Raw genomic sequence first — 57671 nt, 5'->3', positions numbered from 1 at the left:
TCTTCTATATATTCCGTATGACCGGGAAATGAGAAAGTCTCCGACTGGATGGTGTGCTTATTGATGGGGGCTGTAACAATCACGTCAATCAACCCTTCCTTATATTCCTCAATTGCTCTCTCCAATGCACCGAGTGCAGCCTTTCCGGCTTCCGGGTCAGCTTTTGAGAATTCCACTTTCACTTCATCATCCGTGCAGTTCACTACACTTAAACGATTGTGAGCCGCTTCTGCAGCAGAGTTCACGATGCTGAAGTTGGTCGGCAAATCGAGTGATTTACGATGGTAAGCTGCCACCTTGGGCGAGCCATAAATTATAGGAGTACACAACTCCAGCATTACAGGGTCGGAGAATGTTTTCAAAATAACCTCGTAACCCACGCCGTTTATGTCTCCCTGGGTAATGCCGACTTTTATTTTATTATCTTCCATTTTTAATTTATATATATCACATTTAAAGAAGCTATGCCAACAGTAACACTTGTGCGGACGAATAATCGTTCGCCCTTACAAGTGATGCTACAATATGCGTAGGGGCGAATTATCATTCGCCCGCACACATAAAGTAAATATTTGGCATATCTCCATATTATTATTCCTTATCAGCAGCCTGCTCTTTTGTAACCCCTAACGGTATTTCCGCTCCTGTTTGTTTGTCACCCGGAACTCTCAATGTATAGAGAGAAGCCTCCATTTGACGCATCAGATTACGTTTCATTTTGTCAGGTGAATAGATAAACGCTTCTACAACGATTATACGTTGATTCACTGGGTCCAAACGCATATGCGAAACATACGGGCCACCCATGAAATCACCTTTCATGCGCCACAGTCCGCGCGCCTCCAAAGCATATTCACCTTGTATGGTGAGGGGGCGAACATCGGTCATCAATGAATCTGTCATCATATACATGCCTTCCTTAGATCCCGGAATATTGGCTTTCATGACAGAGTCGCGCATCTGCACAAAATACTCTTTGGTGAATGTATTCTTGTCTGTATAGGGGAAAGAGTAAATAACAAAGTTCTGGTCTCCTGTGGCTGCATTGGTACCGGCCCAGAAGAAATTCTCACCTTGCTTGGTAGAAGAAAGTTCCGCAGGTATCCATACGTCACAATCAAACATGCTCTTCACTTTCGTAGTCACATAGTCATTATGCTTCTTTTCCAGCAGAGCAATCTGACGATTCATTTCCGCACGGGTGAAGAAGTCGATAATGGTCTGTTTGTTTTCCGACACAAACTTCTCGAAAGAGGCTTCATCGGGAGCCTGGATAGTCAGAATTGTCTGAGGGGCAGCATATACATCCCTTGCATATTTAAATTTAGGCTGAGTATAAATATCCTGCACATCAGCAATGATAATGTTACGGATCAGCTTTAACGTAGCATCATAATTGGCCGGAGAAGTGTACATCATACGGAAAGAGCGTTCGGATTGGGGAAGCCCCGGCACATCCGTATCAAGCACATCAAAAAGGGCCCTGCCGGCAGGACGTTCCCACATAGCGGGGTCAACCACTACCAAGATTTCATACGCACGACCGCTGGAGGTCGCTCCAAATACACCCTTCTTGCCGCCACTACAAGCGGAAAAGGCAATCGCTACAAGAGCTAAACTCAAAAAAAACAGGTGCTTTCTCATATACTTACTAGTTAATGTTTTTACAAAACTACGAAGAATACGTATATCATCCGAGCCAAAGTTAATAATTTATATTAATTCTTGTTTATTCGCCTCCTGTTTGGCAGTGGAAAGCATACCGCAAGCAGCGAATATATCCTCACCCCGGGAAGCGCGTATCGTGGTAAACAAACCGTGAGAAGTCAGATAATCACGAAGTTTAGTCATTGTTTCCATATCCGCTCCCTCCAGATCTACACCCGGTATGGCATGAAAACGAATAAGGTTGATACGGCAATCCAGCCCACGCAAGAGTTTCAACAATTCTTTGGCATAGAGCAACGAATCATTCACACCTTTGAAAACAATATATTCAAAAGATAGTCTGCGCTGTTTACTAAAATCATAGTTTTTTAACAAGTCTACCATTTCGGTGATGGAAAAAGCTTTCTCTGCCGGCATCAATTCGCGACGCTGCATAACAACGGGAGAATGCAGGCTAATGGCCAGATGGCATTCCGATTCTTCTATAAAGCGCTGAAAACCTTTACGCAAGCCAACCGTAGAAAGAGTGATCCGCTTGGGACTCCATCCATATCCATAAGAGGAAGTCATGATATCCAATGCTTTCAGCACCTCGTCCAGATTGTCCAAAGGCTCTCCCATACCCATCATCACTACGTTGGTCAGATTGTCCCGTTCGGGAAGAGAACTAATCTGATTGATAATCTGGTTAGCGGTCAGATTAGCAGTAAAGCCTTGTTTACCGGTCATACAGAACTTACAGTTCATCTTGCATCCCACCTGTGAAGACACACAAAGCGTGGCACGCTCTTCATCGGGGATATAAACCGCCTCTACAAAATGCTTCTCACCCGCCCGGTACAAGTATTTCACCGTACCATCTGCTGAACGCATAGCATCCACAGGAGCATCCGCTCCTACTTCACAGACGTCTTTCAGAAGTTCCCTATGTTTTAACGACAGGTTTGTCATCTCGTCTATGGAGTTTACTTTCTTGTCATACAGCCATGAAGCAATCTGCTTGGCGGCAAATCCGGGCATTCCCAGTCTCTTCACTACCTCCTGCAATTCAGCGAGCGTCAATCCTAAAAGAGTTTGTTTCGGCATAATTATCTGTTTATCGAAGCTTTGCTTCGCTAAAAATGAAAACTTTAAGAATGAAAGAGTTAAAGCAGATTACTGAGTGTCATTAACCTATTAAATACCCACTTTCATTATTTAATCCTTTCATTATTAATTTTTATTGATGCAAAGGTAGGAATAAAGTTGCACAAAGGCAATGGCAGGCACAGAAAATGACAGAAAGGCAGAAAGAAAAAGCCGCCTGACATAACATCAGGCGGCTTTCATATCTCGAATTATTCGATAATTCCTTAGAAGAACAGGTAACGTGAATCTTTCACATCAGCTTTCAGATACAAATCGTTGAGGAACTGGCTTGCCATACGGGCATGCATATTCTGCAACGTAGTTTCTTCTGTTTCCTGATTGAACGTCTCATTCATCTTCTCTTTTGCATACGGTTGGAGAATAAACACACCGCCATTGCCCTTGATCGGAGCACTCAGCTGGTTCAACTCGGCAACAGATGCATAAGCACCTACCAACGGTTCGCTTGCACGCAATGCCGGAACATAAGCAGGAGCAGCAAAAGTAACGTGTTTCACAGAATCGCTAACCGCATCTGCCATAGCCTTGTACTGGTCGAAAGAAGTTGCACCGGCAGCTTTCATATCAGCCATGATTTTCTCAGCTTTCTTATCGCGGAGCAATTCAAGTCTCAACTGGTCTTTAACCAAAGCCAACGGACGGTAACCTGCCGGAATAACAGCAGAAACACCAACCACCAACATACGGTCACTTTCGCCACACTCATACAAACCAGATACTTCACCTGTTTTAGCAGAGAACGCCCATCTCAAAGCTTCTTTAGTACCTCTGATACCACCGATACCATGTTCCGAGCTATATAAATCGTTTCTGTCCAACAATTTGTAACCAGCATCCTCAGCATTAGCTACCATCTTCTCCAAAGTAGGATTAGAAGCGATAAACTGACTGAATTCATTGTATGCCTTGCTATAAGTTTCCTTGCTGAATTCTACCGGACGCTTGATGACTGCTACTTTATATTTATCCTTAACAGCCTTCTTGTCCATCACCTGCAAAATAACATTTGCCTGTGCCAAACTCAGGTTGGTCAGTTCATTCTTGCCAAGAGTATTGATAGTGCTCACATATTTCAGATTGTCACCATCCAACTGTGCTCCTTCGTAATTAGCAGAAGAAATCCAAGTAGACTCACCAGTCTGACCATATTTCTTTGCAATCTCTGCGAAGTCCGCACCACCCTTGATAGCAGTATAGATACTGTCAGCCAAAGTTTTAGTCTTAGCTGCATCTTCAGCAACCACCTGTATCTGACGATATTGGATAGAGTCTGCCATAAAAGCAGTAGCCAACTTCTTGAATGAGTTGATTGTATTGTCTGTTGCATTGTAGTAAGGACCGTATACGCCCCCTACTGAAACAGAGTCCAAACGAGCTGCCACATCAGTAGGCAACGCCTTGGATGTATAGAACAAATCAATGTAAGGAACTTCAGAACCGGCAGCACGAACCAACGTTGAATAATCGCCCGGAGTACCTGCAAGCTGTTCTGTATATTCCATTACCTCACTCTGGATAGCTTCTCTATCTTCGGGGCTTGCAGTTACCTGTACATCAATGAACTTGATGTTACGGGTTTCTACATATTGCTTGAATTGTTCTTTCTTCTTAGCATAAGCGTCTTTCAGATCTGCATCCGTAATAGCCACAGTAGAATCTACAATAGAAGAATAAGGAATAGCAGCCAGCAATAAGTCAGACTGGTCTACTCTTGCGTTGAAAGCATCCTGAGCTTCTATAGGGTTAGAGAAAAGAGACTTTGACACCAAAGCCTGATATTTTTCAGCCAGACGAGTCTGAATCAGTTGTTTTTCCAGAAAAGACCAGAATTTGTACATAGACTGGTAATATTCTGCATACTGTGCCGGCATCTGCGCTGTGTTCATCTTAGAGTAATCCACTAAGAATTTTTTCAGCATATCTTTATCGAAAGCACCGGTTTGCGGATTACGGAACGGAGTCTGTTGCAACATCGGGTGTACACCTGCATCAATGATTGCCTGGATTTCTGCTTTAGAGACTGACAGACCGAGCTTCTTTGCTTCGTTTTCAATCAGCTTATTGTTGACGTAGTTTCTCCAAACTTCATCTTTAATCTGGTTGTTTTGTTCGTCGGTAAGTGCGCTTGAGCCGCTGGAGAACTTCACAACTTCAGTATACTCTTCTACCAAGCTCTGATAATCCTGTGCGGAAAGTGACTCTCCGTTAACCTCTCCTACATCATGTGACTGGTGTGGCTGCAATACCTTCCATGCGTCTCCCGCAATGAAAGCGAACAGTGCCAAACCAATTACAATCACCAATAAGGGTCCTTTAGACCGAATGTTTTGTAATGTTGCCATTTTAGTTAATATGATTTATTTGTTTATTATTATTTTCTCCAAACTTCATTTTAGCGCACGAAGATACAAAAAATGCTAATACGCATCTATTTATTCTCTAAAAAATTATACCATTCCGCTATTATTCGACCACTTTAAGACGTACCAACTCGATTTTTGTGGCTGTAACCTTAATTATTTTGAACTGGAATTTATCAATAGTCACCACCTCATGCAATTTCGGGAAACTTTGATAACGATTCAGAATCAGTCCGCCTACCGTCATATAATCATCTTCTTCCGGTAAATCAAGATTGAAGGTTTCATTCACCTTCTCTATCTCCAAACGACCGGAAAGCACATACTCATTCTCACCGATCTGCTTGCAGACATAGGACGTATTGTCATGTTCATCTTCAATGTCACCGAATATTTCTTCCACCAGGTCTTCCAGCGAAACGATGCCTGACGTACCGCCAAACTCGTCCACCACAACAGCAATAGTCTTCTTCTGCTGCATAAACAGCTTCATCAACTTATGCGCTGCCATCGTCTCGGGCACAATGGGAACTTCTTTCACATTATTCCGCCAGTCGGCAGGATTACGGAACATTTCAGAGGAATGAATATACCCCACCACGTTATCTATATTTCCGTCATATACGATAATTTTAGAGATACCGGACTCAACAAAAAGACTTTTCAAATCTTCCAAAGGGGTAGTCAGGTCAACAGCTACGACTTCTGTACGAGGTACTATACAATCGCGTATTTTAATACTGGAAAAATCAAGCGCATTCTGAAATATCTTCACTTCGGCATCCAGTTCTTCTTCATCTTCAGCATTATCAATGCTGGACTGAACGAAATAATCCAGATCGACTTTTCCAAAAGCCCTCTCAGAGGCTTCTTTATTAATCTTCATCCCAAATAGACGCAGAAAGAGATAGGACAGTCCGGAAGCTAATTGAGATACAGGGTATAAGATAACATAGCAAATAATCAGAGGAAAAGCGCATACTTTCAATACAAGATTAGGATTGATCTTGAACAAAGTTTTGGGAAGGAATTCACCTGTAACCAGTATGATAAGGGTGGAGATAATCGTCTGCAAAAGCACTTCCACGAAATCATTGGAAATCAAATCGCCCAACAGGTGAACTTTGATAATTTGCGCCATGAGGATACCATAAATAACCAGCGCAATATTGTTACCTACCAGCATGGTAGAAATAAAGTTGTTGGAATTACGGAAGAAATAGGAAAGAATACGAGATATCAATCCTTCCTTACGTTCCATTTCAAAGCGTAGTTTATCTACGGAAACAAAAGCAATCTCCATCCCCGAAAAGAAGGCGGAGAAAACCATAGTAATCAATAAATAAATATAGGTATCCATAATTTATGGTTTGATACTATCAACCTGTAAACTGTCAGTCTACAAGCTGTCGGTAGGTACTGTGGAGTCATCGTCCACATAGAAAATACCTTCCGTTTTAAAAAAACGATACTTGTTCAATTGTTCGTCAGATTCAAATCCGATAGCATAAATGATCTGATCCGGCTGCTCTATACGAACTCGTTCATCAGAGTAAACACGATGCTTATTCTGGTCCCAATACAACAAATTCGTATCAAACTTCTCACCTTTAAGGTTTTGAATATGCACATTACTTATCAATTTCCACAACTTCTGTTTATCATAATAATATGCCGTATCAGACTTTATGCTGGCTTCTACATTAAACACTGAATCGAAATTTTCCAGATAGATTCCTTTCTCGAATGCCCAATAAGACGGATTCTTCTTATCGAACACCAACCATTCTTCGGTATTGATGCGATAACGGGTAACACCGGAATCGGAAATAAGAGTCATTACCCCTTTTGTATCCATCACAGGCAGCGAATCACGCTCTGTGATAGCGTTTCCCAAATCCTTATGACGTCCGGAACAGGCGGAAAATAAAAGAAGCATAACCACTACCCCAAAGGCAATGGTTATGCTCAAACTTCTACAAAACAGAACGTTACTTCGTTGTGGTAACATATTTATATTTCTTATCGAACCGTTGTGCTTTCACCGATCCAGCCACCTACCGTAACGCGGTCGCCAGCTTTAATACCCAACATAAAGAGGTCTTCAGCTTTCGGCGTATAACGTGCATACGTTGAAATCAATTCATTGGCTTTATCTGCCACTGTCGGATCTACGGCTTTTGCACGCTGCAATTTATCTATGACAACAAAGTAAGTACACTTATTCAATGCAGACTCATCGTTCCAGTTCGGGCTGGAAGCATAAAGCTGTGCAAGCAGGATGTATGCATCACCATAGTTCTCCTTAAAGGAGATAGCTTTCTGCAAGTAACCTCTAGCTTGTGACAACTTCTTCACGTTAAACAAAGTCGCTGCAACAGCATAAGCTATCTGAGCTTTCTTTTCGTTATCGCTTTCCAGAGTCAACGCTTCATCGAAATATTTGATAGCCGTATCGAAGTCACCTTTCTTGTAAGCCATGTATCCGCAACCGGTAGCTGCATCAGCAGTCGGGTTAATCTTATACATATAATAAGAAGCCTGGAAATATGCTTCGCTTTCAGTACACTTCATCATCTTGAGGATAGAGATAGCTTTCTTCAGATAAGTAGAGTCTGACTGATTAGCTTCAATCTTAGGACCATAAATACCTTGCAGAGATTCACAGTCAGCAGTACCACTATTGATGAACATGGCTACAAGGTTATCTTTCACTTTTTGCAAATCAGCTTTCTTTGCGGGGTTAGTTTCCGCAGCAATAGCAGCATCTGCATATTCGGAGTCAGTCAGGTAATCCTGAATAAATTGCTCTTTATGGCTGGGATCAGCCTTCAACTTATTCAAAGACATATCCAGAAAGTAGTGCAAAATAGGACTCTTAGAGCCTTCTTTTTCCGCTTCCAAAGATTCCTTCAACCAAGTATAAGCCTGATTCACATCAAGATTTGGTGCATATGCAATATAGCTGATAGCCTTACTTCCTTTAGTATCTCCTACAGAGGGCGTACCTTTCAAATGTTGGAAGTTAGGTGTATATTGCATTCTCAAATCATATACTTCCATCAACTCGTCGAAGTACTTCTTATAATCAGCAGAGTTACGATCTTTTATTTCGCCCAAAAAAGCTGTTAATATCTTAATACCATCATTAAAAGTATAAAACTTCAATGTCGGGCAATCCTTGAGAACAGCTTTCCACGGCAGATAAGCATCTTTAAAGTTACCAGCTTTTACTGCTTCATGGGAAATACTACTGTTCTTATTACAATCTTCAGTCTGTGCGAAAGCGCTGTTTACTCCACCCGAAAGGAGCAAGACAGCTACAAGCGTTTTAATCTTCATTGTATTTAAATTTTAGTTGTTATATTGTCTATTCTTCTTTTATTCAACTTTACGCTTCCAGAACCAACGTTCATTAAATGTCACGCCAATGCAAAGACGCAATGTATTCTCATTCAAGAACTGGGCTTCCTTGCCCTGTGTTCTCACATACTGTGCCGAGATGCTCAATACAGAACGGCTACGCGGGAGGGGTAATCCGAAACCGGCAGTCACTCCATATTCATTGGCAGCACGCACACCATCTATCTTATAATAAGGCTGGGAATAGTAGGCTCCCAAACGATATTTGATATGCGCAAGATAGCTTCTGCCCATCAGGTTAGGGATGTATTCCGCACCCAAAGCAATCTTTGCACGATTACAGAAAGCATCCGGTTCGTTCATGAATGTCACGCTATTCCATTTCTGAAACATCACATCCACACCTACCGTCAGGCGATCATCATAAACATACGTCACACCGGCACCCAAAGTCATAGGAATACCCATCGTCATTGTCGTATCCCTCTGAGATGTACTGTACCCGGTAGTAGAGTTACCAAGCTGTTGCTGTACATACGAATCGTTACCCAAATCATGTCCCGGTGAGAAAACAACACCCACCGTAGCAGAATGTTTCTTACCAAACTGTTGTGTATACTGCGCGCCAAAATCAAGCTTATAACTCGTCACCTCTGTTCCGTAAATCGTTGTCAACGGCATTATGTCCGAATTGGAGGAAAACGATTGATAACGGCTACGTGACATATCCCCCCAAAGATACGAAATATTCGCACCAATGGAAAGATTTTTAAGAATTTTAAAGCCTGCGCCTAAATAAAGTTGATGCAAACCTCCTTCTCCGGAAAAAGTATTTACGTAAGGAGTACCGTCTTCAGTCTCGCCACTCTCATACATACTATATCCGACATTGGAATAAGGCAACAATCCTATACTCATGGCTCCCCATTTGGAAAGACGGAACTGCATCGTAATGTAGTCAAAACTGGAGTTCTTGGCATTCTTTTTAACGGCTCCATTACTGAAGTTGGTATTCTGCATAGAGATACCTCCGTCAAACATAAAAGTCAAAGAATCAACCGCCGTATAAGATGCCGGATTCGCAAAGTTGGTCTGATACCTGTCACGTAAACCGTAGGCAATGCCACCCATCGCCTTACTGTTACCCGACCCTTGGTCTGCCAGCTGTCCGTATCCGTATCGTGTATAGGGAGAATTTGTATTATTTTGAGCGACCATCGCCCCAGATAATATCGTGAGCAAAAGCACCAAAAGTGTTTGTCTAAATCTTGTCATTATTATAGTTTAAAATTCGATTTAATCCTTTCAACACTAAAAATCTGTCTGCAAAGATGATACTTTTTAAGTTTGTATCAAAAGAAAAATCATCCCCGCCCGTTAAAAAAACCAAAAGTTCAGGATATTTATGTTTCATAGCCACTATGTAACCCGAAATTTCATATTCCATTCCTTTTAATACTCCCGCACGGATAGCAGTATCAGTATCCCTCCCCATCGGGAGTTCGCGCCCTTCACGCGACACCAGCGGCAAGCGTCCGGTAAGCTGGTGAAGCGCCTTGAAACGCATCTGCATACCGGGAGAAATATTCCCGCCATGATAGCGTCCTGAGGCATCCACAAATTCATACGTAATGCATGTACCGGCATCAATCACCAGGATATCTCTATCAGGAAATTGCTCGTTCGCTCCCACCACTGCCGCCATACGGTCGTATCCCAGTGTTTCAGGAGTTTCATACAAATTTTCTACCGGAAGAAGCGTTTTCTCATTCAGCCAAAGCACAGGTACAGGGAGCTTTGACAGTTGTGCCAACGCACATTCACTTAAATCAATGACACTCGCTACAATCGCTTTCTCTACAGCATACCGACTGCAAATATCGGGCAAATGTTCTAACGTGCTATTTGAATCATACACCACTTCCAACGGCAATGTTCCATCAAAAAGCGCCAACTTTGCCGTTGTATTTCCTATATCGATAACAAGATTCACAGCATTACTAATTAAAATTGCGGCGCAAAGATACTATTTATATAGTTTCCGGCAACAATTTATCTAAGAAGAAGAAAAATTTATCGACGAATACTTCTATTACCCGGCAAATCTGCAGGAATTAAAGACTTTTTAGTAATACGCTATTTTTCTCTCAATATTCGTCATTAGCATAAAGAAAGCCGAATGTGGCCTGTTCATAATCGAAGATTTCCTGGGGATTAAAAAATCTTTTCAGTTCCGTTTCTGCCGCTTCATGCGAATCGGACGCATGAACTATATTTTCCTGGAAACTCATACTGTAATCTCCACGAATGGTTCCGGGAGCTGCTTTCCTGCCATTGGTAACGCCGGTTAATGCCCTTACTGTTTCAACCGCATCCACTCCCTCAAAACAACACACGATGACCGGGCATGCCATCATCGAATCCTTCACACGCTGAAAGAACGGCTTTGCGCTCAGATGGGCGTAATGTTCATTCAGTATTTCATCCGTCAGCTGAACCATTTTCATTCCGGCCAGACGTAAACCTTTGCGCTCGAACCTATTCGTAATCTCACCTACCAATCCCCTCTGTAGGGTGCATGGTTTCAATATGACCAGTGTTTTTTCCATCATAATAGCCGATTATTTTAGTTATAGAAATGCTCTTTAAAAATAATTCTTCCAAAAATACGATTTTTCTTTAAAGAAACAGCTTCTTCCGCTATTTTTATTTAACGGACTTAAGATGATAGCTTCAAAGGGAATAAGCAACTAACTTCAACATTGCAAGAATCTAATCTCAAATATGCGATGAACTAATCTTTTTTTTGCATAATATTATTCATACGTAATCTGTTATTTTTTCCTACAACATCTATTGTAAGAAAACTTATTTACTATCGTAAGAAACTAAAACAGCTGTTGTAAGAATAATATTATGCAAAAAAAAGATTAGTTTACTGCAACAACAGGATTAGTTTACTGCGAGAGCAGAAATAGTTTACTGCGAGAGCAGAAATAGTTTACCCACAAACAGAATTAGCCCTCTAAGTTGAACGGATTTAGTCGGCAAGGAGATAAGAAGGCAAGAGGATGAGGAACTGCGCAATATCAAGTAAAAAAATAAATGAATTCTTTTTATTGTGCCCCCACTTTGCATTATCTTTGCAGCGAAATGAAACGAACCAGCCTTCTACTGATTATAAGCGTATTCTGTGCCCTCAGCCTGAAAGCGCAACGCACTGACTCCATCCGCATCAGCTTGCTGACGTGCGCATCGGGCAGTGAAATCTATTCCCTCTTCGGACACACAGCTATCCGCTACGAGAACTTCACCCAAGGCATCGACGCTGTTTTCAATTACGGCATGTTCAACTTCAATGCCCCCAACTTCATCTTCCGGTTCGCTTTGGGCGAAACCGACTACCAACTGGGAGTGACAAGCTACGAACGCTTCGCCGAGGAGTACGATTACCTGGGACGGGACGTCTGGCAACAGACCCTCAATCTCACCCAAGACGAAAAAGTGCGCCTGGCAGGACTGCTACAAGAGAACTACCATCCCGAAAACCGCGTGTACCGCTACAACTTCTTCTATGACAACTGCGCCACCCGTCCGCGCGACCAGATAGAGAAAGCCATCGACGGCTCCTTGCAATATGCTGACAACATGACCGACACTGACACGGGAGTTTCTTTCCGCGACCTGTTGCATAAATACAACGAAGGTCACCCGTGGTCGCGTTTCGGCATGGATATGTGCATGGGCAGCAAAGCCGACGAACCCATCAACCGCAGGCTGATGATGTTTGTCCCTTTTTATGTACAACAATACTTCGAAACCGCCCAAATAATAAATAAGGAAGGACAAGCCCGACCGCTGGTATCCTCCGAAGAAAGGGTTGTTGTGACCGGACTGACAGCCGCCGACCACCGTTCCGGAGGAATCACCCCGATGCAGGCAGCCTTACTGCTCTTCATCCTTGTGACAGCCGCCACCATATACGGCATACGACGACGGAAAGCCCTTTGGGGACTCGACCTGCTCTTGTTTTTCTGCGCCGGAGTGGCAGGATGCATTCTCGCTTTCCTCGCCTTGTTCTCGCAACATCCGGCAGTAAGTCCCAATTACCTGCTGTTCGTATTCCATCCCTTGCACTTATTTTGCCTCCCATGGATGATAAATAAGGTGAGAAAACAACAGAAAAGCTGGTACATGGCAGCTAATTTTATCGTTTTAACACTTTTTATATTGCTTTGGGCGATAATACCGCAGAGATTTGACTTTGCTGTATTACCTTTGGCACTTTGTTTGCTGATACGTTCAGCAAGCAATCTTATTTTGACATTGAAAAAGAGATAGATGAAAAAGGGACTGATAACTTCCATACTCGCACTGACCTTCACCGGTCTGCAAGCACAACCGTTGCCCGCCACCCCCAAACTGGTGGTGACACTGACCATCGACCAGCTGCGCACCGACTACATGGAGGCATTTTCGTCCTTATACGGAGAGAAAGGTTTCAAAAGACTGATGCGCGAAGGAAAGGTGTTCTACCAGACCGAATTCCCTTTCAACGGAACAGACCGCGCTTCCGCCATCGCTGCCATCTACAGCGGCACAACACCTTCGATGAACGGCATCATATCCCGTCATTGGATGGATGTAAACACGTTGCGCCCCGTAAATTGTGTGGATGATTCCTCCTTTATGGGCAACTTCACCGATGAGAATTCTTCTCCCTCCCAACTACTGACTTCCACCATTGCCGACGAGCTGAAAATAGCCACACGCAACAAAGGCTTGGTATACGCCATCGCCCCCTCACGAGATGCGGCCGTGCTGGCTGCCGGACACTCCGGAAACGGTGCTTTCTGGCTGAACGAAAACACAGGAAAATGGTGCAGTACCACATATTACAGCGAGTTCCCGTGGTGGGTGAGCCAATACAATGAACGGAAATCGCCCGACTACCGCATCCGCGACATGGTATGGGAACCCGTACATCCTATTACCCGATATACTTTCCTGCCAGAATGGCGAGACCAGGCTTTCAAATATAAGTTCGACAGCGAACGGCTCAACAAATTCCGTCGGCTGATTGCCAGCCCCTTTATCAACGATGAGGTGAACCTGCTGGCAGAAGAACTGCTGGAAAAAAGCACCATAGCCAAAGATGAAGTTCCCGACTTGCTGGCACTGACTTATTATGCCGGTAACTATAATCACAGAAGCACGCAGGAGTGTGCCATGGAGATGCAGGATACATACGTACGACTCGACCGCAGCATCGCTTCCCTGCTCGACCTTATCGACCTCAAAGTAGGTCTGCACAACGTGCTTTTCTGTATCACTTCTACCGGCTATGCCGACTCTGAAGCCCCCGATCTCGCCCTGTATCGCATTCCGGGCGGAGAATTTCATCTGAACCGTTGCGCCACGTTGCTGAACATGTACCTCATGGCCACCTATGGCGAAGGACAGTACGTGGAGACTTATCATAACCAGCAAATTTATCTCAACCATAAATTAATAGAGAACAAACAACTGGATTTAGCAGAGATACAAGATAAATCTGCCGATTTCCTGATACAATTCAGCGGGGTGAATGAAGCGTATTCCGCCCATCGCCTGCTGCTGGGGTCATGGACGCCCCGGATAGAGCTTGTGCGAAATGCTTTCCACCGCAAGCGCTCCGGCGACTTACTGATAGATGTATTGCCTGGTTGGACTATCGTAGATGAAAATGCCACCGATAATCGTGTAGTGCGTCATGCAAACATCCCCGCCCCACTCATCTTCCTGGGTGGCGGAGTAAAGCCCGAAACCATACGGATTCCTGTCAATATTACCCGCATAGCCCCTACCCTGTCAAGCGCGATGCGCATACGCGCTCCGAATGCTTGCACAGAGACTCCACTGAACTTCTGAGGTTTATTCACCACAGAGCACACAGAGTTTCACAGAGTTTTTATACCTCTTAATAACAAATAGACTTCCTTCATTCATTGAAGAAAGAAAACTCAGTGAAACTCTGTGCCCTCTACAGTGAAAGTCCACATCAAATAAACAGCGCAAAAATGTGTAATCTGTATAAAAATCAGTAACTTTGCGCACTCAATCAACTTAGCAAATAATAACAAAAACAGATATATAATGGGATTTAATGAATTTTTAAGCTCGATTTTCGGCAACAAATCCACACGCGACATGAAAGAAATTCAGCCGTGGGTAGACAAAATCAAAGCCGCTTACCCGGAAGTTGCCAAACTCGATAACGACGCCCTGCGCGCCAAAACTGAAGAACTGAAAGCCTACATCTACAACTCCGCTACCGACCAACGCGCCAAAGTGGAAGAGCTGAAAGCTGGTATCGAAGAAATCGAACTGGAAAACCGTGAAGAGGTTTTCACACAAATAGATAAGATAGAAAAGGAGATACTGGAAACCTACGAAAAAGCATTGGACGAAGTATTGCCCGTAGCTTTCTCTATCGTGAAAGAAACTGCCAAACGCTTCTCTGAAAATGAAGAAATTGTAGTAACAGCCACCGAGTTCGACCGCCATCTGGCAGCTACCAAAGACTTTGTACGCATCGAAGGCGACAAGGCAATCTATCAGAACCACTGGCTGGCAGGCGGAACCGAAGTCACCTGGAACATGGTGCACTATGATGTGCAGCTCTTCGGTGGTGTGGTATTGCATAAAGGTAAAATTGCCGAAATGGCAACGGGTGAAGGTAAGACCCTGGTAGCTACCCTCCCGGTATTCCTCAACGCACTGACCGGAAACGGTGTACACGTGGTAACGGTGAACGACTACCTGTCTAAGCGTGACTCCGAATGGATGGGCCCCCTCTATATGTTCCACGGTTTAAGTGTGGACTGTATCGACAAACATCAGCCCAACTCCGATGCCCGTCGTCAGGCATATCTGGCAGATATCACGTTCGGTACTAACAACGAATTCGGTTTCGACTACCTGCGCGACAATATGGCCATCAGTCCAAAAGACCTCGTACAGCGTCAGCACAACTATGCCATCGTCGATGAGGTGGACTCCGTATTGATTGATGATGCTCGTACACCGTTAATCATCTCCGGTCCCGTACCGAAAGGTGAGGACCAGTTGTTTGAACAACTCCGCCCCTTGGTAGAACGTCTGGTGGAAGCACAGAAAAAACTGGCTACCCAATATCTTGCCGACGCCAAACGTCTTATCGCCTCCGGCGACAAGAAGGAGCAGGAAGAAGGCTTCCTCGCATTGTTCCGCAGCCATAAGGCATTGCCAAAGAACAAGCCCCTGATTAAATACCTGAGTGAACAAGGTATCAAAGCGGGCATGCTGAAAACTGAAGAAATCTACATGGAGCAGAACAACAAACGTATGCACGAAGCCACCGACCCGTTGTACTTCGTCATCGAAGAAAAGCTGAACAGTGTAGACCTGACCGATAAAGGTGTGGACTTGATTACCGGTAACTCGGAAGACCCCACCCTCTTCGTATTGCCCGACATCGCCGCACAACTTTCCGAACTGGAAAACGAAACAAACCTGACGGACGAAGAGAGGCTGGCGAAGAAAGACGAGTTACTGACAAACTATGCCATCAAATCAGAGCGCGTACACACCATCAACCAATTGCTGAAAGCATACACTATGTTCGAGAAGGATGACGAATACGTTGTTATCGACGGACAAGTGAAGATTGTAGACGAGCAGACAGGACGTATTATGGAGGGCCGCCGCTATTCAGACGGTTTGCACCAGGCTATCGAAGCCAAGGAAAACGTGAAAGTGGAAGCTGCCACGCAGACGTTTGCCACCATTACGTTGCAGAACTACTTCCGTATGTACCATAAGCTCTCGGGTATGACCGGTACTGCCGAAACGGAAGCAGGCGAATTCTGGGACATCTATAAGCTGGACGTAGTAGTCATTCCGACCAACCGCCCTATTTCCCGTAAAGACATGAACGACCGCGTTTACAAGACGAAACGCGAAAAGTATAAAGCTGTGATCGAAGAAATCGAACAGTTGGTACAAGCCGGACGCCCTGTGCTGGTGGGTACTACGTCAGTAGAAATCTCCGAAATGCTGAGCAAAATGTTGACTATGCGTCATATTGAGCACAGTGTACTGAATGCCAAATTGCACCAGAAGGAAGCTGACATCGTAGCCAAAGCCGGTTTCAGCGGAACAGTGACCATTGCTACCAACATGGCAGGTCGTGGTACGGACATCAAGCTGAGTCCGGAAGTGAAAGCCGCGGGCGGTTTGGCAATCATCGGTACTGAGCGTCATGAGTCCCGCCGTGTAGACCGCCAGTTGCGCGGACGTGCCGGACGTCAGGGCGACCCGGGTTCTTCCGTATTCTTCGTATCACTGGAAGACGACCTGATGCGTCTGTTCTCTTCCGACCGTATCGCAGGCGTAATGGACCGCCTCGGTTTCAAGGAAGGTGAAATGATTGAGCACAAGATGATTTCCAACTCCATCGAGCGTGCACAAAAGAAAGTGGAAGAAAACAACTTCGGTATCCGTAAGCGTTTGCTGGAATATGATGACGTAATGAACAAGCAACGTACCGTTGTATATACCAAACGTCGCCACGCCCTGATGGGTGAACGTATCGGAATGGATATCGTCAACATGATTTGGGACCGCGTTGCCGCTGCCGTCGAAGCTCCCGACTACGAAAACTGCAAAATGGACTTCTTGCAGACACTTGCCATGGAAGTTCCTTTCAATGAGGAGCAGTTCCGTAACGAGAAGAAGGAAAAGCTTACCGAAGAAGCTTTCAACACGGCAATGGAGCAATTCAAACGCAAGACGGACCGTATGGCACAAATCGCTTATCCGGTCATCAAGCAGGTTTATGAGACCCAGGGACACATGTACGAAAACATCCTTATCCCCATCACAGACGGTAAGCGCATGTACAACATCTCTTGCAATCTGAAAGCAGCTTACGACAGCGAATGTAAGGAAGTGGTAAAAGCTTTCGAGAAGTCCATCCTACTGCACGTCATCGATGAATCATGGAAAGAAAACCTTCGTGAACTGGATGAACTGAAACATTCCGTACAGAACGCAAGTTATGAACAGAAAGACCCGCTGTTGATTTATAAGCTGGAGTCAGTGAACCTGTTTGATACGATGGTGGATAAAATCAATAACCAGACCATCTCTATCCTGATGCGCGGACAGATTCCGGTACAGGAGCCGCAGGAAATACGCCAGGCTGCTCCCGAACAAAAACAGGACATGAGCAAATATCGTGAACAGAAACAAGACTTGACCGATCCGAACCAACAGGAAGCCGCCCAACACGACACGCGCGAGACAAAGCGTGAACCGATTCGTGCGGAAAAGACGGTAGGACGCAACGATCCTTGCCCCTGCGGAAGCGGAAAGAAATATAAGAACTGTCACGGAAAGAATGCATGATGAAAAATAGAGTATAAAGTATAAGGACACTTTACACCTTATAATTTAGACTTTATACCTACTTTCTCTCCTAATAAAAGCCTCAAACGGTTAAAAACTGTTTGAGGCTTTTATATATCCATACAAAAGTGTATTTTTGTTATTCCTACATAAAGAATAAGCTTATGACTAAATATTCGTACTTCCTGTTGCTTTGCTGTTCCCTGCTTTTGGGCGGTTGCCAAAGCGTAGAGCAACTGTCCATCGACTATATGCTGCCGGCGGAAGTTAGCTTTCCATCCAGTCTCAGACGTGTAGCCGTAGTGAATAATATGCCGCCTATTCCGGACAATCAACTGATAGTAGAAGAAACGGGCGAAAAGAAAAAAGACCAGACGGAAGTGGCACGCAAGACAGGGTATTTCAACGGGAATGCCCAAATAGCTACGGAATCGCTGGCCGAGGCACTTGCACATGAGAATTACTTCGACGAAGTTGTCATTTGTGACTCCGCCCTGCGTGCCAATGATATGATTCCACGCGAGAGCACCCTCAGCAAGGACGAAGTAGAAGAACTTACCGAAAATCTGGCAGTGGACTTCCTCATAGCCTTGGAAAACGTACAAATACGTTCCTTACGTAAAATTGAGTTTTTTCCGGACTGGAGAATGTACGTAGGAACCTTAGACGTCAAAGTATATCCTACCGTAAAAGTATATCTGCCCCAGCGAACCGGCCCGATGGTAACCGTCAGTGCTAACGACAGCATATTCTGGGACCATACGAGTTCCAATATGACTTCAGCAAGTTCAGGACTTATCACTGATGAGAATATGCTGAAAGAAGCATCCGAATTTGCCGGAGTAATTCCTGTCAAGCATCTGTTGCCTTACTGGACAACAGCTAACCGTTATCTGTTCACAGGAGGTTCCGTAAATATGCGCGATGCCGCTGTCTTCGTGCGTGAAAACAACTGGGAACAGGCCATCGAACTCTGGAAACAGACTTATGAAAAGAAGAAAAAAGGGAAACAGAAAATGTATGCAGCCTACAACGTAGCATTAGGATATGAAATGCAAGATAGCATCTATAAGGCGGAAGAATGGGCATTGAAAGCACAAAAAGTAGCTTTCGAAATAGACAAAATAGAAGAGAAGAAAAATCAGTCCACCGTAGATTTCAGCGATGTCCCCAATTACCTGGCTGTGACCCGTTATTTAAACGCATTGCAGGAACGAAAAGAAGGAATGACCCGTCTAAACGCCCAAATGCAACGATTTAAGAATGATTTTTAGCCAAATGATGCAGGGGTTATTATTTTTTTTATACCTTTGAACATCCATTAAGAAAGAATATCTATTATGAAACTGAGCCAAGCATCATTATCGCTCCTCGAAACGACTATCAGACAATCAGTCAGCAAGTACACCTGCGGCTGTGAGCAAACCATTGTGACCGACATTCATCTGCAAGCAAATCAGAATTCCGGTGAGTTGACCATATTCGATGATGAAGATGAAGAACTGGCAAACATAGCTATTGAGGAATGGATGACTTATGACGGAGATGACTTCTATGAAAATGTAGAACGTACACTCTCCAACTTGCTCAATAATATGAAGAATGGCGGTGACTTTGACAGATTGACCATCTTGAAACCTTACTCATTCGTATTGGTGGATGATGAAAAAGAAACAGTTGCCGAATTGCTGTTAATGGACGACGATACGTTGCTCGTTAACGAGGAATTGTTGAAAGGCCTGGATGAAGAATTGGACGCTTTCTTGAAAGACTTATTAGAGAAATAATACGATTTAAATAACACTGCCGGAAATCTACTCCCGGCATAAAATAAATTAGCCCTTGCAATAAATGATTATTGCAAGGGCTAATTATTTTATACTTAGACTTAATCCGGGATATTCCCGGATTAAGAAATTTATTTCTTCAACGCAGCAATACTTTCCTTCAAAGATTTGATAATGCTTTCCGCATCAGCCTGTTTCTTACGTTCCATTTCAAGAACGGCAGCCGGAGCATTGTTCACAAACTTCTCGTTACTCAGCTTCTTCATTACGCCTTGCAGGAAACCTTCCTTATGCTTCAGTTCAGCTTCCATACGGGAGATTTCAGCTTCCACGTCAATCATGTTACCCAAAGGCACAGCATACTCTGTCGTACCTACCATGAAGGAAGCGGCACCGTCCGTTTTGGCATCTACCACATCCAACGCCGAAAGATTACACATCTTTGTGATGACCGCATTGAATGCAGCAACCGGATTCTCACCAACCACCTGCAACTCCAATGCTTCCTTCTGAGCAATATTCTTCTGCAAACGGATGGAACGAACACTACTGATAACTTCTTTCACCGTCTCAAATTGCTGAACCATATCACTATCCACATTATTATCCATGGACAACGGACACACCATAATACTTTCACCCGGCTTGCGCTCATACATCTGTTGCCAGAGTTCTTCGGTAATGAACGGCATGAACGGATGAAGCAGACGAAGCAGATTTTCAAAGAAGCTTATCGTTGCACTATGAACCGTACTGTTAATCCCTTGCCCGTAAGCAGGTTTTATCATTTCAAGATACCAGGAAGAGAACTCATCCCAGAACAGTTTATAAACAGCCATAAGCGCCTCGCTCAGACGATACTTGCTGAACAAATCGACTACTTCAGCAGCAACCTCGCTCTGCTTAGACTCAAACCATGCCATTGCCAGTTTTGCAGCTTCCGGAACAGGCTGGCTATTATCAATCGTCCAACCGCTCACCAGACGGAAAGCATTCCATATCTTATTGCAGAAGTTACGTCCCTGTTCACAAAGCGCATCATCAAACAATATATCATTTCCGGCAGGGGCCGCCAACATCATACCCATACGCACGCCATCAGCACCATACCTCTCAATCAGTTCCAGCGGATCGGGAGAGTTACCGAGTGACTTGGACATTTTACGCCCCAACTTATCACGAACGATACCCGTAAAATATACATTCTTAAACGGCATCTTTCCTTCATACTCATACCCTGCCATAATCATGCGGGCTACCCAGAAGAAAATGATATCGGGTCCGGTCACCAGGTCACTTGTCGGATAGTAGTAATTAATTTCCTCATTGCCCGGATTGTTAATACCATCAAACAGAGAGATAGGCCACAACCATGAAGAGAACCAAGTATCCAGACAATCTTCATCCTGGCGGAGTTCCGCCATTGTGAGAGCCGGATTGCCTGTCTTTTCTTTAGCCAACTCCAAAGCTTCTTCCGGCGTAGCAGCTACTACATAGCCCCCTTCCGGAAGGAAGTATGCCGGAATGCGATGTCCCCACCACAACTGACGGCTGATACACCAGTCTTTGATGTTCTCCATCCAGTGCCGGTATGTATTTTTATATTTAGCAGGATAAAACTTCAGCTCATCGTTCATTACCGGCGGCAGTGCCATATCTGCAAAATGCTGCATTTTCAGGAACCACTGCATAGAGAGTTTCGGCTCGATAACTACATTGGTACGTTCTGAATAACCTACCTTATTCGTATAAGCTTCTACCTTATCCAACAGACCGGCAGTCTCAAGGTCTTTCTCAATTTGCTTACGCACATCAAAACGATCCATACCGATATAAAGGCCGGCGGCTTCGCTCAACGTACCGTTATCATTGAAGATATCAATGCTCGGCAGATTATACTTCTCACCCAGCATATAGTCATTCACATCATGGGCAGGAGTAACTTTCAAACAGCCGGTACCGAACTCAATATCTACATAATCATCCTCAATCACCGGAATAACGCGGTTCACCAAAGGTACAATCACTTTCTTACCTTTCAGCCATTCGTTCTTCGGGTCGTTCGGATTGATACACATGGCGGTATCTCCCATGATTGTCTCAGGACGGGTGGTAGCCACTACAGCATAGCGTCCTTCCGGATCGCCTTCTACTTTATAGCGCAGGTAATACAACTTGCCATGCTCTTCTTTATAGATAACTTCTTCATCGGAGAGAGCCGTCAAAGCTTTCGGGTCCCAGTTCACCATACGTACTCCACGGTAAATCAGCCCCTTATTGTAGAGGTCTACAAATACTTTGAGCACACTTTCACTACGTTTCTCATCCATAGTGAAGGCAGTGCGGTCCCAGTCGCACGAAGCACCCAGTTTACGGAGCTGCTTCAAGATGATACCTCCATGTTCATCCGTCCAGTCCCAGGCATGTTTCAAGAACTCATCACGGGTAAGGTCAGTCTTCTTGATGCCTTGCGCGGCAAGTTTGTTCACCACCTTAGCCTCGGTAGCGATAGATGCGTGGTCGGTTCCCGGTACCCAGCAGGCATTCTTACCTTCCATGCGGGCACGGCGTACCAGAATATCTTGAATGGTATTATTAAGCATGTGTCCCATGTGCAACACACCGGTGACGTTAGGAGGTGGGATGACGATGGTATAAGGTTCACGACCATCGGGTTTTGAACTGAATAATTTGTGGTCCAACCAATATTGATACCACTTTCCCTCTACATCAGCAGGGTTGTACTTACTTGCTAATTCCATATCTTTTAAATCTGTGTATAATTAGTGTATCGCGAATAACGGGCACAAAATTACTAAATTAAATTCAAATCTTACCACCCTCCGGCGCTTTCTGTGCCGAGAACGATAATTTATAGCCTTCATAAAGGATTATTTATACAAATATTGCGTCATTTTCCTACGTGACATTTAATAAATGTATATTTTTGCCTTTCAAATATGATTTGAAATGAAACATAAGCAAAGGATACGTTACATAGCACTGTGTGTGCTATTGTTAATTATTTGGGCTACGCAACTTATTCCGGCTATGGGAAAAGTATATGCCGACAATGCATATCCGGTCATTGCATATTGCTTATCCTCTTTCTCACGTTTAATCCCCTTTGCTATCGGAGATTTATTCATAGCTCTCAGCATTGCAGGCGTACTTCTCTACCCTGTCTATGCCCGCTGTTTTCAAAAGAAAAAATGGAAGCGTATTCTTCTGAATGACATCGAATACCTGTTGTGGATATATGCTTGGTTCTATCTTGCCTGGGGATTAAACTATTCCCAGCCCAATTTTTACCAACGCACACATATTCCCTACACCGCATACACCCCGGAGAACTTTCAAGAGTTTGTTGATGATTACGTTGAAAAACTGAATGCCTCTTATGCAGACGTGACTTCCATCAACAAAGATCTTATCCGTCGGGAAACCGTTCGTGGATATAATCAGATCAGTGACACATTGGGTGTGCACCGCCCTTTCCATAAATCTCCCCGGGTAAAGACAATGCTCTTCACCCCGCTGATATCCATGGTCGGAGTTACCGGAAGCATGGGGCCTTTCTTCTGTGAATTCACTTTGAACGGCGATTTGCTTCCTTCGCAATACCCTGCCACATACACTCATGAACTGGCACACCTGTTAGGCATCTCCAGTGAAGCGGAAGCTAACTTTTACGCTTACCAGGTATGTACCCGTTCGCAAGCACGAGGCATTCGCTTCTGCGGATATTTCTCCGTATTAGGCCATGTACTTGTCAACGCCCGCCGGTTGATGAACGAAGAGGAATACAAAGGACTTTTCAATAAGATACGCCCCGAAATCATAGAGCTATCCCAAAAGAACCATACATACTGGATGGAGAAATACAGCCCCTTCATCGGAGACATACAAGACTGGATATATGACCTGTATCTGAAAGGAAACAAAATACAAAGCGGTCGTAAAAACTACTCCGAAGTAGTGGGGCTGCTCATTTCCTATGAAGCATGGAAAGCCTCCTCCCCCAATTAATAACTTTAGATTTTATATTTAATAATTTATATTCAATCCTCATGTCACATACAAGAAAAGAACAGATGGAAGCTTTCGGACGCTTCCTCGACATACTCGACGAACTTCGCGAGAAATGTCCCTGGGACCGCAAACAGACTAACGAAAGCCTGCGCCCCAATACCATCGAAGAAACCTATGAACTCTGTGATGCCCTGATGCGGGATGACAAAAATGACATCTGCAAAGAATTGGGCGATGTATTGCTCCACGTAGCTTTCTATGCTAAAATAGGTTCGGAGAAAGGTGATTTCGACATGAAAGACGTGTGCGACCACCTTTGCGAGAAGCTGATTTTCCGCCATCCCCACGTATTCGGCGATGTAAAGGCTGACACCGCCGGACAAGTTTCCGAAAACTGGGAACAACTGAAACTGAAAGAAAAAGATGGAAACAAGAGTGTGCTGAGTGGCGTTCCTTCCGCTCTACCCTCGCTCATCAAAGCCTACCGCATCCAGGATAAAGCCCGCAATGTAGGTTTCGACTGGGAAGAGCGCGAACAAGTATGGGACAAGGTAAAAGAGGAAATTCGAGAATTCCAGGAAGAAGTAGCCAATATGGATAAGGATAAGGCAGAAGCTGAGTTCGGAGATGTATTATTCAGCCTCATCAATGCCGCCCGCCTCTACAAAATTAATCCGGATAATGCACTGGAGCGTACCAATCAGAAGTTTATCAGCCGTTTCAACTATCTGGAAGCACATACCATCAAAGAGGGCAAAAACCTGAAAGAAATGACTTTAGAAGAGATGGATGCAATCTGGAATGAAGCTAAAAAGCAAGAGAGATAAGAAGAAAAAGCAATTGAGAACAAATACAAGGGGACAAGTGGCTGCGCTATCATGCCGCATGGCCCCTGTCCCCTTGTATTCTCATCAACCAGTCAAAAGTTTCCCGTCAACTGATGTATTCTATTTTTTCTTCCCTTGCGGCTTCTGAGGTTCTCCACCTTTCTTATTGTGCATACCTCTCAGCAACTCGCGGTTAAAACGCATTTCAGCGCGCTGCACCAGATATATCTTTTTACTTGGAAGAATCTTTTTGAACTTCTCAAAATAAGTTTTCTCCAGACGGTTGGTAGCAATACGGGCATCGTATACTCCTTCTAAAATCTCATTATATTGCGCCTCGGTAGTCTTTTCATCCTTCCCTTTGCGAAGTAAATTCCACGCCTCATCATTCAACTGCTTCTTCCGATCCTGCAATTCAAAATAAACAGGAAAGAATTTGGCGGCTTCTTCCTTCGTCAGTCCCGCTTTTTCCGTGATATACGCTTTCTGTTTAGCACGGAATTCATCCGGAGACAAATGCTGGTTACATCCGTCCATCGCCCACAGTAAGGACGTAAAACTGCACATTACGATAAATAAAACAATCAGTTTCTTCATTTTCTTCTCAATACAATTAGGTTGTTCGCACTCACATCACTCTACACTGGCATCTGTGAGATAGACATACAACGAATAATCATCCAGCATGGAATTATCCAGCACAGAACTGATATATTCATCTGAAACGACTTCCGTTGTCTCCGTATCGTCCATCGCAATCTGGTCAGTGGCAGATGTACGGTCAGCAGAAGCCACGCGGATAATCAATGCTGCACCGACAAACATGGCAGTCATATATAACCACGGCTTAATCCTCTCCCACTTCGTAGGTTCTTTCTTAATAAATGCAGGGGTCTCCTTTTCCGGAAGCCGGCTCATCACCTCTGAAGTAAGATTTTCAAAGTATCCGTCAGGAACACGGAAAACATTTTCTTTCCCTACCTTCTTCAAGATGTTATCTTCTTCTTTCATAAGCTTTTTTCCTTTCTGTTAGGTTAGACTACGTTTCTTGGCAAAGGTTTAAACCTCTCCCTCTAAAAACTTCTCGATTTTCTTAACGGCATGATGGTATGAGGCTTTCAAGGCACCGACAGATGTACCGAAGATGTCGGACATATCCTCGTATTTCATTTCCTGATAGTACTTTAGATTGAATACCATACGCTGCTTTTCCGGTAAAGTCAGTAACGCCTTTTGCAAGGACATTTGCGCTTGGTCGCCCGAAAAGTACGGGTCACTTTCCAGCTTCTGAAGCACAGAAGCATCTTCATCATCAATAGAAACAGTGGTTACAGCACGCTGTTTATTCAGAAAAGTCAAACATTCATTCAAGGCAATGCGGTAGAGCCACGTAGAGAGCTTCGCATCCCCGCGAAAATAATCTATATTCGTCCACGCCTTAATGAAAGTATTCTGAAGCAGATCATTGGCATCTTCATGTGAAAGCACCATACGACGGATCTGCCAGTATAATTGTTCGCTATACTGCGCAACAATCAACTCAAATCCTCGCTTTTGTGTACTTTCCTCTTGTAGAAGTCCCAGCACTTCGCGTTCATTATAGGAAGGATTCATAAGTATCTATTCCGTTTTGTTTATTTGATTACCACTTTCCGCACGACATTTCCAATCTTAAAGATGTAATAACCTTTAGGCAAATTCACCTGAACCGTGGCATCCGTAGAGTCAATGCGTATCGTGGTAAGTTTCACGCCTACAATATTGTAGACTTCCATTTGGGATCCGGGTTCAGCGTTTCGCACGCACACCTGGTTATCCGCCGAAACAGTCAGTATGATTGTAGAAGACGGCTGCTCTTTTTGCGCCGTTTCCTGCTTCCGACCGTCCTGCGCCCATGCTACGGACTGCGACGAAAAAGTCAACAAAAAGAAAATACAATAGAGTAACTTTCTCATCTATAAGCCTATGTTTTCAGATTATTCCGTACAAATATACGGCATTCAATCCGATAAAACAAAAATTATCATTTATATATTCAGGCACAACGTCTCTTTCGCCAGCACTGTTTCCGGAAAAACCGTTGAAGCCTCTTCGAGCAAAACATTCTCATCTTCATAACGGGCAGAGAAATGTCCGATAACCAGTTTCTTCACTCCTGCCGCTTTAGCTATCTCTCCCGCCTGAATGGCTGTGGTATGAAAAGTTTCCCGAGCCCGGGGCAAATCCGCATTGGCAAAGGTCGCTTCATGAAACAGCAAGTCCACGCCTCTGATCTGTTCTACTATCTCCGGCATATAGATGGTATCCGAACAATAAGCATAGCTTCGCGGCAAGTCCGACGGACGGGTCAAGACTGAATTAGGAATCGTTTTGCCTTCGGAAGTCACATAGTCCGCCCCGTTCTTTATCTTATTCAGTTCATACACCGGAACTTCATAAAAGTCAATCATCTCACGGATTATATGATTAGGACGCTGCTTTTCTGCAAACAGAAAACCACAACAGGGCATACGGTGACGCAACGGGATAGTAGTAACCGTCAGTGAACGATCCTCATAGATCACTCCGGGGGCTTTCGTCTCAAATTCATGAAAGAGCACCTTATACGTCATCTGACGGCAGAAAAAATCCAGCATCGGAGCCAGCAAAGCTTCCAGCCCCTTCGGAGAATGGATATGTAATTCCGCAGTACGCCCCAGCAGATTCAGGGTGGAAATCAATCCCCACAACCCAAAACAATGATCGCCATGCAAATGGGAAATAAAGATGTGGTTCAGACGTGAAAATTTCAATCTGGACTTACGAAACTGCAATTGCGATCCTTCACCGCAATCTATCATATAAAGTTTGTCACGTACATTCACTACTTGTGAAGAGGCGAAGTGGCGGGTGGTGGGCAGTGCGGAACCGCAGCCGAGTATATGTAGTTCAAATTTCTCCATAACGTTGCAAAGATACAGAATTTCACCACAGAGGACACAGAGAACACAGAGTTTTTTCTTCCTGATAAAGATACTCCGTGACCTCCGTGTCCTCTGTGGTGAAAAAAAGAAAGGCGCCTGTATTCACAAGCGCCTTACCTTATTTATATATAGAAGTGATTACTTCTTTCCGGCTTCCATTTGCTCTTTCAAAGCAGCCAAAGCATCGATGTCGCCCAAAGTAGTAGAAGCGGCCTGGTTCTGGATAGACGGAGCGTCTTCTCTCTTGCTGCCAGTTGCTTTCTTGTTTGAAGCTTTCTTTTCAGCTCTTTCTTCTGCCTTTGCTGCATCTTCGAAGATACGGCTGTGAGAAAGGATGATACGTTTAGCATCTTTGTTGAACTCGATAACCTTGAATGACAGTTTCTCGTCCATCTGAGCCTGAGAACCATCTTCCTTAACGAGGTGTTTCGGAGTAGCAAAACCTTCTACACCATAAGGCAGAGCAACAACAGCACCCTTATCCAGCATTTCGATGATAGTACCTTCGTGTACAGAACCTACAGTGAATACTGTCTCGAATACATCCCAAGGATTTTCTTCGAGTTGCTTGTGGCCGAGGCTCAAGCGACGGTTTTCTTTGTCGATTTCCAATACCTGAACTTCGATATCTGCACCGATCTGAGTGAATTCAGACGGATGTTTAACTTTCTTAGTCCAAGACAAGTCAGAGATGTGGATCAAGCCGTCAACGCCTTCTTCGATTTCAACGAATACACCGAAGTTAGTGAAGTTACGAACTTTAGCAGTGTGCTTAGAACCTACAGGATACTTCTCTTCGATAGTTTCCCACGGATCTTGTTTTAGCTGTTTGATACCCAAAGACATCTTACGTTCTTCGCGGTCCAGAGTCAGAACTACTGCTTCCACTTCGTCACCTACCTTCATGAAATCTTGTGCAGAACGCAAGTGCTGTGACCAAGACATTTCAGATACGTGGATCAAACCTTCAACGCCCGGAGCGATTTCGATGAATGCACCGTAGTCAGCCATAACGACTACTTTACCCTTCACCTTGTCACCTACTTTCAGTTCAGCGTTAAGAGCATCCCAAGGATGCGGAGTGAGTTGTTTCAGACCGAGAGCGATACGCTTCTTCTCATCGTCGAAATCAAGGATAACAACGTTGAGCTTCTGGTCGAGTTCAACCACTTCCTTCGGATCACTAACGCGGCCCCAAGACAGGTCGGTGATGTGAATCAAACCGTCTACGCCACCCAGGTCGATGAATACACCATAAGATGTGATATTCTTAACGGTACCCTCAAGAACTTGTCCTTTTTCGAGCTTACCGATAATTTCTTTCTTCTGTTGTTCCAGTTCAGCTTCGATAAGAGCCTTGTGAGAAACAACCACGTTCTTGAATTCCTGGTTGATCTTAACAACCTTGAATTCCATAGTTTTGCCAACGAATACATCGTAGTCGCGGATAGGTTTCACGTCGATCTGAGAACCCGGCAAGAAAGCTTCGATACCGAATACGTCTACGATCATACCACCCTTTGTGCGGCACTTGATGTAACCCTTGATAATTTCTTCGTTTTCCAAAGCAGCGTTCACACGATCCCAAGAGCGAGTAGCGCGAGCTTTACGGTGAGACAGAACCAACTGTCCTTTTTTGTCTTCCTGGTTTTCGATGTATACTTCTACAGTATCACCAATCTTCAAGTCAGGATTGTAGCGGAATTCATTCAAAGGAATGATACCGTCTGATTTGTAACCGATGTTCACAACAACTTCCCGTTTGTTCATCGCGATTACAGTTCCGTCAACTACCTCACGGTCGTTAACCTTGTTAAGCGTACTGTCGTAAGCTTTTTCCAACTCTTCGTGGCTGGCACCACCGAAGGTTTCGCCGTTTTCATAAGCATCCCAGTTGAAGTCTTCAACAGGAGCTACATTTTTTAAGTTTTCCATTAAATAAAATAAGTTGTTTAAAAATTAATTGAGTGAGACATTATATTAGCTCATAAATTCGGGCGCAAAGATAGTAGTATTTTCTTGAAGAGCAAAAAGTTCCATCTGTTATTTCTCGGTATTTTTACATCCGGCTCGTATAAAAGTAGTGGGAACTTAGGCCGAGTGTTTTGTATAGAGAACGAAAATAAGGCAAAAACGTTCTGTATATATTGAGAAGAGAGACTTTGTGAATAAAAAAACGGATTCTTGTCAAGAGCAGATTTACATATTATTAACTCCTTCCGGCGGTTTGCGATAGTCAATCGCATCACTGGTATGCTTCTGAAACAGATGGTCTGTTTACTTTAAACAGATGGTGCGTTTACCACAAACAAACGGTCTAAATCCCACACGTTAATGAAGTAAATGCCACACGTCAATCCCCCAAATGCCACATGTTTCACCTGCTGAGCTATGGCATTTTACTTATTGAGTTGTGGCATTCGGGAAGCTAAGATGTGGCATTTCAAATGATATGAAAAGGGAGGATACAAATAGAGGAGAAGCAATGCCCCTCCTCTTATGCTAATTTAAAGTTGAATCTGAGTTTAAGATTACGAATACAAATATACGACATTGAAAAGCCGAAGTCAAGTATTCAAGCACTTTTCTTGAAAGAAAGCATAAATTTTAGCTCGTTCTATTAGTTTTCTACGGAGATTTCAGGTATCTTTGTCCAAACGATTGGATAAAAAGCAATCTTTTTCATCCAAAGCATTGGATGAAAAAGAGTTATTCCTATCCAATAGATTAAACAATATGGATAAGCAAATCTTAAAATCAGTCATGCTGGACAATCAGAAAGAGGTCCAGCGGTATGAAGTCTTCAAAAGAGACTTCCATTTTGATGACTTTGGGAATTATGTCCTCGTAGGCATAAGATGCGCCGGAAAATCGTTCTTAATTTACCAACGCATCCAGCAGTTACTTACCGAAGGCATTGGATGGGACAATATGTTGTATATCAATTTTGAAGACGAGCGTTTAGATGGATTACGAGTACCCGAACTCAATCTTATTATTGAAGCGCATCTTGAAATGTATGGTAAAAGGCCGATTCTCTTCCTCGACGAAATACAAAATATAGAAGGTTGGGAAAAATTCGCCCGTCGCTTGGCGGATGAAAAATATAAGGTATACATCACCGGAAGCAATGCCAAAATGCTTAGCAGTGACATACAGACAACATTGGGAGGCAGATACATCACAATCAATGTTTATCCATACAGTTTCCGGGAATTTCTGGAAGTCCACCACACGGTATATGACGAACTATCTCTATTGAGTACAGAATCCAGAGCTGCCGTGATGAACCGGTTTATTGACTATTTTCATAATGGCGGTTTCCCCGAAGGCGCACTTCTTGCAGCAAAAAGGAATTACCTCACCAGTGTATACCAAAAAATATATTTAGGAGATATTGCAGCCAGAAATGGAATATCAAACACTTTCGGCCTGAAGATAATGATAAAAAAGCTGGCTGAAAGTGTAAAACAACCGATATCTTTCAACCGTATAGCTAATATAGTATCCACTACCGGTAGCAAGCTCAGTACAACTTCTACCATAAAATATGTTGAATACACAGAATCAGCTTGGCTACTTCAACGCATCAACAATATTGCAGCCAAACTGGCAGAGAAAGAGAGTAACAGCAAATATTATTTCACCGATAATGGAATACTCAATTTATTCCTGATAGACGGAAACACTTCATTACTCGAAAACTTAGTAGCAATCAGTCTGATTCGTCAATTCGGAAGGGAAGACTCCGTATTCTTCTATAATAAAGGAGTAGAAGTAGATTTCTATATTCCCGAAGAGCAATGGGCTATACAAGTATCATACAGCATAAAAGACCCGGAAACTAAAGAACGTGAAACTGATGCATTAATAAAACTATTCAAAGTATTACCTTGTAAACGACTCCTCATTATTACTTTTGATGAAGAAGGTATATTGCAAACCAACAGTGATATAGAAATAGAAGTTATTCCGATATGGAAGTGGTTGCTGAAAGAGACACAATAAGGGTAGCATTTCCCAATGCATACATATAACAGGAAAGGAGGGATAATCCCCTCCTTCCACATCACTTAATCAGATAACCTATTTCTTTTCCTCCTGAAAGTAAATATCATTTTATAGCCACCTTCTTTCCTTCCAGAAAATAGAACCCGCTTGACAAACCAGTAATCGTATTGTTCCCTTCATGTATCTCCACCACTTGAACAGTACGTCCTGTTACGTCATAAATAGAAATACTCCGGTCGCGGTCGCTGTCTATGTAAAGTACATTATCAACAGTGTAGACTTTCAGAGATTCTTCTTCTTTTTTCATGATTTCTTCCAAACCGGTAATTTCACCACCTTCGCCGCCGATGCTATACATCAAAGGAGCGCGGGCGGCAGGTTCTTTGCTGGCAACATAAGCTTCGAAGGGTTCTACAACACGATAGTTCTTCACAAACGCACCACCTATAGGGATGCCATTATATTCTGAAGTATTCAAGGCATATACATTTTCCCCCTTGTCGACCGTTTCAAATGTAGGAATAAGTTTATAAGTATCCGTCTCTCCAAAAGAAAGCACCTCACAAGCAGGAATAGTAGTAGTAATCCCACCAGCAACAAACGTGCAATAGTACTGTTTGTCATACGTGTTTTTCTTTATTTCTTCCGTCTATCCTCTATCAACGGGATTATTATATAAAGAAAGCGTGAGGACTGTTATTGTCTATCATCTCTTCAAGGCTCTGGAAAATGCCTTTACCACAGATAGACAACAGCCCTCACGCCTATATTATAGAACATAGACATGAAGAAACTGTTGCTATTACCCCGTGGTATACGAATTTTCCAGATTCTGAAGAGGGGGATAATAACTTTTCGCTTCTTGCGTTTTTTCTTAAAATACAAAGTCACATTTGCCGTTTATCGCTATAACAGACCTGACTTCATCTGCAAATGTAGAATAATTTTCTTTATCAGAAAGAACTTTCTAAAAATAAAGAACACTTCAAGTTTGATTTCCTCCCAAGTGAAGAATATTTATCACGGAAATCAGTGACAAGATTATTATTTTCGTAATCAAGCATTCTTCCTGATATACGCCAGCGCCGCCCCTATCGCCGTCCTATACTCCGCGTACTGTGGAATATGGAAACGAACCCCGTATATCTTTTCCATATTCGGAAAGACTTCATGGCATTGCGGGAATTTGGTCAGGTTACCAATCAATACAAAATCTTTAATAGGGCTATTGAAAGCAGACAGCACCGCCGCGCCACCTATCGTTTGCAGCACCATATAAATAATCCCTTTTGCAATATCTTCTTGCGAAGCATTACTATCCGCTTTTCCAAACAAAGAAGCGGTGGCATGCACCGGAAGGTCGGGCAAAGGACGATTACAAATATCCCCGATCTGCAAATTCACACGGGTAACATCACCCTTCTCGGCAATCGCCGCAATCTGTCTGAAATCATGCATCTTCAACAGCAAGCGGGAAAGTCCCTGCAACGTGCCTCCACCTATTGCCATTCCGCCGATGTGTTCTATCTTCTCCCCATTGATTCTCACGAAAGAAGTACCCGTCCCCATGCTGACAACAATCAGCTGGTCAATATCCGTGGCATGACGTGCCCCCAATCCGTTCGCAATAAACTCATCGACCTTATCAGTAGGCAAACCGTACAACGGACTGTCAACAAATGCACTGCCCACTCCCGTCAGCATCACCTGCTCTATATCCGAAAGCTGAATACCGTTATCATAAATATACTTACCGAAAGCTCCGAACAAAGAAGTCACCGGATCAGTCGCAGTGATAAACATCGGCGACTGTATCTGTTCTCCGTTTATTCCTACAATCTTTGTAGTGCTTCCGCCAACGTCTATTCCTATTACAATTCCCATAGTTTCAATATTATATCCGACTGCAAAGGTACAAATTGTTTCATTGCAGATGCATATTCAGACATTTTTTGTTGTATGCGCAAACAGGAACAATACATTTTGGTCAGGAACTCTTCCGCTCCCCATCAAGTCCACAATTTCTTCGCTCCTATACGGTGATAAAAACAGTGGAGCAGGTATGAGGAAGGTAAGGAGCAGATATGGACCGGGTATGGAGAAGACTGTTTTGTTCTGTTTTTCGGATACGGTAAGACATACGATACCCATCAATCAGCAAAAAATAAAGACTCATCATTAAAAGCTCTTTTTTATCCTCAGACATACGTTTCGGAAAATTTCTCCGTTAATAGAATAAGTTATGAAGCATTTTTGGTTACTGACAGCTATCTTACTGGCGTCCTCCGTACCTGCCTTTGCCCAAACCAGCGTAAAGATAGGCGGAACAATTACAGACGACAACGGAAACCCGATTGAATTGGCGACAATACGATTGGAGGGAACGGCTATTGGCACAGTCAGCAACCTGAAAGGACGGTATTCACTGAAGTTTGAAAGCCGGGACAGCGTAACGGTCATCTTCTCTATGCTGGGCTACCAGACCCGGAAACGAAAATTGGTAAGTCCGAAAGGAAATATTAGCCTGAACATCACCCTGCCCCCAATAAACTTCGAACTGGGCGAAGTAAGCGTAACAGAACGGCGGCGGCAAACAGGAACCATCCAGCAAATAGAAACCAAACAGAACCGCCTGGCACCGGATGCCTCGGGTGGAAGCATAGAATCCGTGATTGCCACCCAAGCCGGGGTAAGCAGTAACAACGAACTCAGTTCGCAATATAACGTGCGCGGTGGCAGTTTCGACGAAAACATGGTATATGTGAATGGTATCGAAATATACCGTCCGCTGCTCATCCGTTCCGGACAGCAAGAAGGATTGAGCTTTATCAACCCCGACATGGTGCAGTCCGTCGGTTTCTCCACCGGAGGATATGAGGCAAAATATGGCGATAAAATGTCATCCGTACTGGACATCACCTACAAGAAGCCCGAACGCCTGGAAGGCAGCGCTTCCGTCAGCCTGCTGGGAGCCTCAGCCTATGTAGGCATTGCCAGCAAAAAGCTGACATGGACGAATGGCATCCGTTACAAAACCAATCAATATCTGCTCGGAACGCTGGACACGAAAGGAGAATATGACCCGTGCTACATCGACTATCAGACCTATCTGAACTGGACACCCTCCAAACGTTGGGAAGCAGGCATCATCGGCAATATCTCGGAGAACCGCTATAACTTTCAGCCCGAAGACCGCTATACCCGCTTCGGAACACTAAGTAATGTACGGGAATTCAAGGTGTTTTTTGAAGGACAGGAAAAAGACTTATTCCGAACCCTGTTCGGCACCGCTTATGCCACCTATCGTCTGAATGAGCAGAATAGTATCACCCTGCAAGCCTCCGCTTTCCACACCAAAGAACAGGAAACGTACGACATTACCGGACAATATTGGTTGAACGCCCTGGATGGAGGAACCCAGACAGACGGAAGTACCGGCGAAGATGAAACTTCCGAAACCATCGGTGTGGGCACTTATATGGAGCATGCCCGCAACTACCTCACCGCAGAGGTACAAAGTTACTCACTCACCGGGCACCATCGGCTGAAAAGTCACTCCCTGCAATGGGGCGCAGAATTCAAGCGTGAACATATCAAAGACCGGATGCGCGAATGGGAAATGCGTGACTCCGCCGGATATTCCATCCCCCAGACACCCGAAGGACCCGAACTTTTCTACACCCTCCGTTCCCGCAACGAGACGGACAGTAAAAGGTACAGTTTCTATCTGCAGGACACTTACCGTTTCCGTTCCACCGCCGGACTTTTCACCCTGACGGCCGGCGTACGCGGCAGTTACTGGGACTGGAACAAGGAGTTCATTTTCAGCCCCCGCGCCTCCCTGGCACTCATCCCGTCATTCAACGAGAACTTCACCCTGAGAGTAGCGGCAGGTGTTTATTATCAGGCGCCATTCTATAAAGAGTTCCGCGACACCACACAAGTAGGCGCAATAACCACCGTGTCGCTGAACCGCGATATCCGCTCGCAACGCTCCCTGCACTTTGTGGCAGGCGGAGACTATAACTTCCGTGCCATGAACCGCCCGTTCCGTTTCTCATTGGAAGTATATTATAAAGCATTGAGCAATCTCATTCCCTATAATATAGATAACGTGCGTATCAGCTATTACGGCCGTAATCTTTCCAAAGGTTACGCCACCGGCATCGACATGAAACTGTTCGGTGAATTCGTTCCCGGAACAGACTCCTGGCTGACCTTCTCTCTGATGAAGACCGAAGAGAAAATAAACGGACAATGGCTCCCCCGCCCCACCGACCAGCGCTACCGTCTTTCACTCTATTTTACGGACTATTTTCCGGGCAGCCGCAAGTGGAAAATGAACCTGAAAGGTACACTTGCCGGAGGTCTTCCCTTCGGTCCTCCGCATAGCGGACGCGAGGCCGCCGTGTTCCGCACGTCACCCTACCGACGTGTGGATATAGGCATGTCACGCTGCCTCATCGACCGCAGCGAACGGGAAAATCCGCGCGGCATCCGCAGCCTTTGGCTGGGGGTGGATATTTTCAATTTGCTAAATATCAGCAACGTCAACTCCTATTATTGGGTGACAGATACCCGGAATAACCAGTTTGCAGTCCCCAATTACCTGACATCCCGTCAGATCAACGTCCGCTTGCTGCTTGACTTCTGAGCAGAAGTCTAAAAAAAACTTTCTAAACTTCAAATATCCAATAATTAATTGACGAAAAATTTCTTTATTAAGGAAGAAATCTCTTTCTTTGTGCTGTTTTATGCCTTTAATTAAGACATTATACCAACATTAATAAATATAGTTATGAAGATTTCACACATTGAGCATCTGGGCATTGCCGTAAAGAGCATTGAAGAAGCCCTGCCGTATTACGAGAACGTATTGGGTCTGAAATGCTACAACATCGAAACTGTAGAAGACCAGAAAGTTAAAACCGCTTTTCTGAAAGTTGGTGACACTAAAATCGAACTTCTCGAACCGACTTCTCCCGAAAGTACTATCGCCAAATTCATTGAGAACAAAGGTGCAGGCGTTCATCACGTAGCATTTGCTATCGAAGACGGTGTGGCAAACGCATTGGCTGAAGTAGAAGCCGCAGGTGTTCGCTTGATTGACAAAGCTCCCCGTAAAGGTGCAGAAGGTCTGCATATCGCTTTCCTGCATCCGAAATCAACTTTGGGTGTATTGACAGAGCTTTGCGAAAAGCCGGAATAATTCATTTAAATAGCAAATAGTATTAACCCATTATATTTAATAAAATGAGTAATCAACTTGAAAAGATTAAAGAGCTTATAGACCGCCGTACAGCTGCACGCATGGGTGGTGGTGAAAAAGCGATTGCCAAACAGCATGAGAAAGGTAAATATACAGCTCGTGAGCGCATAGCCATGTTGCTCGACGAAGGTAGTTTCGAGGAAATGGACATGTTCGTTGAGCACAGATGTACAAACTTCGGTATGGAAAAGAAACACTACCCCGGTGATGGCGTAGTGACCGGTTGCGGTACTATCGAAGGTCGTTTGGTTTATATCTTTGCACAGGACTTTACGGTTTCCGCAGGTTCACTGTCTGAAACGATGTCTCTGAAAATCTGTAAGATTATGGACCAGGCCATGAAGATGGGTGCTCCTTGTATCGGCATCAACGACTCGGGTGGCGCACGTATTCAGGAAGGTATCAATGCTTTGGCAGGTTATGCTGAAATCTTCCAGCGCAATATCCTGGCATCAGGTGTTATCCCGCAGATTTCGGGTATCTTCGGTCCTTGTGCCGGTGGTGCTGTTTACTCTCCTGCACTGACTGACTTCACGTTGATGATGGAAGGTACTTCTTATATGTTCCTTACCGGTCCGAAGGTGGTTAAGACTGTAACGGGTGAAGACGTAACTCAGGAAAATCTGGGTGGCGCAAGTGTTCACTCTACTAAATCAGGTGTAACTCACTTCACTGCCAAGACTGAAGAAGAAGGTTTGGCTTTGCTGCGTAAACTGTTGAGCTACATTCCTCAGAACAACCTGGAGGAAGCTCCTTACGTAGATTGCACCGATCCTATCGACCGCCTGGAAGATTCTCTGAACGAAATCATTCCCGACAGCCCGAACAAACCGTACGACATGTACGAAGTAATTGCTGCTATCGTTGACAATGGTGAGTTCCTCGAAGTTCAGAAAGATTACTCAAAGAATATCATTATCGGTTTCGCACGTTTCAACGGACAGTCCGTAGGTATCGTTGCCAACCAGCCGAAGTATCTGGCAGGTGTGCTCGACAGCAACGCATCCCGTAAGGGTGGCCGTTTCGTTCGTTTCTGCGATGCTTTCAACATTCCTATCGTTTCATTGGTAGACGTTCCGGGATTCCTTCCGGGAACAGGCCAGGAATACAACGGCGTAATCCTGCACGGTGCCAAGTTGCTGTATGCTTACGGTGAAGCTACTGTGCCTAAGGTGACAGTTACGCTGCGTAAGTCTTATGGCGGTTCGCACATCGTGATGAGCTGTAAGCAACTCCGCGGTGACATGAACTATGCATGGCCTACGGCTGAAATAGCTGTAATGGGTGGTGCCGGTGCGGTTGAGGTATTGTATGCCCGCGAAGCCAAGGAACAGGAAAATCCTGCTCAATTCCTGGCAGAAAAAGAAGCTGAATATACCAAGCTGTTTGCTAATCCTTACAATGCAGCTAAGTATGGTTACATCGATGATGTGATTGAACCGCGTAACACACGTTTCCGCATTATCCGTGCCTTGCAACAGTTACAGACTAAGAAATTGACTAACCCGGCTAAGAAGCATGGTAATATTCCTTTGTAAAACCCAGTAGACAAGGTCACAAGAAACAAGATACAAGGCTGCCTTGTCAACTTGTAACCTTGTTCCCTTGTCAACTCAAAAAATCAAGTTATATGAATAAAACAAAAATCGGAATATTCTTTACCTTGCTGCTGGTGTTAGGTGTATGCTCTTCCTGCGGAGAGAAAAGATCGAACAATAAGCTGCTGCTGAATGAAGTACTGATTACCAACGAAGGTAATTATCAGGACGACTACGGTTTGCACAGCGCATGGATTGAAATATTCAATAGATCGTATGGTAGTGCCGACCTCGCAGCATGCTTATTAAGGGCAAGCAGCCAACCCGGTGACACTTCCACTTACTTCATCCCCAAAGGTGATGTTTTGACTTTGATAAAACCACGTCAGCACTCATTATTCTGGGCAGACGGAGAACCAAGACGTGGTACATTCCATACCAATTTCACACTGGACCCAGAAAAAGAGAATTGGATCGGCTTATTTGATTCTGGCCGTAACTTGATCGATCAAGTTACTATTCCTGCCGGAGTATTGAAGACCAATCAATCTTACGGACGTGTTAGCGACGCTGCTTCTCAGTGGGAAGTTAAAGACGGTAGTGCAGAGAAATACGTAACTCCGAGTACCAACAACAAAACCATCGACAGCAATGCCAAGATGGAGAAATTCGAAGAGCATGACAGCAATGGTATCGGTATGTCTATTTCTGCCATGAGTGTAGTATTTTGCGGTTTGATCCTGCTTTTCATTGCTTTCAAGGTTGTTGGCAAAGCATCTGTAAGCCTCAGCAAGCGTAATGCAATGAAGGCTAAAGGTATTACTGACAAGCAGGAAGCCAAAGAAAAGAAACTGGGCGAAGCTCCGGGAGAGATATTTGCTGCTATTGCCATGGCCATGCACGAGATGCAAAGCGATGTACACGATGTGGAAGACACCGTTCTTACTATCACCCGTGTAAAACGCAGCTATTCACCATGGAGTTCGAAGATTTACACATTGCGTGAAACTCCTCTGAAAAAGTAACCACCTATAAATTGATAAAACGATGAAAGAATATAAATATAAAATCAACGGTAATACATATAAAGTTACCATTGGAGATATCGACGAAAATATCGCTCATGTAGAAGTGAACGGTACCCCCTACAAGGTAGAAATGGAAAAGGCACCTAAAGTGGTTGTTAAACCGGTAACACGTCCTACCACTCCGGCTCCTGCTCCGACCCCAGTAGTGAAACCGGCTGCTCCTTCTACTGGCAAATCAGGTGTAAAATCTCCGCTTCCCGGTGTTATCCTCGACATTAAAGTCAATGTAGGTGATACAGTGAAGAAAGGACAAACGATTATTATCCTTGAGGCTATGAAGATGGAGAACAATATCAATGCCGACAAAGACGGTAAAATCACTGCGATCAACGTAAGTAAAGGAGATTCCGTTCTCGAAGGTAATGACCTTGTAATTATTGAATAATATGGGAGAATTTATCACATTTTTAGGAAACAACCTTGCCGACTTCTGGACGTACACGGGTTTTGCCAATGCAACGGTGGGACACGTCGTAATGATCCTGGTGGGTTTGTTCTTCATATACTTGGCAGTAGCCAAGGAATTTGAGCCGATGCTGCTGATTCCTATCGGTTTCGGTATGCTGATCGGTAATATTCCTTTCAATATGGAAGCCGGACTGAAAGTCGGTATCTATGAGGAAGGTTCTGTACTCAACATCCTGTATCAGGGAGTAACCTCCGGATGGTACCCGCCGCTCATTTTCCTGGGCATTGGTGCTATGACGGACTTCTCATCCCTGATATCCAATCCTAAGTTGTTATTGATTGGTGCGGCTGCCCAGTTCGGTATTTTTGGTGCTTATATGATCGCTTTGGAAATCGGTTTCGACCCCATGCAAGCCGGTGCAATCGGTATCATCGGTGGCGCCGACGGTCCGACGGCCATCTTCCTTTCATCCAAACTGGCTCCTAACTTGATGGGTGCGATTGCGGTATCAGCCTACTCTTATATGGCGCTGGTACCTGTCATACAGCCGCCTATCATGCGCCTGCTGACTAACAAGCACGAACGCTTGATCCGCATGAAACCGCCGCGCGTAGTTTCCCACACGGAGAAAGTGATTTTCCCGATTATCGGCTTGTTGCTGACTTGTTTCCTCGTTCCGTCCGGCCTGCCTCTGTTGGGTATGCTGTTCTTCGGTAACCTGTTGAAAGAAAGTGGCGTAACCCGCCGTTTGGCAGAAACTGCCCGTGGTCCGCTGATTGATACGATTACTATCTTATTAGGTTTGACGGTAGGTGCCTCTACTCAGGCTTCCGAGTTCCTGACACTTGACTCTATCAAGATCTTCGGTCTGGGTGCATTGTCATTCGTGATTGCTACCGCTTCAGGTGTCATCTTCGTGAAGATATTCAACCTCTTCCTGAAGAAAGATAATAAGATCAATCCGTTGATTGGTAACGCAGGTGTATCTGCTGTACCCGACTCGGCACGTATCTCTCAGGTTGTAGGTCTGGAATATGATCCGACCAACTACCTGCTGATGCACGCTATGGGGCCGAACGTTGCAGGTGTAATCGGTTCAGCAGTAGCTGCCGGTATCTTGCTGGGATTCTTAATGTAAAAGATATGTATGTACTTTGAACCGTATCTTTACGATTCATTTTACTCAAACAATTGTAGCGCTCTTTCGGAAGAAGGGGCGCTATTTTTATTAGTTAATCTATCTAAAAGTCACTACGAATATTTCGTAAAGTAAATCTTTTTAGTAACTTGCGCTCGGTTAAGCAATACTTAAAAGATAAAAAGACTATGCGAAAACTCTTCATTCTACTCTTTCTCAGTGCCTCTTCATTGCTGATGGCACAGAATACTAATCCGATTCAGGAGGCAATGGCAAACTATGACTACGAAACAGCTTTGCAACTTATGGAACAAGAGACACCGACCGTGCCTCTTCTCTATCAGAAAGGAAGAGCTCTGAAAGGACTGGGCTACAATGATAAAGCTTTGCTTGTATTCCAGGAAATCATAGAGCAAGACTCCCTCACCCCCCGGGCATACATTGAAGCCGCCGAATGCTGCAAGTCCATCGCTAAACAAAGGGAAGCACTGGATTACTACCAGAGTGCTCTCAATCTTAATCCGGACAATAAATATGTACGAATACAATACATCAGCCTGCTGCTGAATATGAAAAGAAACCGTGATGCCCTGAAGGAAAGCAATTTGCTGGCCGAACAGGACAGTTCTGCTTTTGTACTGCACCTGAGAGCGGAAAGCATGTCACGCGTCTGTGACAACTCTGAGGTACACCTTGTCATAGAAGCCTATCAGGACATACAGGAGAGGTATCCCAAAGACTACATGGCACCCGCCATACTGGGAAACATATACATAGCTGCCCGCCAGTTTGATGAGGCTATAGGAACTACGGAGAGATACCGTTGCTTAGACAGCACCAACATTCTCGTAAACCGAGTCAACGCACAGGCTTATTGTATGAACAAATATTATCCGGAAGCTATAGAGCGATATAATTATCTCCTGCAAAACGGTGACAGCACATTCCTTACTTGCCTGTATGCTGGAATCAGTCACTACGCTACTGAAGACTTTTACAAAGCAAGAGATTTATTGAAAAAGGCAGTGAAGGAGGACGGTTCGAATGTAAATGCGCATTATTACCTGGGACGTGCCTGCTCCAAAACCCCGTGGACAAAGGAGGGGGTATCGCATCTGGAAACCGCAATCAATCTTACAATACCCAGTGACAGCACTATAGTCCCCCTTTATACTGGCCTGGCCGACTGCTACAAAATGGCAAACATGTATAAAGAGCAAGCCAATATCTTATTAGAACAATATGAAAGGTATGATAAGAATAAGCATAAACTGCTATATGATGCCGCTTACGTTTACTATTACAGTCTGAAAAACATCCCCAAAGCCGAGCAATGCCTGAAAGCCTACCTGAGAACCCGACCGAAGAATAACGATAAACTACAAGAAGTGGACGCAGACGGCGTACCCATCATCGGAGAGAACAACAGATATAATGCTGCCGAAGCCTGGTTGAAAGATATTCAGGAAAGAAAGAAAGTCGATAATTTCTTTCAAGGGAAAGGGGAAGAAACAAATAAATGACAACTTAGCGGCTTTGCCGCTAAATTCTTATTTACAGAAAACGTTTGCATAACATAATAAGGTATATAGTAGCGGAGTAGCGGCAGCTTTCTCCGCTATTTGCGTATATTAGCACCAAAATACGGATATAATAACGAAAAGCTAATATCATGAAAAAATTATTCCTTATCCTGGGAACGTTTTTACTTTCCCTTAGTACGTATGCAGCTATGAACGTAAACAAAATCGATCCTCCGTTTTGGTATACCAGAATGCAGAATCCCGAACTCCAGCTTATGGTCTACGGTGAAGACATCGGTAACTCTTCTGTTACTGTCAACTATCCCGGTGTTTCTTTGAGCAGCACTGTCAAGCTGGAAAGTCCCAACTACCTGATTGTCTACCTGAGACTGGAGAAAGATGTGAAACCCGGTAAAGTAGCTCTCACTTTTGCACAAGGCAAAAAGAAAATCGTCAAAGAGTATGAACTGAAAGCACGCAGCAAGAAGAGTTGTGAACACAAAGGTTTCGATGCTTCCGACGCCCTCTACCTGTTGATGCCCGACCGTTTCGCAAACGGCAATCCGGACAATGACCAGATTCCCGGCATGGCCGAATATAAAGTAGACCGCAACGATCCGAACGCCCGTCATGGTGGTGACCTTGCAGGTATCGAGCAAAATCTGGATTACTTCTCCGACCTGGGTGTAACTGCCCTTTGGTTCACTCCGGTATTGGAAAACAACATGACCGGTGGTTCGTACCACGGCTATGCTACTACCGATTACTATAAAGTTGATCCGCGTTTCGGCACCAACGAAGAGTATCAGCAACTGATATCCAAATGCCACGACCGTGGCATCAAGATTGTAATGGATATGATCTTCAACCACTGCGGCGTAGAACATCCATGGATTAAAGATATGCCGTCTAAAGACTGGTTCAACAACCCCGACCACGAAAAGAATTTCGTGCAGACTTCTTTCAAGCTGACTCCGCACGTTGACCCTTATACTTCCCAATACGATTTCGACCAGATGAACGACGGTTGGTTTGTTACCGCTATGCCGGACCTTAACCAAAAGAACCCGCACGTATATCGCTACCTCGTACAGAACAGCTTCTGGTGGATTGAGTACGCCAACATCGACGGTATTCGTATGGATACTTATCCGTATGCTGACTATGACGCCATGAGCAACTGGATGAAAGAATTGAATGAAGAATATCCCAACTACAACACCGTAGGTGAAACTTGGGTAACCGAGCCTGCTTACACAGCTTGGTGGCAAATGGACTCCAAGCTCTCCGTTCCGAAGAATAGTAATCTGAAAACCGTTATGGACTTCAGTTTCTTCGATAAGATAAACATTGCCAAGACCGAACAAACAGAGACATGGTTCAAAGGTCTGGACCGTGTATACAACAGTTTCGTATACGACTTCCTCTATCCTAACCCGGCTTCCGTACTGGCATTCATCGAGAATCACGACACCGACCGCTTCTTGGGCGAAGGAGACAACCTGCCAATGCTGAAACAGGCTTCCACCTTGTTGCTCACCACTCGCCGCATTCCTCAGCTTTATTATGGTACGGAAATCATGATGAACGGTGTAAAGAGCAAGAGTGACGGATACGTCCGTAAGGACTTCCCCGGCGGATGGTCTGGCGATACAGAAACCGCATTGACAGCCGCAGGACGCAGCAAGATACAGAACGAATGTTATAACTTCTACAAGACCTTATTGAACTGGCGTAAAGGAAACGATGTTATCGCCAAAGGTAGTATGGTGCAATTCATGGTACAGAATGGTGTTTATGCGTATGCCCGCCAGTACGAAGGTAAAACCGTATTCGTAATGCTGAATGGTACAGATGCCGAAACTACTGTTCCTTTGAAATTCTACAAAGAAATACTGAAAGATTCCAAACAAGGAAAAGATATTCTTAGCGGAAAGACAGTTGCATTCGGTGAATCGCTGACAATGGGACCGAGAGAATCACTGGTGATTGAACTGTAAACAGTATTTTACCAGAAAACAAAAAACGCAGCGATATATGGAGGGCCTGAAAAAGTCCCTTCGCCTTCTTAGTTACTAAATTTATCGGCACATATCCAGTATAAGCCTTGGATATGTGCCGATTTTCTTGTATTTTTTAGATATAAATTCCCTCGGTATGCTGCCGGTGTAGTTAAAGCAAAACAACGAATTAAGTAGTACAAGTTTTATAAGTGCCAACTGATTCCACACGCCACCTCCAGATAATGCACGCGTACACGTTTTAAATAAGCGTCTTCCACTTCACCTGTCAGCAGATTCCTCTTTTCAAAAGTCTGTGTGGCCCGTTCAAAAGGGGAGATATATTTGGCCTCCACTGAGAGATGGATTTTGCGCCAGATGCGCCTCGACAACATAACCGAAGTTTGCAGAGCACTGACAAAACCGCCAGGTTCCACAGAGAATGTCTGGTCATAATCAACCGTACGAACAACATTGGAATTCTTCTCTTTAATATAAAAAAAGGAATCATGTTCCTCTGCCCCAATCAAGTAATACCCCAAGCGCAGTTGTACATCCCATACCGGTTTATTCAGCCGATAGGCGACTCCGAAAGCCATAGAGGGACCCGTGTCGTCATCCAAGTCATAAGCTTTTTCTATGAAATGGTCGTTTTTATAGGGTTTTCTCAAATTATCTCCATTTCCCTCTCGAATCATGAGAGTTGCACCCATAGAAGAAAAGAGTCCCCAGTGCGGAAACACATAGAAAGTATAAGTAAAGTTCGCTGCAGGAACAGGGGAAAGCGATATCCAGGACTTCCCGTTCTGAAAATGACAAGAGACTCCAGTCGTTATGTCAAGCTGATGGCGGGAGATTCTATTTTGTGCCTGCACGTTTGTAATGCCCAGCAGTCCCACTGCCAGCATTGTGATAAATAGGTTTCTCATCTGCCCCTCCTTCATTGCATGGTGATCTCATCTGTTTCTTTGGTAAACTCTTCTCCGCTGCGAGTGGTCACTACGATTTTAAACCGATGTACCCCGGCTTGAGGAAGTATACGCGGTATTTTATAGAAAACAGTCCCATGCGTATAACCGTATTTATAATCTGTCATTTGATCCTTCTGCCACAAAGGGTAATCCATGAAAAGCTCGTTCACATCCGTACCGGCAGGATGGGACTCGTCATAAGCGGTGAGTGAGATAATCTGCACACAGGCAATGGTATCGGTCAGGATATATTCATAATATGTTCCCTCTACAATCTCTTTTTCATATTCAAAGTCCAAGGGTATCCGCAACATATATGCCTGGCGAGATACCACTCCGCCCACCGGAGCAACAGGCACGCTTCCGGCATTATCCAAGTGTTCTACCTCACCTATTCCGGTTAAAGTCACCTGACAGGGAATGTATTCCTCAAATTCCTCACAGCACATTGCCGTACAAAGCAAAAAGAGCAGTGCCAGTAAAATAGATAATTTGTTTTTCATATTTTAATTTTTAGTGATTCAACGGCTTTCCAGTCTTTAAGAAATGCAAGAAATTGTAAAATACTGCATAAGTCAAGCTATAGTTTTGCATATATAAAAAAGGCTGCCCTTTTTCAAGAGCAGCCTTCCATTTATATTCTAACAGACCTGTAGATTATTCAGCCAATTTATTGTCTGAACCCAGCACGTTAAGGATTTTGTGCATGTACAGTTTCTCCATATTGTCGCGAGCCGGACCAAGATACTTACGAGGGTCGAATTCTCCCGGCTTCTCAGCAAATACCTTACGAACAGCAGCAGTCATAGCCAAACGAGAGTCTGAGTCGATGTTGATCTTGCAAACTGCAGATTTAGCAGCTTTACGCAATTCATCTTCAGGAATACCGATAGCAGCTTCCAGCTTGCCACCATATTTGTTGATAGTTTCAACTTCTTCCTGAGGAACTGAAGAAGAACCGTGCAGTACGATGGGGAATCCCGGAAGTTTCTCCATTACAGCATCCAATACTTCGAATGCCAAAGGAGGAGGAACCAAGCGACCTGTAGCCGGATCAACGTGGCACTGTTCGGGTTTGAACTTGTAAGCACCATGAGAAGTACCGATTGAAATAGCCAAAGAGTCACAACCTGTGCGAGTAGCAAAGTCGATAACTTCCTCAGGGTCAGTATAAGTATGGTGTTCAGCAGAAACTTCATCTTCTACACCGGCCAAAACGCCAAGTTCGCCTTCTACAGTTACATCAAACTGATGAGCATATTCAACTACCTTCTTAGTCAAAGCAACGTTTTCTTCGTAAGGCAGGTGAGAACCATCGATCATTACTGAAGAGAAACCAGAATCGATACAGCTCTTGCAAGTCTCGAAAGTATCTCCATGGTCAAGGTGAAGAACAATTTCAGGATGTTTACAGCCTAATTCTTTAGCATATTCCACAGCACCCTGAGCCATGTAACGCAACAGTGTAGCGTTAGCATACTGACGGGCACCCTTAGATACCTGAAGGATTACCGGAGACTTTGTCTCAACTGCAGCTTTGATGATAGCCTGCATCTGTTCCATGTTGTTGAAGTTGAATGCAGGGATTGCATATCCACCCTTGATAGCCTTCGCAAACATTTCTCTTGTATTTACGAGACCCAAATCTTTGTAATTAACCATTTTGTTTAAAGTTTATTGTTAGTGAATAAAAATTCTACGCAAAAGTAGTCATTATCTTTCAAAAGAAAGAACAGGTCGGGAATAAATTATCGCCTGCCACCCGTCAAAACAATTCTCTTTTAAAGCTATTGGATGATTTTAACAGAATATTGTAATCTCTATATTACAAACTCTTTTCATCTGTCGTTCTCATCCGCCTTTTTGCGTATCTCCTTTTATATAACAAAAAAACCGGAAAGCAAGTTTAACTTTCCGGTCTCCATTTACACATTATTATATATACTACTTCTTCAAATAGATGATGGTCGGCAGATGGTCACTGTAACCGTTCAGCCATACACGTCCGCCATGCGTACGCAACGGAGAACCTTTATATTTGCCGTCCTGCTGAATCAGATATTCACGGATAAAGACCTCGTTATGATCGTATTTTAAGCCTTTCTTAGCTTTCAGCAGAGGCTTGGAAATTACAATCTGGTCAAACAAGTTCCACTTACCGCGATAAAGCAGAGTCCCCACACCCTTATCTTCAAGAGTTTCCCACCAGGGATTATAGAATTCGCCTTTCTTCACCTGCTTGGGATATTTGCGTGCACCCAATGCTTCCATACTTTCGTCCATAGGATCATCATTCATATCACCCATGACTACCAGTTTCAGCTTCTTATCCTCACGCATCAGGGAGTCAGTCAGTGCTTTCACCTGTTTGGCAGCATGCACACGTACCGGAGACTTGGCACCGCGGGAAGGCCAGTGGTTCACAATAAAACAAATACGTTCGCCTGCCATCTGTCCGTCTACAATAAGGAAGCCGCGTGTCAGATGCACAGTATCGCCTTCAAAAGGAGTGGAAAGCACCAATTTGGAATTGGTAACAGTGAACTGTGCAGGGTCATATAACAAAGCACAATCGATACCCCGTTTGTCCGGTCCTTCATAATGCACAAACTTATAATTGGAAATAGCCGGCTGGTTTACTAAATCCGTCAATACCCGGTTGTTTTCAGCTTCCGCCACACCGATAACGGCAGGTCCTTCGGGCACCCGGTCGCGCGATACTTCACTCAATACTTTGGCAAGGTTCTTCAACTTGGCCTCATACTTCTGAGCCGTCCAGGTATAACTGCCTGTAGGCAGAAATTCAAGGTCATTCTTGCCTGCATCATGAATTGTATCGAACAGGTTTTCAAGATTATAGAACGCAACACTATACAGATTTCGCTCGTTCTGCTGGGCTCCCGCCGTCGTAACACAGAGCCATAGGGAAAATAGAAAAAGTAGCTTCTTCATGCTGAATATAAATTTTAATACCATGCAAAAATCTGAAATAAAAAGCGATAAACCTATTTTTTCAGGAAACTTTTTTCTAATCCAGAAAAAAGCACTGCCTTTAAACAGGATAGACCACGACTTAAACAAAAATAAATCAGAATTTATTTTGTAGTATCTGCGACTTGCACTATCTTTGCGCTCTGAAAAATGAGACCATTACACTATTTATTACCAAAATAGTAACCGAATATAATAATTAAAAAACAAATATTGAAATGAAAAAAGGTATTCATCCTGAAAATTACCGTCCGGTAGTATTCAAAGATATGTCTAATGGTGACATGTTCTTGTCTCGTTCAACTGTAAATACTAAGGAAACCATCGAGTTCGAAGGTGAAACTTATCCGCTGGTAAAGATGGAAATCTCTAACACTTCTCACCCGTTCTACACTGGTAAATCTACATTGGTAGATACAGCTGGTCGCGTTGATAAGTTCATGAGCCGCTACGGTGACCGTAAGAAGAAATAATTCTGCTTCATGAAAGCAAAAAAGGGAGATTTTGAAAAAAGTCTCCCTTTTTTGCTACCCATAAGTTAAAGGATATAGGAAATTCCCTACTACTTTGTAGGGGAAAAAATAGGAAAGAGAGAAAACTCTTTCCTATTTTTGTATCTATAACTTTGATTACAAGCCAATAATACAAACCATAAACGAATCAATATGAAACGTCTTGTCACTTTCGTCATTCTTGCTGTCATTCTCTCTACAGCAGGATTTGCCGCCAAACAAAAAGATTTGAGCGGTCCGATCGCCATAAAAGGAGAGTTAAAACAAAAGTACGAAAATTATCCGGCCGGTACTCCTGTAGTTATCCGGAGAGTGGTAAAAATGAAATCGACAGATAAAGTTGGTTCCGACATCTTCTATGCTGCCGAAATCAACGGTATGCAAATCGCGGTTCCGGAGGAAGACATGAAAGACATTACTATTTTACCTCCCGAAACCGATCAGGAGTTCTGGCAACAAGTCTACCTGAAACAACATCTATACGAATACTTCAATCAAAATGGATATCATACCAAACTGCGACGGGAAGTAGATGAAGAATGCCGGGACTATCTGTACAAACTGGAAGAGATTAGCTATAATGACGACTTCATCACCTCATATGTACAGAACATCTTTGCCAAACTATCAGCTTCCGGCATTGACCCCAACCGCGATGAGCCATTGAATGTACGTATCATCCAGTCTCCGGAACCGGATGCTTATATGTTGCCAAACGGAACCATGCTCATCAGTACCGGCCTGCTTTGTACTCTTGATTCGGAAGATGAACTTGCCGCTATCATTGCGAGTGAAATGTCGCACTTTGTACTGGACCATCAGATTAATAATATATATCGTGCAGAACGCCGTGCCAAACGGGCTGCATTTTGGGGAACAGTTCTTGCCGTCACCGCCGAAGTAGCGTTGGATGTAGCATATTGGGACGATGACGACACAGCCTTAGGAATAGGCGCCGTTGCCAGTATCGGAAGTATCGCCGCCTTGTTAAATACGAATGTGATCAACCGTTTGGGAATGAAATACAAAAATAACCAGGAATATTCCGCTGACAGAATTGCCCGTGAATTACTGGTATTCAGAGGTATGAACCCCGACGGACTTTCTTCCGCCCTTGCCAAGGTCATCGGATTCTACAATATACAGAATCGCGCAGATAATCTGCTCCGCTATGGCAGTGTCGATAACCTGAGAAAGCGGATAGAAAAGGGGGAGAAAGCAGAGAATCAAAGTAGCCGTCCTTATCTTAAAACAATGTCGGATGTAGTAACTTTCAATGCTGCCATGAACATGGCCGACCAACGCTATGAGGATGCAATACGGTTAATTCAAAAGAATTTAAACAATAACCTTGCTTCAGATCACGACTATGTCATTCTGGTGAAATCGCAAATGGCGCTTTATAATACGGAGAAAGTCAATGAAGAGTGTGCAGCCTTGCTTTGGAAAGCCAGACAACTGGCAGGAGACAGTCCTAATCTGGACATCTATAAACAGGAAATCCTATTGCTGATGCGTATGAACAAACAGTCAAAAGCAGCCAGTACCCTGAAAGAATACCTTGACCTGCTTTCCCGTTATCAGGCACAGGGAGTAGAAGAAGAAGATAAAGAATGGGCCAACAAAGAAATTGGTTGGGCAAACCAACTATTAGATAAAATCAGCAGATTATAGAACACAAACAGGGCGCCCGAATCTTACCCGTTCAGACGCCCTGTTTTTTGAAGTTATTCTATAATTCACTTACGGAACGGGGGACGGACCACTACAGCTTTCAACTTACGTCCGCGCATATCAATGTTAATCTCCGTTCCTACTTTACTGTACTCCGGTTTTACGTATCCCATGCCGATACCAATCTTACGGGTTGGTGACATAGTGCCCGAAGTTACCACACCGATAGCTTCGCCATCCGCACTGAACAGCTCATATCCATGACGGGGAATACCACGATCTACCATCTCAAAGCCTACAAGTTTACGGACAGTGCCTTCCGCCTTCTGTTTCTCTAATGCCGGACGGTTTGTGAAGTTCTTACCTTCCACAAATTTGGTTATCCAGCCTAATCCGGCCTCAATAGGCGAAGTCGTATCATCCAGGTCATTACCATACAAGCAGAATCCCATTTCCAAGCGAAGCGTATCGCGGGCACCCAAGCCAATAGGTTTGATGCCAAACTCCTCACCCGCTTCAAACACAGCATTCCAAATCTTCATAGCAGCTTCAGGATAGAAATAGAGTTCAAAACCTCCTGCACCCGTATAGCCCGTATTGGAAATAATCACATCTTTCTCACCTGCAAACTCACCATGCGTAAAGGTGTAATACGAAAGTGACGACAAGTCAACACTCGTCAGTTTCTGCAGAGCAAGAATGGCCTTCGGTCCCTGCACGGCAAGTTGTGCCATACGGTCGGAAGCATTTTCCAACTCGGCACCTTCTGTGTTATGCGAAACACACCAATTCCAGTCTTTCTCTATATTTGAGGCATTCACTACCAGCAGATACTTTTCCGGTTCATAGTGATAAACCAGTAAATCATCCACAATACCGCCATCCTCATTTGGGAAGCAGGTATATTGCACCTTACCCGGAGTCAGCGCAGCCACATTATTAGAAGTCACTTTCTGAAGAAAAGCCAGCGCATTCGGACCTTTCACCCAGAACTCTCCCATATGGGAAACATCAAACACACCGACAGCATTACACACAGTCAGGTGTTCATCGATGATACCGGAATATTCTATCGGCATATTGTATCCCGCAAACTCGTGCATCTTAGCGCCCAGCGAGATATGTTTTTCAGTAAACGGAGTGGTTTTCATGTTTTAAGGTATTTAAATTATTATTTTGCAGCAACAAGTTCGGCAATCTTCACAATGACATTCATCGCCTTTTCCATATTCTGGATAGGAACAAATTCATATCGTCCGTGGAAGTTCAGCCCTCCGGCAAAAATATTGGGGCAAGGCAGACCTTTGAAAGAAAGCTGCGCGCCGTCCGTACCGCCACGGATAGGTTTTACATTCGGTTTCACACCTACGGCCTCCATTGCGGCAAAAGCCGTATCGATGATATGCATCACAGGCTCAATCTTTTCACGCATATTATAGTATTGGTCACGAAGTTCAAGTTTGGCAGTACCCTCACCATATTCAGCATTGATTTTCTGAACTAATTGTTCTATCTCTTTCTTACGATTTTCAAAACGGGCACGGTCATGGTCACGGATGATATAAGCAACTGTTGTCTGTTCCACATCACCATTAAAGCTGATAAGGTGGTAGAAACCTTCATAACCTTCGGTATGTTCCGGCGTTTCGTGACCGGGCAGCATAGCACAGAAACGGTTGGCTACACGGATCGAGTTGATCATCTTGTTCTTGGCATAACCCGGATGCACATTGCGTCCCTTGAAGGTAATTTTGGCTGATGCCGCATTGAAGTTTTCAAATTCCAACTCACCGGCTTCGCCGCCATCCATTGTATAAGCCCAGTCGCAACCAAACTTCTCTACATCAAATTTATGCGCACCGAGTCCGATTTCCTCATCCGGATTGAAACCGATACGGATTTTACCATGCTTGATTTCAGGATGTTCTTTCAGATATACGATTGCGGAAACAATCTCTGCAATACCCGCTTTATCATCTGCACCCAGCAATGTCTTGCCATTCGTCACAATAAGGTCTTCACCCTTATGATCCAGTAATTCGGGGAACTGTTCGGGAGAAAGCACCACATTCTCTTCTTCGCAAAGTACAATGTCGGAACCGTCATAATTCTGAACGACACGGGGTGATACATCTTTGCCACTCATATCAGGACTGGTGTCCATATGAGCGATAAAGCCTATAGTAGGCAACGGCTTATCAATATTGGCCGGAAGTGTGGCGAACAAATAGCCGTGTTCATCCAACGTTATGTCTTCCAGACCTAAAGATTCTAATTCTTCTTTCAAATACCTGGCAAATACCATCTGCCCCGGAGTACTTGGAGTCACCTCAGTCTCCTCACTGGACTGGGTGTCAAAGCTTACATACTTCAAAAAACGTTCTACTAAAGCCATATTAATAATGTTTTAATGTGATAATATGTCAATGTGCCAATAATGATAACAGTATAAATACCACGCAGCTAATTAGTATATTAGCATATTGCTCACATTAGCACATTATGTTTTGCCGTAAAGGTAAAAAAAGGGGCGTGAATAGCCAAGCAATTCACGCCCCTTTTTACAAAATGTTAGTATTTTGAAGTTACTTAGAAGCAACTGCTACCATCAAAGCAATGTGTACAAACCTTACATTTCGGCAACCCGATAGCCTCAACGAGGGTTTCCAGCGTATTAAACTTCAGACTGGTAAGTCCGAAACGCTCGGCAATGATGCTGACCATCTTCTCATATTCCGGAGAACCGGTAGTTGCATATTTTTCAAGATTCTTATCCGGATCGCCTTCCAATTCAGCGATAATGCGACGGGTAATTAATTCCAAAGGACTTTTTGAAGCTGTAAAACCAACAAACGGACAAGCGTAAATCAACGGTGGACAAGCAATACGGATATGTACCTCTTTTGCGCCATATTCATATAATACTTTCACATTATCACGAAGTTGCGTGCCGCGCACAATCGAGTCATCGCAGAACAGCACCCGCTTGTCCTTCAACATGGCACGGTTCGGTATCAGTTTCATCTTTGCCACCAACGAGCGCATCTCCTGTTTACTGGGAGTGAAGCTACGCGGCCATGTAGGTGTGTACTTGGAAATGGCACGATGATAGGGCACTCCTTTACCTTCAGCATATCCTAACGCCATACCTACACCGGAATCGGGAATACCACATGCACAATCTACCTGAGAGGCATCTTTCTGTCCCATCTTCAATCCGCTGGTAAAGCGCACTTCTTCTACATTACGTCCCTCATAACAAGAGGTGGGAAATCCGTAATATACCCACAGGAACGAACATATCTGCATCTTTTCTTCTGGCTTCCGCAATTGTTCTACTCCATCAGCAGTCATACGTACAATTTCACCCGGACCGAGATAACGGTCTATTTCATAATCCAGATTCGGGAAACTGCTCGACTCACTGGTTGCGGCATATGCACCGTCTTTCCGGCCGATAACAATCGGGGTACGTCCCCACTTATCACGGGCGGCAATGATACTGCCATCTTCCGACAACAGCAACATAGAGCAAGAACCTTTCACACGACGGAATACATTTTCGATGCCTTCTACGAAGTTTCTGCCTTGTATAATAAGTAATGAGATAAGTTCGGTTTGATTGGTATTGCCGGAACTGAGTTCGGCGAAGTGCATGTTTTTGGAAAGTAGTTCCGCTTCTATTTCTTCCAGGTTGACTATTTTGGCTACCGTAACAATGGCGAAGCGTCCGAGGTGGGAGTTGATGATGATAGGTTGAGGGTCCGTGTCACTGATGATTCCTATGCCGGCATTTCCTTTGAATTTGTCCAACTCGTCTTCAAACTTGGTTCGGAAATACGTGCTTTCCAAGTTGTGAATAGATCGCGCAAACATGCCCTCTTCTGCATCATACGTGGCAAGTCCGCCTCGTTTTGTTCCTAAATGTGAATTATAATCTGTTCCGTAAAATAAGTCCGTCACACAGCTCGCTTTAGCGACTGTCCCGAAAAATCCTCCCATAAATTCCTTATATTTATTATTGATTTTAGTATTGACGGGCACAAAGGTACAAAGAAGTTTCTTCTCCGCGTTACTTTCCGACGAGACAATTTCTAAAAAAACTTATTTTTATACATCTTTCCGAACACCGGATTGGACATTTTGTTTAATTCGCAGATAAAGTAATTTATATGGTTCAAGATGGAAAATCTCTGGAAACAGACGAAACGGATGGATTACCATTTCCACGGCGTATATGGGCTGTAGTAGCTGTTGGCTTTGCTCTCTGCATGTCAGTACTCGACATTAATATCAGTACTGTCATCCTCCCTACCCTTTCACATGACTTCGGCACCTCCCCTTCTGTAATCACGTGGATTGTCAATGGTTATCAATTAGCAATCGTCATATCCCTACTTTCATTTTCCGCTTTGGGTGAGATATTCGGATATCGCAAAATATTCCTTTCCGGCATAGCCTGTTTTTGCATAACGTCTCTCATGTGCGCTCTTTCCGATTCATTCTGGACATTGACGGTTGCCCGCGTTTTCCAGGGATTCAGTGCGTCCGCCATCACAAGTGTAAATACGGCTCAGCTCCGCCTTATTTATCCTAAAAAACAGATTGGACGGGGCATGGGTATCAATGCTATGGTAGTTGCCATATCGGCTGCGGCAGGGCCATCAGTTGCCAGTGGTATTTTGTCGATAGCTTCCTGGCACTGGTTATTTGCAATCAATCTACCGTTAGGTATTATTGCGTTGATATTAGGTATCAAATATCTGCCCCGGCGGGAAGAACTCTCCAAACGGAAATTCGATATCATCAGTGCCATTGCCAATGCGGTTACCTTCGGATTACTGATTTATACACTGGATGGTTTCGCTCATCACGAGCGCTACGATTATCTGATAATACAATTAGTGATACTCATCATTGTCGGCACGTATTATGTACGTCACCAGTTAGGCCAGGAATCTCCTCTGTTGCCATTGGATTTACTGAGAATTCCCATATTCAGACTCTCAATATTAACTTCTATCTGCTCGTTCACAGCACAGATGCTGGCTATGATTTCATTACCTTTCTTCCTGCAAAACACGTTGGGACATAGTGAGGTAATGACCGGGTTACTCTTGACTCCCTGGCCTCTTGCCACTCTATTTGCAGCACCGGTTGCCGGTTATCTGGTGGAGCGTATCCATCCGGGAATACTGGGAAGCATCGGCATGGGAATCTTCTGTATCGGGCTTTACTCACTCTCCACTTTGGATGCAGAGTCATCAATTCTTAGTATTTGTCTGCGATTGGCAGTCTGCGGTATCGGCTTCGGACTTTTCCAAACGCCCAATAATAGTACCATCATCGCTTCCGCCCCTACAAAACGCTCCGGTGGAGCCAGTGGGATGTTAGGCATGGCACGGTTAATGGGACAGACTTTGGGGACGACTCTTGTGGCTCTTCTATTTAGTTGGGTGGTGGGAAGTGAGAGTACGGAGGTTTGCTTGATTACGGGAAGTGTATTTGCACTTATTGCGGCGATTGTGAGTAGTTTGAGATTGTCGCAGCCGTCGGTGCTTAAGGAATAAACTACGGTTAATTTCACCGCCGTGAAATTAACCTTAATTATGAAGAGAGACTATCCTAGTTATGTTATACTCATAAAGTTACTTTTTGATCTTCCGGACATAAAGTGGAATAAACAACCATTTCATCATCCCAAAGAAACGTTTTATCAATGGATAATACTCCATATAGTCAGAAATATAATTTTGAAATATTCCGCCACTGACCGATGCTCAATATACTTCATATTATAGCGTATCTTGTCCGGAAGTATCAACTCTACATACGCTTTATCCGCATCCTCTGCTTGCCCTAATATCGTATTCTCATCCACATATTCAATGGACGCATAATCGGTTATTCCAGGACGCACGGACAAAACCCTTCTCTGTTCTTCCGTATATAAATCGACATACTTACGAACCTCCGGACGGGGACCGACCAAACTCATATCACCTTTCAGGACATTAAACAACTGAGGCAATTCATCCAACTTGTATTTACGGATAAAATAACCAATACGGGTAATACGGGGATCACGCCCACCTACCGTTATCAAGCCCTGTTTATCCGAACCAATACGCATTGAACGGAACTTATAGACATAAAAGTCCTTGCCATTAAGCCCGACACGTAATTGCTTATAAAAGCCACCACCTTTACTTTCAAGACGAATGGCAATATACAAAAGCAGGAAAACAGGAAACAAGAACAGGATGCCTAAAAAGGAGAAAAGAATATCAAAGAAGCGAATCATCATTTATCACCGGTCACTTTATCATATGCGGACTTTACAGTCTTAATTATGAAGGATAATTGTTCTTCATCCAGTTGCGGATAAATAGGCAAGGAAATCTCTCCCTTAAAGTTCTCATAGGCTTGAGGATAATCCTTTATATCATATCCTAATGAGTTAAAGAAAGAAAGCATCGGCATCGGGATAAAATGGACATTCACAGCAACTTCGCTTTTGGCTATCTCATCAATCATACGATCACGCTGTTCTTCAGTAAATCCTTTGATACGTAACGCATAGATGTGGTATGAGCTCTCTTTTTCTCCGTCCACAGAAGGTGGCAGAACAACCCAGTCACAATCCGCAAATCCTTTCGAATAGGTGTTGAAGACTCTTTTACGCTCTTTCAGCAGTTCCGGATATTCCCGTATCTGAGCCAAGCCTATAGCCGCATTTACGTCAGCCATATTTATTTTCATTCCCAAACCGACTATGTCGTAACGCCAGCCACCGGCTTTGGATTTAGAAAAAGCGTCTTTAGTCTGACAATTCAGGCTCATCATACGGAGTTCTTTATAAAGTTCCGCATTGTCAAAGGGGGCAGGAAGATTCAGACAGATGGCGCCTCCTTCCGCAGTAGTAACGTTCTTTACAGCATGAAGAGAAAAGATGGCAATATCCGTTTC

General features: G+C 44.1%; 47 protein-coding genes (1 of these 47 running past the window's edge). 19 read left to right on the top strand and 28 right to left on the bottom strand.

Going from position 1 to position 57671, the window contains the following annotated elements:
* The 10 genes from pdxA to ndk all read right to left on the bottom strand — a co-directional run.
* Positions 1-431 carry the start of a 4-hydroxythreonine-4-phosphate dehydrogenase PdxA gene (gene pdxA / locus BUC01_RS19340; RefSeq protein ID WP_025832540.1) on the bottom strand. 667 nt of this gene lie to the left of the window's left edge, so only the first 431 of its 1098 coding nucleotides appear in the window; it begins with the start codon at positions 429-431; its stop codon lies beyond the left edge, outside the window.
* A 160-nt stretch (positions 432-591) separates the two neighbouring features.
* Positions 592-1644 (bottom strand): DUF4837 family protein, encoded by a 1053-nt coding sequence (locus BUC01_RS19335; protein WP_073314554.1) that lies wholly within the window; start codon positions 1642-1644, stop codon positions 592-594.
* Between the two features lie 69 nt (positions 1645-1713).
* Complete coding sequence (gene rlmN, locus BUC01_RS19330; RefSeq protein WP_073314552.1) at positions 1714-2754, bottom strand: dual-specificity RNA methyltransferase RlmN; 1041 nt, start codon at positions 2752-2754, stop codon at positions 1714-1716.
* Between the two features lie 266 nt (positions 2755-3020).
* Complete coding sequence (locus BUC01_RS19325) at positions 3021-5159, bottom strand: SurA N-terminal domain-containing protein (protein WP_025832537.1); 2139 nt, start codon at positions 5157-5159, stop codon at positions 3021-3023.
* 121 nt (positions 5160-5280) lie between these two features.
* Positions 5281-6537, bottom strand: a complete 1257-nt coding sequence (locus BUC01_RS19320; RefSeq protein WP_025832535.1) for a hemolysin family protein — start codon at positions 6535-6537, stop codon at positions 5281-5283.
* Between the two features lie 39 nt (positions 6538-6576).
* Positions 6577-7188 (bottom strand): LPS export ABC transporter periplasmic protein LptC, encoded by a 612-nt coding sequence (gene lptC / locus BUC01_RS19315; RefSeq protein WP_034524372.1) that lies wholly within the window; start codon positions 7186-7188, stop codon positions 6577-6579.
* Positions 7189-7199: 11 nt separating this feature from the next.
* Complete coding sequence (locus tag BUC01_RS19310; protein WP_025832533.1) at positions 7200-8519, bottom strand: tetratricopeptide repeat protein; 1320 nt, start codon at positions 8517-8519, stop codon at positions 7200-7202.
* Between the two features lie 39 nt (positions 8520-8558).
* On the bottom strand, positions 8559-9815 hold the full coding sequence (locus BUC01_RS19305; RefSeq protein WP_025832532.1) for a BamG family beta-barrel-assembly machinery protein: 1257 nt from the start codon (positions 9813-9815) through the stop codon (positions 8559-8561).
* Positions 9802-10533, bottom strand: coding sequence for a type III pantothenate kinase (locus tag BUC01_RS19300; protein ID WP_025832530.1), 732 nt, complete (start codon positions 10531-10533; stop codon positions 9802-9804). Before BUC01_RS19300 ends, BUC01_RS19305 begins: the two co-directional genes overlap by 14 nt.
* A 154-nt stretch (positions 10534-10687) precedes the next feature.
* Positions 10688-11152 carry a nucleoside-diphosphate kinase gene (ndk, locus tag BUC01_RS19295; protein WP_025832528.1) on the bottom strand — a complete coding sequence of 155 codons (465 nt, stop codon included), beginning with the start codon at positions 11150-11152 and terminating at the stop codon, positions 10688-10690.
* Between the two features lie 541 nt (positions 11153-11693).
* Between ndk and lnb the strand changes: the two genes are divergently transcribed.
* From lnb to BUC01_RS19270, 5 genes are all read left to right on the top strand, one after another.
* On the top strand, positions 11694-12881 hold the full coding sequence (gene lnb, locus BUC01_RS19290) for a lipoprotein N-acyltransferase Lnb (protein WP_073314560.1): 1188 nt from the start codon (positions 11694-11696) through the stop codon (positions 12879-12881).
* Positions 12882-14450 (top strand): alkaline phosphatase family protein, encoded by a 1569-nt coding sequence (locus BUC01_RS19285; protein WP_025832523.1) that lies wholly within the window; start codon positions 12882-12884, stop codon positions 14448-14450.
* Positions 14451-14675: 225 nt separating this feature from the next.
* Positions 14676-17969, top strand: a complete 3294-nt coding sequence (gene secA / locus BUC01_RS19280; protein WP_025832521.1) for a preprotein translocase subunit SecA — start codon at positions 14676-14678, stop codon at positions 17967-17969.
* 164 nt (positions 17970-18133) lie between these two features.
* The gene (locus BUC01_RS19275; RefSeq protein WP_025832520.1) at positions 18134-19243 is read left to right on the top strand and encodes a DUF6340 family protein; all 1110 of its coding nucleotides are present in this window, start codon (positions 18134-18136) and stop codon (positions 19241-19243) included.
* Between the two features lie 66 nt (positions 19244-19309).
* The gene (locus tag BUC01_RS19270; protein WP_025832519.1) at positions 19310-19756 is read left to right on the top strand and encodes a hypothetical protein; all 447 of its coding nucleotides are present in this window, start codon (positions 19310-19312) and stop codon (positions 19754-19756) included.
* Between the two features lie 131 nt (positions 19757-19887).
* On the opposite strand, the gene BUC01_RS19265 is transcribed toward BUC01_RS19270, so the two are convergent.
* Entirely contained in the window at positions 19888-22518 is a 2631-nt protein-coding gene (locus tag BUC01_RS19265; protein WP_073314550.1) for a valine--tRNA ligase, read from the bottom strand.
* 208 nt (positions 22519-22726) lie between these two features.
* Between BUC01_RS19265 and BUC01_RS19260 the strand changes: the two genes are divergently transcribed.
* Positions 22727-23785: a DUF3810 domain-containing protein gene (locus BUC01_RS19260; protein ID WP_025832518.1), complete on the top strand. Its 1059-nt coding sequence runs from the start codon at positions 22727-22729 to the stop codon at positions 23783-23785.
* 41 nt (positions 23786-23826) lie between these two features.
* On the top strand, positions 23827-24615 hold the full coding sequence (gene mazG, locus BUC01_RS19255; RefSeq protein WP_025832516.1) for a nucleoside triphosphate pyrophosphohydrolase: 789 nt from the start codon (positions 23827-23829) through the stop codon (positions 24613-24615).
* A gap of 120 nt (positions 24616-24735) precedes the next feature.
* On the opposite strand, the gene BUC01_RS19250 is transcribed toward mazG, so the two are convergent.
* The 6 genes from BUC01_RS19250 to rpsA all read right to left on the bottom strand — a co-directional run bounded on the left by BUC01_RS19250 (position 24736) and on the right by rpsA (position 29513).
* Entirely contained in the window at positions 24736-25212 is a 477-nt protein-coding gene (locus BUC01_RS19250) for a hypothetical protein (protein WP_025832514.1), read from the bottom strand.
* A gap of 36 nt (positions 25213-25248) precedes the next feature.
* Positions 25249-25626 carry a hypothetical protein gene (locus tag BUC01_RS19245; RefSeq protein WP_025832512.1) on the bottom strand — a complete coding sequence of 126 codons (378 nt, stop codon included), beginning with the start codon at positions 25624-25626 and terminating at the stop codon, positions 25249-25251.
* A 48-nt stretch (positions 25627-25674) separates the two neighbouring features.
* Positions 25675-26229, bottom strand: coding sequence for an RNA polymerase sigma factor (locus BUC01_RS19240; RefSeq protein ID WP_025832510.1), 555 nt, complete (start codon positions 26227-26229; stop codon positions 25675-25677).
* Positions 26230-26249: 20 nt separating this feature from the next.
* Entirely contained in the window at positions 26250-26570 is a 321-nt protein-coding gene (locus tag BUC01_RS19235; RefSeq protein WP_025832508.1) for a T9SS type A sorting domain-containing protein, read from the bottom strand.
* 72 nt (positions 26571-26642) lie between these two features.
* Positions 26643-27557, bottom strand: a complete 915-nt coding sequence (locus BUC01_RS19230) for a ribonuclease Z (RefSeq protein WP_025832507.1) — start codon at positions 27555-27557, stop codon at positions 26643-26645.
* A 159-nt stretch (positions 27558-27716) separates the two neighbouring features.
* Positions 27717-29513: a 30S ribosomal protein S1 gene (rpsA, locus tag BUC01_RS19225; RefSeq protein WP_044264685.1), complete on the bottom strand. Its 1797-nt coding sequence runs from the start codon at positions 29511-29513 to the stop codon at positions 27717-27719.
* An 801-nt stretch (positions 29514-30314) separates the two neighbouring features.
* On the opposite strand from rpsA, the gene BUC01_RS19220 reads away from it, so the two are divergent.
* Complete coding sequence (locus tag BUC01_RS19220; RefSeq protein WP_025832505.1) at positions 30315-31586, top strand: ATP-binding protein; 1272 nt, start codon at positions 30315-30317, stop codon at positions 31584-31586.
* Positions 31587-31692: 106 nt separating this feature from the next.
* Here BUC01_RS19220 and BUC01_RS19215 read toward each other — a convergent pair whose 3' ends face one another.
* Both BUC01_RS19215 and coaW read right to left on the bottom strand, forming a co-directional pair.
* Positions 31693-32067 carry a T9SS type A sorting domain-containing protein gene (locus BUC01_RS19215; protein WP_139261893.1) on the bottom strand — a complete coding sequence of 125 codons (375 nt, stop codon included), beginning with the start codon at positions 32065-32067 and terminating at the stop codon, positions 31693-31695.
* 578 nt (positions 32068-32645) lie between these two features.
* A complete protein-coding gene (gene coaW / locus BUC01_RS19210; protein WP_025832501.1) occupies positions 32646-33473 on the bottom strand; it encodes a type II pantothenate kinase in 828 nt (275 codons plus the stop codon).
* 358 nt (positions 33474-33831) lie between these two features.
* On the opposite strand from coaW, the gene BUC01_RS19205 reads away from it, so the two are divergent.
* From BUC01_RS19205 to BUC01_RS19170, 8 genes are all read left to right on the top strand, one after another.
* A complete protein-coding gene (locus BUC01_RS19205; RefSeq protein WP_025832499.1) occupies positions 33832-36243 on the top strand; it encodes a TonB-dependent receptor in 2412 nt (803 codons plus the stop codon).
* Positions 36244-36387: 144 nt separating this feature from the next.
* Positions 36388-36798 carry a methylmalonyl-CoA epimerase gene (mce, locus tag BUC01_RS19200; protein ID WP_025832497.1) on the top strand — a complete coding sequence of 137 codons (411 nt, stop codon included), beginning with the start codon at positions 36388-36390 and terminating at the stop codon, positions 36796-36798.
* 44 nt (positions 36799-36842) lie between these two features.
* Entirely contained in the window at positions 36843-38396 is a 1554-nt protein-coding gene (locus BUC01_RS19195) for an acyl-CoA carboxylase subunit beta (RefSeq protein ID WP_025832495.1), read from the top strand.
* Positions 38397-38488: 92 nt separating this feature from the next.
* Entirely contained in the window at positions 38489-39421 is a 933-nt protein-coding gene (locus tag BUC01_RS19190) for an OadG family transporter subunit (protein WP_073314548.1), read from the top strand.
* A 22-nt stretch (positions 39422-39443) separates the two neighbouring features.
* Entirely contained in the window at positions 39444-39869 is a 426-nt protein-coding gene (locus BUC01_RS19185) for a biotin/lipoyl-containing protein (protein WP_044534374.1), read from the top strand.
* Between the two features lies 1 nt (position 39870).
* The gene (locus BUC01_RS19180; RefSeq protein WP_025832493.1) at positions 39871-41031 is read left to right on the top strand and encodes a sodium ion-translocating decarboxylase subunit beta; all 1161 of its coding nucleotides are present in this window, start codon (positions 39871-39873) and stop codon (positions 41029-41031) included.
* A gap of 188 nt (positions 41032-41219) precedes the next feature.
* Positions 41220-42554 carry a tetratricopeptide repeat protein gene (locus tag BUC01_RS19175; RefSeq protein WP_025832491.1) on the top strand — a complete coding sequence of 445 codons (1335 nt, stop codon included), beginning with the start codon at positions 41220-41222 and terminating at the stop codon, positions 42552-42554.
* A 149-nt stretch (positions 42555-42703) separates the two neighbouring features.
* Positions 42704-44554 carry a glycoside hydrolase family 13 protein gene (locus BUC01_RS19170; protein WP_025832488.1) on the top strand — a complete coding sequence of 617 codons (1851 nt, stop codon included), beginning with the start codon at positions 42704-42706 and terminating at the stop codon, positions 44552-44554.
* Between the two features lie 206 nt (positions 44555-44760).
* Here the strand turns inward: BUC01_RS19170 and BUC01_RS19165 are convergent, their stop codons facing one another.
* The 4 genes from BUC01_RS19165 to BUC01_RS19150 all read right to left on the bottom strand — a co-directional run bounded on the left by BUC01_RS19165 (position 44761) and on the right by BUC01_RS19150 (position 48477).
* Positions 44761-45483 carry a hypothetical protein gene (locus tag BUC01_RS19165; protein ID WP_025832486.1) on the bottom strand — a complete coding sequence of 241 codons (723 nt, stop codon included), beginning with the start codon at positions 45481-45483 and terminating at the stop codon, positions 44761-44763.
* A gap of 11 nt (positions 45484-45494) precedes the next feature.
* Entirely contained in the window at positions 45495-46028 is a 534-nt protein-coding gene (locus tag BUC01_RS19160; RefSeq protein ID WP_025832484.1) for a DUF5034 domain-containing protein, read from the bottom strand.
* Between the two features lie 154 nt (positions 46029-46182).
* The gene (locus tag BUC01_RS19155; protein WP_009128956.1) at positions 46183-47187 is read right to left on the bottom strand and encodes a class II fructose-bisphosphate aldolase; all 1005 of its coding nucleotides are present in this window, start codon (positions 47185-47187) and stop codon (positions 46183-46185) included.
* Between the two features lie 282 nt (positions 47188-47469).
* Entirely contained in the window at positions 47470-48477 is a 1008-nt protein-coding gene (locus tag BUC01_RS19150; RefSeq protein ID WP_025832482.1) for an endonuclease/exonuclease/phosphatase family protein, read from the bottom strand.
* Positions 48478-48734: 257 nt separating this feature from the next.
* Between BUC01_RS19150 and BUC01_RS19145 the strand changes: the two genes are divergently transcribed.
* Both BUC01_RS19145 and BUC01_RS19140 read left to right on the top strand, forming a co-directional pair.
* Positions 48735-48989: a type B 50S ribosomal protein L31 gene (locus BUC01_RS19145; RefSeq protein WP_007212861.1), complete on the top strand. Its 255-nt coding sequence runs from the start codon at positions 48735-48737 to the stop codon at positions 48987-48989.
* Between the two features lie 192 nt (positions 48990-49181).
* Complete coding sequence (locus tag BUC01_RS19140) at positions 49182-50702, top strand: M48 family metallopeptidase (protein WP_025832473.1); 1521 nt, start codon at positions 49182-49184, stop codon at positions 50700-50702.
* Positions 50703-50767: 65 nt separating this feature from the next.
* On the opposite strand, the gene gcvT is transcribed toward BUC01_RS19140, so the two are convergent.
* The 3 genes from gcvT to BUC01_RS19125 all read right to left on the bottom strand — a co-directional run bounded on the left by gcvT (position 50768) and on the right by BUC01_RS19125 (position 54704).
* Complete coding sequence (gene gcvT / locus BUC01_RS19135) at positions 50768-51853, bottom strand: glycine cleavage system aminomethyltransferase GcvT (RefSeq protein WP_025832472.1); 1086 nt, start codon at positions 51851-51853, stop codon at positions 50768-50770.
* A 20-nt stretch (positions 51854-51873) separates the two neighbouring features.
* Entirely contained in the window at positions 51874-53097 is a 1224-nt protein-coding gene (pepT, locus tag BUC01_RS19130; protein WP_073314546.1) for a peptidase T, read from the bottom strand.
* A gap of 194 nt (positions 53098-53291) precedes the next feature.
* The gene (locus tag BUC01_RS19125) at positions 53292-54704 is read right to left on the bottom strand and encodes an amidophosphoribosyltransferase (protein WP_025832470.1); all 1413 of its coding nucleotides are present in this window, start codon (positions 54702-54704) and stop codon (positions 53292-53294) included.
* Between the two features lie 170 nt (positions 54705-54874).
* On the opposite strand from BUC01_RS19125, the gene BUC01_RS19120 reads away from it, so the two are divergent.
* Positions 54875-56272, top strand: coding sequence for an MFS transporter (locus BUC01_RS19120; RefSeq protein ID WP_025832468.1), 1398 nt, complete (start codon positions 54875-54877; stop codon positions 56270-56272).
* A 146-nt stretch (positions 56273-56418) separates the two neighbouring features.
* Here the strand turns inward: BUC01_RS19120 and BUC01_RS19115 are convergent, their stop codons facing one another.
* Positions 56419-57006 (bottom strand): sugar transferase, encoded by a 588-nt coding sequence (locus tag BUC01_RS19115; protein WP_025832466.1) that lies wholly within the window; start codon positions 57004-57006, stop codon positions 56419-56421.
* Positions 57006-57671: DegT/DnrJ/EryC1/StrS family aminotransferase (locus tag BUC01_RS19110; protein WP_175560902.1), on the bottom strand; the 666-nt coding region annotated here is incomplete at its 5' end. The genes BUC01_RS19110 and BUC01_RS19115, both read right to left, overlap by 1 nt.

Origin of the sequence: Bacteroides stercorirosoris (genome assembly GCF_900142015.1) — a bacterium.
In the GTDB taxonomy this organism is placed as follows: Bacteria; Bacteroidota; Bacteroidia; order Bacteroidales; family Bacteroidaceae; genus Bacteroides; species Bacteroides stercorirosoris.
Note: the sequence above shows the minus strand (reverse complement) of the source record. Positions and strands in the feature narration are given on the sequence as shown.

Coding starts and splice junctions, on each gene's coding strand:
- BUC01_RS19125 (WP_025832470.1), bottom strand. CDS start 54,704: ATGGGAGGATTTTTCGGGACAGTCGCTAAAGCGAGCTGTGTGACGGAC.
- BUC01_RS19275 (WP_025832520.1), top strand. CDS start 18,134: ATGACTAAATATTCGTACTTCCTGTTGCTTTGCTGTTCCCTGCTTTTG.
- BUC01_RS19260 (WP_025832518.1), top strand. CDS start 22,727: ATGAAACATAAGCAAAGGATACGTTACATAGCACTGTGTGTGCTATTG.
- ndk (WP_025832528.1), bottom strand. CDS start 11,152: ATGATGGAAAAAACACTGGTCATATTGAAACCATGCACCCTACAGAGG.
- BUC01_RS19150 (WP_025832482.1), bottom strand. CDS start 48,477: ATGAAGAAGCTACTTTTTCTATTTTCCCTATGGCTCTGTGTTACGACG.
- rlmN (WP_073314552.1), bottom strand. CDS start 2,754: ATGCCGAAACAAACTCTTTTAGGATTGACGCTCGCTGAATTGCAGGAG.
- pepT (WP_073314546.1), bottom strand. CDS start 53,097: ATGGCTTTAGTAGAACGTTTTTTGAAGTATGTAAGCTTTGACACCCAG.
- BUC01_RS19180 (WP_025832493.1), top strand. CDS start 39,871: ATGGGAGAATTTATCACATTTTTAGGAAACAACCTTGCCGACTTCTGG.
- BUC01_RS19230 (WP_025832507.1), bottom strand. CDS start 27,557: ATGGAGAAATTTGAACTACATATACTCGGCTGCGGTTCCGCACTGCCC.
- BUC01_RS19245 (WP_025832512.1), bottom strand. CDS start 25,626: ATGAAAGAAGAAGATAACATCTTGAAGAAGGTAGGGAAAGAAAATGTT.
- gcvT (WP_025832472.1), bottom strand. CDS start 51,853: ATGAAAACCACTCCGTTTACTGAAAAACATATCTCGCTGGGCGCTAAG.
- BUC01_RS19335 (WP_073314554.1), bottom strand. CDS start 1,644: ATGAGAAAGCACCTGTTTTTTTTGAGTTTAGCTCTTGTAGCGATTGCC.
- BUC01_RS19195 (WP_025832495.1), top strand. CDS start 36,843: ATGAGTAATCAACTTGAAAAGATTAAAGAGCTTATAGACCGCCGTACA.
- BUC01_RS19120 (WP_025832468.1), top strand. CDS start 54,875: ATGGTTCAAGATGGAAAATCTCTGGAAACAGACGAAACGGATGGATTA.
- BUC01_RS19115 (WP_025832466.1), bottom strand. CDS start 57,006: ATGATTCGCTTCTTTGATATTCTTTTCTCCTTTTTAGGCATCCTGTTC.
- BUC01_RS19145 (WP_007212861.1), top strand. CDS start 48,735: ATGAAAAAAGGTATTCATCCTGAAAATTACCGTCCGGTAGTATTCAAA.
- coaW (WP_025832501.1), bottom strand. CDS start 33,473: ATGGGAATTGTAATAGGAATAGACGTTGGCGGAAGCACTACAAAGATT.
- mce (WP_025832497.1), top strand. CDS start 36,388: ATGAAGATTTCACACATTGAGCATCTGGGCATTGCCGTAAAGAGCATT.
- BUC01_RS19205 (WP_025832499.1), top strand. CDS start 33,832: ATGAAGCATTTTTGGTTACTGACAGCTATCTTACTGGCGTCCTCCGTA.
- BUC01_RS19175 (WP_025832491.1), top strand. CDS start 41,220: ATGCGAAAACTCTTCATTCTACTCTTTCTCAGTGCCTCTTCATTGCTG.
- lnb (WP_073314560.1), top strand. CDS start 11,694: ATGAAACGAACCAGCCTTCTACTGATTATAAGCGTATTCTGTGCCCTC.
- BUC01_RS19320 (WP_025832535.1), bottom strand. CDS start 6,537: ATGGATACCTATATTTATTTATTGATTACTATGGTTTTCTCCGCCTTC.
- mazG (WP_025832516.1), top strand. CDS start 23,827: ATGTCACATACAAGAAAAGAACAGATGGAAGCTTTCGGACGCTTCCTC.
- lptC (WP_034524372.1), bottom strand. CDS start 7,188: ATGTTACCACAACGAAGTAACGTTCTGTTTTGTAGAAGTTTGAGCATA.
- BUC01_RS19155 (WP_009128956.1), bottom strand. CDS start 47,187: ATGGTTAATTACAAAGATTTGGGTCTCGTAAATACAAGAGAAATGTTT.
- BUC01_RS19140 (WP_025832473.1), top strand. CDS start 49,182: ATGAAACGTCTTGTCACTTTCGTCATTCTTGCTGTCATTCTCTCTACA.
- BUC01_RS19305 (WP_025832532.1), bottom strand. CDS start 9,815: ATGACAAGATTTAGACAAACACTTTTGGTGCTTTTGCTCACGATATTA.
- BUC01_RS19185 (WP_044534374.1), top strand. CDS start 39,444: ATGAAAGAATATAAATATAAAATCAACGGTAATACATATAAAGTTACC.
- BUC01_RS19325 (WP_025832537.1), bottom strand. CDS start 5,159: ATGGCAACATTACAAAACATTCGGTCTAAAGGACCCTTATTGGTGATT.
- BUC01_RS19265 (WP_073314550.1), bottom strand. CDS start 22,518: ATGGAATTAGCAAGTAAGTACAACCCTGCTGATGTAGAGGGAAAGTGG.
- rpsA (WP_044264685.1), bottom strand. CDS start 29,513: ATGGAAAACTTAAAAAATGTAGCTCCTGTTGAAGACTTCAACTGGGAT.
- BUC01_RS19240 (WP_025832510.1), bottom strand. CDS start 26,229: ATGAATCCTTCCTATAATGAACGCGAAGTGCTGGGACTTCTACAAGAG.
- BUC01_RS19250 (WP_025832514.1), bottom strand. CDS start 25,212: ATGAAGAAACTGATTGTTTTATTTATCGTAATGTGCAGTTTTACGTCC.
- BUC01_RS19310 (WP_025832533.1), bottom strand. CDS start 8,519: ATGAAGATTAAAACGCTTGTAGCTGTCTTGCTCCTTTCGGGTGGAGTA.
- BUC01_RS19285 (WP_025832523.1), top strand. CDS start 12,882: ATGAAAAAGGGACTGATAACTTCCATACTCGCACTGACCTTCACCGGT.
- BUC01_RS19170 (WP_025832488.1), top strand. CDS start 42,704: ATGAAAAAATTATTCCTTATCCTGGGAACGTTTTTACTTTCCCTTAGT.
- BUC01_RS19190 (WP_073314548.1), top strand. CDS start 38,489: ATGAATAAAACAAAAATCGGAATATTCTTTACCTTGCTGCTGGTGTTA.
- BUC01_RS19235 (WP_025832508.1), bottom strand. CDS start 26,570: ATGAGAAAGTTACTCTATTGTATTTTCTTTTTGTTGACTTTTTCGTCG.
- BUC01_RS19270 (WP_025832519.1), top strand. CDS start 19,310: ATGAAACTGAGCCAAGCATCATTATCGCTCCTCGAAACGACTATCAGA.
- secA (WP_025832521.1), top strand. CDS start 14,676: ATGGGATTTAATGAATTTTTAAGCTCGATTTTCGGCAACAAATCCACA.
- BUC01_RS19160 (WP_025832484.1), bottom strand. CDS start 46,028: ATGAAAAACAAATTATCTATTTTACTGGCACTGCTCTTTTTGCTTTGT.
- BUC01_RS19165 (WP_025832486.1), bottom strand. CDS start 45,483: ATGAGAAACCTATTTATCACAATGCTGGCAGTGGGACTGCTGGGCATT.
- BUC01_RS19220 (WP_025832505.1), top strand. CDS start 30,315: ATGGATAAGCAAATCTTAAAATCAGTCATGCTGGACAATCAGAAAGAG.